Here is a 54638-nt window from a genome sequence, read left to right as displayed (position 1 = left end):
GCGGTCTGAGATGCGGAACCACAGCCAACTCTGGCGTGATACCATCCGCACCCGCGACACCTGCACTGGCGATCTGGTGAAAATCCCTGCCGCCGCCCGCGATAACGATCGAGATATAATCGCCAGGGGAAGCCGGCGTCCCTTCAGGCAATCCACTGATCCGAATGGTAGAATTCTCTGTCCCAATCCCATGCACCTGCGGCGCGGCACCGTTCAAGGTCGCGGCACTTGTTAACCCCATGGGAAAACGGGCAGCGGGATCAAATGCGAAGAAGCTGCGGTTCGACCCGCATAGCGTCCTCATGCTGGCCATCACAGATCGGGCCTCAAACAACCGCATGGAAATCGTTTTGAATTGCGCGACCCAAATTGCCGGTCCGAGGTCGCGGCTTTGGGTTCTACCGCTTGCCTGACGCGACACCTCCTGGCGCTCTACCAAATTGAACGTCACGTCCTTCCACTTATGGCCGTTGATCATGTCACGCGGAAAAATCAAATCCATTTAGGCCCCCTTAAAAACGGAATCGTTGCGCATGCGGCCTTGGTGAATTGCGTTTCTGACACGCCCCTCAAAACCCGCAGACAGGGCCCGTAAATTGCTATCGATACGCTCAACCGCCGCCGCATCAGCGCCCCTCGCATCGATCACCGGTGCAAAGGTGAACGACTGCGCGGTCCCGGGCAGCATTTGCCCTTTTGTGTGATCAAAGACGGTCTCGTTGGGGTGCACCAAAGCCATGCGCCCCCCCTTGCCGTCCAGACCACCGGTGCGGCTTCCCTTACCGGTGAACCCCCCGCCATCAAAAGAAGCGATGCTGCCAGCGAAGGCATTGACCAAACCGCTGACAAAGCCGCCGCCGCTCTTTGTTGCGCCGAAACCAAAGGTCTCCATCAACAGCGATTTAATACCGCTCGAAATCAGATCACTGGCAATTTGCTGAAAGACACTGGCCAGGGCTTTGCCCATGTCCTGCCCTTGGACAATCGCCCCGGAAATGGCATCTGACACCTGCCCGAAGGCGTCTTTGACTTTCTGCAAAGCCGGGGAGGCCGAAGCCTTTTCAAAGCTCGATGACACCCCCTCCGCAGCCTGCTTTGCAGCTTCTTCAGCCAGAACCGCATTTTTCGAAATCCCGATTGCCATACCTTCCATCAGGAATTTGCCAAACCGCATAAAGCGCCGGGATGGCGATTTAACTTCCGCCTTTACTTTAGCCGCACCAAAAAGTTGATCGATCGCTCCGCTAATAGATGCTTTGACAGCTTCAACCTTCGCATCGATGCCCGCCTTGATCCCGTTCAAAAGATCAGCGCCAAGCTGCCTGCCTGCCTCAAGAACCGATGCCGCCATTTCACCGATCGCCTGCACAATCATGGGTCCGAGATCTTTAACCGCCTGTACCGCATCCCCGAGAAAGGCCGAAATACCGCTCTTGATCGCACCCACGACAAATTTGCCGCCACGCACAAAGTAGGTTGCAGCGCCATAGATGCCGCTTTCGATACTGCTCGCCAGTCCGCTGACCCACTCGGATGCCGTCGCAAAGCCTGCAACAACGCTGGACTTGATCTTGGCCACAAGCTTGACCCCGACATCCTCGGTTTTGGCGATCAGGGTGCCCATAATTTCGGTCACTCCGGGAAAGGTTTTGGTGAAAAAATCCGCCAACTCGCTGCCGATGTTTTTGACGCTTTGCAACGCGCCCTTGAAGTCGCCTTCCATGAGGGATTTGAACCCTGACACCGCGTCCCCAGAAATCGCAATCGCCGTGCTGACCCCTGCTTTGAGACCCTCCCAAGCGGTAGCCGCCACGCTGGAAACCGCCTTGGCCGCAACGCCAAGCAGCGGGAACCGATCCACCAGATCCGACCAGTTGGTTGCAACATATGCAGCCCCCGCCGCGATCGCGCCAAAAGCAAAGACAACCAGCCCAATCGGCGAAACAAGGGCGGCAATCGCAGTCCCTAAGGGCGCAACTGCCAATAATATCGCCCCCAAACCGACAGCCACAGGACCAGCCACCGCCGCAAGAGAAACCGCCCCCGAAATGATCTTTTTCATGGTTGGCGACAGATCCCGAAACCAGGTGCTTAGGTCGACCACACGCCCGCTGATGTCCTCAAGCACAGGCGCAAGAGCCGCCATCGCCTGGATCACCAGACCTTTCAGGGTTTTGCTGAGACGCGACAGGTTGTCATTGAAGTTTTCCGCCGCCTTGCCGGTTTTTTCATCGATAACCAGCCCAAGATCCCGGGCCTCTTGCAACATCCCTTCCAGACCTTGCTTGCCGCCGTTCAACATCGGGATCAGGGCCGTGCCCGCCCGGCCAAACACCTCAAAGGCCAGCGCCGTTTTCTCGGCCCCATCGGGCATGTTTGACAATACGCCCGCAACTTCTGCCATCACTTCCGAGGTAGGACGCAACTCCCCCTTGGCGGTCTTGATATCGATGCCCATACGGGCAAACAAAGCCGAGGTTTTCTTGCCGCCTTGGGCCGCATCATCCATGTTGCGCGATAGGCGGCGCAGGCTGTTGTCCAGATCAGAAACCCCGACGCCGGACATATCCGCAGCATGGCGCAAGGCTGACAATTCTTCGATCGGCACACCAAGACGCTGCGCAGATTTTGACAACTCATCCGCCGCATTCAACTGCCCCTTGATTGCCACGGCAACGCCCGCCGACATCACAGACAGGCCCGCCCCGATCTTGGCGATTTTCTTGCCAAATCGGGCAACCCGGCTTTCGCCTTCTTTGATGCCTTTTCGGAACCCGCGCGAATCCAATCCGAGAATTGCCGTCAATCGGCCTGCATTGCCGCTCATGTTGCACCCTTTTCTTTTTGGAAGTCTGCCCAGCTCATTTTGGGCAAATCGCTGGCCGCAGCGATCAGCGCGCCTTGCAACGCTTCGGGCGGCAAGCTGCGATCGATGCCGCGCAATTGGTCACAATAGTTTTGAACATCCGCACCATCGCGGCGCAGCGCCACGAACATTGCCTCAGCTTGATCTGCCAAAGCGTAGCGCCGGCGATTTGTGGCGGCTTTCATTTCCAGAACATAGAGGCGAGGCGTGAGCCCCCAGAACCGTTCAGGGCATTGCCCCGCCTCCAGCCAGTGTTCAAAGAGCGACAGGACGCCTAGCCTGCCGCCCGCTCTGCGTTTCCCGCGTCACCCTCCGGCTCACTGCCGTTCGGGGCATCTTCTTCGCCCTTTGGTAGCGCCGTTTCAAAGGCCCGACCCAAGGCATCGGGATCCGCAGACAGAAAGTCACCAGCCTTGGCCACCGTGCACCCGGGGTGATGATATTGCAGTCCAGCCCAAACGAAATGGCGCAGCGTGACCATGCTGATTGCGCCGCTTTCAATCTCGTCAATCGCTTCCAGGGCTTTCTGGCCGGTTTTCTCTTCAAACTCCGCCAGCGCGTTGAAATCGATCCGCAGCGTCATGTCTTCGCCATCAACTTTAGCGGTCACTTCGGCGAACATTGCCTTTGTTTTCTGTGCCATGCTTTGCCGCCTTACTCTGTGATCTTGGCCATGATGGACATGGACAATGCTGCCAGCATTTTCGATTTCGGGTTGATGCCTTTGGGCAACCAGGATTTGACATAGCCGCCAAATACAGATGCCGTCGCCCCTGATCCGGCTGGCGTCAGACGCAATTGCACAATCTCATTCGTGTCGGCCAAACCGATCAACAGCAAATCAACAGGACCGCCTGGAACATAATGCGCATCGACACCCCAGGCCGCGACCGGCTTCATGCCCGGAATCGTCTCTTCGGTGTCATTTGGGCTTCCCAGATGGGTTGCGTCTTCATCCGGCGGCGTTTGATCCGGAAAATCAAAGGATTCGACACCCACGATCTCGGTCCAGGTTGGCGTTGCTCCAACACCAATTTCCACCGTCGAGCCGTAGCCGCGGATTGCTCCACTACTTGACATGGCAAGTCTCCATTTTTTGAAAGGATGAGCCGCGATGCAGCTCGGTTAATCAGTCCAGCGGATCCGCTGGCCAGGTCGTTACGTTGAACATCAGCGCAAGAGTGCTGACAGAGCTTTGGCCGGCATTGTCTTCGGAATAGGTGGTTTCCGTCAGCTCCGGCAGTTCGCCTTCACCATCGAGCGCGGCCATCACCAAACCCTCGATCTCCGCAGCATCATCATCAGCCAAATCTTCCAGATCACCGCCAACACGTTTGACAACAACCGCGAGAGTCATCATCCGCGCAGTGCTGTCATGGCTATCGCGGCCACTGGTTTCGCGGGGAATACCGCATCCGATCGATGGCAAATCTTCTGCGTTGATTGACTTGGTCCAGATATTCAGGCGCTTGAACTCGGAAAATCGCGCGCTTTCCTGCAAAGACGTCCGAACAGCGGCGCGCGCGCCCTTTCGCCAATCCGTCATTCCACCAACTCCAACTCATAGATGACAAAGGCGTCTGAAGCCGGCGAGCGTGTTGGCTGACCGTTCACGACGCGAAACCGCTCGCCAGGTGCAACCGATGGCAACACCTCGCAACCGCGTTCCAAGCGCACCGTTTGATCTCGTGTGACTTGCAAAGTCGGAGATAAAATCAAAACCGGGGCACCATCGTCGCCATCGACCTCAATCGGTTCGCGCCGGAAAATGCCTTGGACAAAGGTGGCCGGACCGGATGACGGTTCGAGATCAACGCGATCACCAAACACATCCCCCAGCATTCCGGCCATCCCATCAAACAGTGATGACATCAGATCAGCGGATCGCGCCGTCGAGCAACACCTTGCCGGTGGGCGACGGGTTCGCGGCAATCTCAACAGCCGCACCAATCAGCGTGTTGCCACTGGCCGCCGTAGTGCAACGCGAGTTGCCATCATCCCAATAGACCTTGACCCCAGCGGTCCATGCCTGCGCTTCCAGCTTTGGCAATTCAAAAACACCAAAGCGCGACACCACAATTTCGTCACCGATTTCTGCCGCCCCTTGGGCAACACCAAAGATACTGCCGGTCAGCACACCGCCACCCGAAGCCACCGCCGCAGCGGCCAGAACAGTCAGGTTTGCACCCGCTTGAATATAGTTTTTCATGTCAGAACTCCTGCTGACAGGTTTCAACAACGACAAAAGGCGACCCATGGGCCGCCCTTTGTCACATCATCTATTGGATGATTTAGCCGGGGTTCTTGTCGATCCCACGGAAGTCGGACGCCGCCGCACCAAAGATGTGGCGGGCGTTCATGGTCACACGGTCCGGGTTCATGCCTTAGATCGTTTGCACCGTTGGGGCCTCATAGCCTTCCAGATAGGCCACCGAAATCGGGGGAAGATCCGAAGACCCCAGATACCAAGAGCTATCCGACCCACTCGCAGCGCCCGCGCTCAAGTTTGGAACAACCACCGGTGTCAGAGTGCCCTTGTAGGGGTTGGCGTCCGATGTCTTGGTTGGGGTGATCCCAGCTGTGAATTGCAACGCCGCCATTTCCAACGCCGGGGGCACAATCAAAAGATCCGGTGTGATCTGCAAGAAATCCTCGCCATCTTTCGCAGAGCCAAAGGCCTTTTGCGCCCACATGCGATTGCGGCCCGCCGCAACACTCGCGATCGAGATCGCACCGCCTGGGGCCGCCAAGTTGCCGTGATCGGCATGGAACAGGGCCTTTTTGTCCGACTTCAATACAGCATTGGCCCGGATCAGGTTCCAAACCATCGACGCTTCCATGACGCGCGCTGCCATCGCAAATTCGCGCGGGATACGGTTGAAGGCGCTCATGTCGTCGTTGATCACCGCCTCAAAGGTCAGGTGGATCGTCCGGCCACGGCGCTCGACCTTCAAACCTTCGGCTTCGTCATTCAACGTCGCTTCTTGGTACTCGCCGTCTTCCTTGACGCTTTTGAGCTGGAAGTCGCCACCAAAGCGAACCGCATGCAATTCGCGGAAGTCGCTGGCCGACATCGGTGCGCCGGTGACAACATTCCAATTTGCACCACGGCGGTCATATTCGCCGATCAAAGACCGGTTCATAACTTCGGTGGTGATATAGGCAAAATCGCTCACACCATGCGCGCCGCCCATCATCGACGTTGACCGCATGCCCTGCGCAACCAGCGCATTGCGGTCATACCCGCTGCCACCCGCCAATTCCATCGCCAGACCGCTCAGGCGCATGCCGCGAAACTGCGCGCCCGGGCCTTCATAGTTGCGCATCATGGCCTGCACCAATCCCTCGCGGCGGGTCTCGGTTTCATCACGGTTGATCCGCGCGCCGCCCGATGTCGGAACCACAGGGGTTTCGGCAGCAGACATCACGGCCATCATCCGGTTGCCCGCATGTTCAGCTGGTGTGCCTTCATCAATCAGCGCATCAACCTGCATCGATGTCAGTTGACCAGATGCCATAAACGGCTGCGCCATATCGCGGATCGAGCGTTGACGTGCGCGTTCACCTTCTGCGCCGCGCAGCTCAGCCGCCGAGGTGTCTGGCGCGGCCATTGTTGTTTGCAGCGTCACCTCTGGCGCGCCAGCATTGGGCGACGTCGGGTTGGCCGGTGCAATTACCGTGTTTTCTTCTGCGGGCATTTCAAGCTCCTGAGTTGCGGCCATTTGGGCCTGAGGTCGACCGCCACCAGCGGTCTTGATTGAAGAAGGCGCAGTGCCCTCTGGGGAAAAGTGATTGCTGCACATCTGCAGCCTTTGGCCTGTCGAGTTGTGCATTGCCTGCGCAGCCACCAGGGAAAGCGATGCCGAAAGCTCTTGGGATTGCCCTGATACGGCATCGGCAAAACCCGCCTCGACAGCCGCAGGGCCACCAAACCAGGTTTCATCCGCCATCATTTGCGAAACATCTTCGGGGCTCGCACCCGATCGCGCCGCATAGACGCTGGCATAAGTCGCGGCCAACAGATCCAGTCTTTCGCCTTCGCGCCGATGATCCCCGGCACGGCCAAAGGAACCACTGCTTGGGTCATGGATCATGATAAACGACCCTTCGGAAATCTCGATCCGGGACGCCCCCATAAGCAACAATGACGCCGCGCTGGCAGCGACACCGCCAACAACAACAGTCACACCGCCGGGATGGCCCGCCAGTGCCACGCGGATCGCCTCCCCCTCAAAGGGGTCACCGCCACCCGAATTCAGCCGAACCGTTGCCGCGCCCGAAAACTGCGCCAACGCCTCGCGCACCATCTGCGCCGAGAAGCATCCGGTCTCCATCCAGCCGCACCATTCGTTACACAAAACATCCCCTTCAAGGATGATTTCGCCATTTGTAATCAGATCAGTCCCGTCCATCTTGGCTCTCCTGTTTCGGGTCGGTTTCGGTCTGGCCATCAGACGCCGGCGCATCCGGCTTTTGTTTTGGCTGTGACCGGGCGGCGTCTTCTTCGCGTTCACGGGCAATCACGTCAGGGTCTTGCCCCATCTCACGCTGCTTGCGTTGCAGGCTGGTCAGCCCTGCATTGATCTCTTCGACTGCGGCTTTGATTTCCTTGGACGGATCGATCATCGGGCGCTTTGGCGCGGTCCACTCAAAATCCTCAGGAACCGGCGGCAGCTTACGCACCTCGCGCGCCAGCGGCCAAACCTCTTTCATCCAACGCCCGATACCGTGACAAAACTGGCCGATGATCAGCTGCCGTTGCCAGACATCAACAAACCGGTCCATCTCCATCCGGCCCATTTTACCCGAGCTGAAATTGACCCCCTTGAGATCGCCGAAGGACTCGTAGCTGATCCCCAAACCCATCGCGACAGACCGGATGCCTTGGTTCATAAATTCCTGATAGCCGCCGACAACAGGCGGATCCGAGGCTGTGATCTTCTGCCCCTCTTCCAACCCAACGATTGCGCCTGGTTGCAACTCTGACATCTTTTGCCCGTCATAAGTTCCACCGGTGTCGCTGGCCTCAACAAAGAACGCCAGCAAAGCGGCGATCCGCTGCTTGAGGATTTGCGCCTCCTGGTAATCGCTCAATTCGCCCAAGGTCATCATAACCGGCGCAAGCCATGGCACCCCGCGCTGCTGCCCTGGTCGATCGACCCGGCGGATGTGCAGGATCTGGCCCGCTGGAACGCGGGTGCTTTTCAGGCTGCTACGCCCAAAACGCGCAATGTCGCCGGGATGACGATCAAACAAGTGATAGGCAACCGCGCGGCCCGTTGGCCCGTATTCGATGCCCTCTACAACTTCGTTTTTGCCGTGGCTGGTGATCCCTTCATCGAGGTGATCAACCTCCATAAGCTGCACCTGAAAAGGCAAAAGAAAATCGGGTTCATACTGTAGGTTGCGGATCCGGCGGCGGACCAACACCTCGCCATCTGTGAACACCGCATTCATCACCTGCGCTTGCAAAGCTGGCAGCGCGCTAACCCCGTAGGCATCGATATCCGGCGTCAACAAATGCTGGCGCACCACCTTCATCGCCTTGTCGGCATTGGCCTCATTTTTCATCCGCACCGAAGGCAGGATGCCGGTTCCAACCACGTTGCCCGTGACCACATCGCGGCCACGCACGGCCAGCGCGCGGTTGCGTTCCATGTCGCGGCTCAGGTTGCGCAATTGACTGCGGCTCCCTTGCGCCGCTGAATCGGCAGACGATCCCGGCGCTTTCCAACCATGGGTTCTGCGCCCCTTGCTGGCCGCATCGTAATTCATCAACGCTTGGGCTTTGGTCCGCGCACGAACGCGCGCCAAACCGCGCTCGGGGCTAAGCGACAAAATTGCCCGATCAAGCCAGCTCATTTACAAACCCCGCCCGGTTTTGGGAAAGGTGATCGTCATGCCCTGGCCGGTGCCGCTTACACCCGCTTCCATTTCGCGAATACGGCGGCGAAACTCTGCACCGCTGACAAAGGTCACTTTCTCGCCGTTCAATTCGAGGCTCAGCGCGCCTTTTGCGTACATAGCCTTTGCATGATCGACCTGCGCTTGCGTGTAAGACATGCTCACCCTCTTTTCAGATAATTGATTTGCGTGGGGGCCCGGCGAGCCTCCTGCTCAGCCCGGCGCGGTTTCGCGTTCTCAGCCAGGACAACAGCGTTCTCATTGCCGATGCCGCCAAGCGCCCATTTGGGCGGTGATGACCAATCGATCTTCAACAACCCTTTGTCTTCCGCCCCGGCCCGCGCCATGACTGAAAGATCAATGCCTTCGTTGCGGATCTCGCCCGGCTTTTTGGCCCAGCCATCCGACAGCCGTTCTTCGGCGACATACTCGCCCAGCATATCTTCATCCTTGCGCATCCAACTTGGCAGAAAAAACGCACCAGAACCGCCGGTTGCCTTTTTCAAGCTGGCCGCAAACGTGTCTTTCAACCGATCGGTTGCAATCGTTAGCAACTTGATGCCGCGCGCCTGCTTTCCGCCATGACCCCGATCGGGGAAGTCATGTCTGATCCGGAACGGCGTTTTCCAACCGCCCTGCCCGCGCGACACGCGCCAGACTTTTCCCTCTTGGGCCCGTCGCCGCCCGCGCAAAAACTTCTCCGCATTGTCGCTGACCCCAGGGCGACCCTGGAAATCGACAACCACCCGCACCGGCGATAGCCCATGATCCGCGCCAGCAACCGAAATCACCCGAGCAGCCAACGGCTCAAGCACCTTCCAATCTTCAAAGTAACGCGCCGGATCCAACTTGCGGGCCTCTTCACCCTGCCCCATGTTTGGCGCATCCGCAGGTGGCACAGTTAGATCAAACCGGTCGACAACCTGCGCCTGACCTTCCTCGCCAAAGGCCGTAATCTGAACAGGGAAATAAGTGCCTTGCACATCCACCGAGATCACAACAAACCGCGCCCAATCAGGGGCAACCCCCTTTTCTGCGTCCTGCAGATTGTCGCGTAGAAAACTCAGGCTTAGATCCCCTTCGTTCACATTCGCGGCGCGCTTATAGGGCACTCCGATATCGGTGTAATAAAACCGCGCCAGATCAAGATCATCGCCCAGCTTTTCCATTTCGCGCTCGGCTTCCAACTTCCGCGAAACCAAATCCGACCAATTGGCAAAAGTTGCCGCCGCACCGTTCAACGCCCAACTGGCAATTTCCGTGCCGCGTACTTTGCTATCGCCAAGCGGCACCAATTCGTCGCCGCTGTCGGTTTCATGCAACCAACCGCCCCGACCAAGAAGCGCCGCACGGTTCAATTCATTCTTGTGCTGCGACCCGATCAGGCAATGGCAGAACGGGCATTCCATTTCTGCGCTCTCGCCCGCATCACGCGGCGACAGCTCTGCATTGAAATGTAGCTGCTCCAAAACCGGTTGGAACAGCTCGCCACAGTCACGACACTCCCAATACCAGCGCCCACGGGTGCCGCGATTGTAGAGCGGCACAATCCCATATTTGACCAGCGGCATCTCGTGCGGGCCCGGTTCATAGTTGCTTTGCTCACCCTCTACCACCGGCCACGCCGGGGTGCTTTCTGCCAGAACAAACCCGCGTGACAGGTAGGATTTGATCCGCTGCAGGGCCATTGTAAACGCCGACCCTTCTGGCGCATCCTTGCGAACCCCGAGTTCAGGCGGGAAGTGGTCAAAATCAGTCAGGCAGACCAATTTGTATTTGGCTGATGACAGCCATTGCGGCGTTGGATAGCCAAGGTTGAGGCGCATGCCCCGAAACCGCTTGCGGCTGAATGTGCTATCCTCACGGGCACGGCCTAGACGATCGGCAATTTCCGGGCTGTTTTGGATCACCGGGTTCAAAGACTCTTCCACCCATCGATCACGGCTAGGCCGGTCCATATGAATGATCAGCACCGGCGACGGATCGCAAACCACAGGCCGCAAGGCTGTGGTGATCAGCGCCATTGTTTTTCCCGACTGCGCGGGCCCGACAAATGCGCCCCCTTTGTAAAGCCGTGACAGAACCGTATTGGACGGCTCAACCATGTAGGGCGTCACATCGGGATCAAAGTTTTGCCAGACCCCACGGGTTTCAAGCCGGATATTGCGCCTGGCCGATTCAGTGACAGAGATCCTGCTCGGCGCATCCAACAGCGGCAATGCATCCGCCAGCAATTCATGCGCCCGCGCAAATGGCGGCAATGGCGGCAGATCTGAAATCTGCCCCAATGCCCGATCACTAATCTCAAGCATGTCAGCCCGCGTCAGCTTCGCGCGCGAGCGGCACAACCGCAGCCGGCTGAAAACCACCATCCGAAATCTGCTTGCGCATTTCGATCAGCATCCCGTCGAAATAGCTTTCGGCCTTGACCACTTGCAGCGGTGACAGGCTGAACTCTTGTTCCAAAAAGTCCGGCGCGCTGGTGATAACATTGCGCAACGACACCAGCAGGTGATCCAGCATCTCTTGCACATGTGCAGTGCGGACCAGCTCGCCGCGCTGCTGCGCCGCTTTGTTGCGGATCAGCTCCGCCTCGGACCATTCGCGAATTTCCTTGGGCGACATGCGCGCGCTCTCAGGCGTTTCCTCTTCCCCTAAAAACAGCATCGCCTTTTGTTCGGCCCGATGTTCTAGTGTGCGCCGCGCCGCATGATCCCGCCCCTCTTTCCATCGTCGCCAGGCAAAGCAGTGGCCAAATCTCAGCTCATAGGATTGACCGTTTCCGCCCCGCTTTTGGACCGGCATGCCTTGGTCGATCCATTTGCCGATCGTGACAGTCGACACGTCCATCGCTTTCGCCATCAACTCGACATTGAAAACAATATCATCCTCACCCTCAGGCAAAGGGTAGTCAGACAGATCCAGCACCTCTCCACCATCAAGAGTGATTAGATCAGACATCCCTCAAATTCCTTTCATATAACAACAACAAGAACCCCAACCCAAGCACTTGAAAACCAAAACAAACACGCACGAAACGGGGTGCGAATTACCCGCGTGCGATCAGAGCTTAGGAAGGACCCGTGGGGTTATTTTCGGCTGGCCATCGCTCGATCGAAGGCAGCAAAGAAACGAGCCGGAAACTTTTCGTTGAAGACCTCTTGCGCCCCATCAAAGAACCCAAGTCGCTTGGTATAGCTTGGCGCGGCGTCCAGAAAATGCGCGACCTTGGTCAGCTTCTCTCGCTTCCCTTTACCGGTTCGCTTCCAGATACCGGACGACAGGTTCGACCGTTTGTCCGGAACAAAATAGCGAGCCCTCGACTTTGCGGCTTGCGCTGCACCACTGGCTGCAGACAGCGCCTGCTTGCGTTGCGCCGGCGACCAATTGCCATATGCATTCAGCTTTGCACCCGCAGCGGGAACCAATGCCGACACTAAGCCTTCATAGGGCAGCGTGGCCCCAAGCATCCGCTCCATTCCGGTTTGCGGGCGCGCGCCGCCATCCTCTTGGACTTTCAGAAAGTGCTTTGACCCAACCGATGGCCGCTCCTGCACCCGCGCTTCCATGGTTTTCTTGTTCGCCCGCCAAACCATAAAGGCGTTTTTGGTAAACCGTGTTGGCCGGTCAAAGACGACCTCCATGCGGTTTTGAACATGATCCAACATATCCGCTGCGGTATCGTTGAGCCCCCAAACCGTCGCCATAGGCAACTGCTTGCGCTCAATGTCGGACAGCCCGCGCGACACATCGCTATGGTCCACCGTCAAGCCAAGAGCGAAATCATTCATTGCGCGCCCCCAGAAAAGCAAAAGCGCCCGACAGTTTCCTGCGGGCGCGTTTCGGTTCAATGGCAATATGTCAACAGATCCTAACTTTCGTCAAGCGTTATTTCCACGGCTCCAACTCAGGCATGTCATTTGTCACCTCGAAACGGCTCAGCATCGACTGCTGCTGCAACGACGCCCGCAACTCCAACAACGCACCCCACCAAGCGAAATAAGCCCGACGCGCCCGAGCAATCTGTGAAACCGTCGGGCGAACCACCACCGGACAATAACTTACCGCATCATGCACAATCACCCCCTTGCGATTGCGCCGAGGCTGCTTTGGCCATCCATCGCACCCCAGACCAGCGCTGTCCGCAGTCTTAGCCTGGCACCCGTGCTGATTGGTATATGAATCAACAGGCACGATCACAGGCTGCGCGTTTGGCATCCAATCAGGCACCTGACCCACCCGCGCCAGATCCGCAATCGAGATCGCCATAGATCGCCCGCCAACACTGTCCGGCAATGCGGACAAAGCAGAGGCCACGATGTCAGCGTCGTGATGCGGCTCAGACGATCCACCACCGTCAGGTCGACAGCCAAGAATACTCTGCTGCATCAGTACATATTCGATCCCGACACCGGCACGGCCACCGGTTTCACTGCCGATTTCGTCAAAGTCCAACTGCGCGCATTCAGACCGGAACGCCCACTGCAAAAGATCCCGGATGCTAACAGGCTTCTTCGAAGCAACACCGCCCAACCGAAAACCCGCCTCTGTTTTGATCGCCGCTTGCATCATTGCACAGCCCCCTTACGCTCACTCAAATCCGCAATGTCCCGACACTTTTGCAACGCCATCAACCGGCGCGACCGCCACTGGTCCTCTTCGTCAGTCAAGGTCAAGCCACGCTGCAACCGGTCGTCAAGTTTTCGCAAACGCCCCACAGAATCCGACGCGCGGTCTTTGATCTGCGTCACCCCGTAATCCAGCGGCCAACGGCGGATCCTTTTCACCTCTGCCAGCAGTTCCGGGGCCCAGCCGCCAATCAAGGAATCGCGCCCCAGCTGCGCAGCGAACACCGCCCGCACCAAGGGCGAGGCGTCATCACCAGGCGGCTGGATTTGCGCAGCCCACTTCAAAATCTTTACCGCGATTGGAAACCGGTCCCCCTGCTTGCCATCCGGATTGGCGGCAACCTGCTCTGACAACGCAGCAAGGCTTTCATCGCTCATATAGGCCAGCTTTGATTTCACCTCGGCCAGCATGTCCTGAAACTGTCCTGCCCGCACCGTCGACGGCTTGGACAAACCCAACCGCGTCAACGGATCAATCAACAACGCTTGAACCCGCTTTTCACCCACTGCTTGCTCTGCACTATCCATCACCCAATCCTTTTCTCAGCCAATCCCGACTTATCCACAGGTCCACCGCTGGTTTTTGCGCGGCACATGGTTTCTCATTTCTTTCTCATTTCTTCTCTTTTCCTTTCAGCGGCGCGATTTTTAAACTTTCCGAAAACCTCCAAAAACTTCCTCGGAACTTCCGATTTCTTCCGCCGGAAGATTTCGCGCGGTTTTCAGGGCTTTGAAGAAAGGTCGTTCAGCGCTTCTTTGACGCGCTTTTCTGTCGCGCTCCCTCCTGGAAAAGCTTTGTCGATCCAGTCGCTGATCTGGTTCAGTAAATCATCGCTTTCCGCGTATCGGGCAGCACCTGGAATACCCCGCAAGCGCGCCGCAATCGTGGTCAGGCGTTTGCGCATGCGATCATCAGCCAGCTTGGCAGCATTGCGGCGCTTTGACTTTAACGCCTCGACAGCGATTTCAGTGACCACCGGATGCGCCCAGCGTATTTCGCCATTGTCACACAGGACCTCGCTCCACCCTTGCAATGGCGACAGATCGCGCTTTCGCAGCGATTTCCAGCGATCCAACGGGAGGTGCAGCATAAATGCCAAATCAGCGTCATCAAATGGCAGGGTGCCGATAGGAGTTTCATCCTGCGCTTTGCAAAACAGCTCAAAACCATAGAACCCGACTTCGGGATCCAGATATGCTTTCTTGCGAAACGAGCTGCCCCGCCAGCGCTTCAAATTCCACTGCAAGAAAAAATGAGAATCCAACCGCTCCGAGGCAGAGATTGGATATAGCTCAAGCTCAGCGTTTACCGATTTCAATTGGGCCGTCATATCACCAACTCCCCCGCGAAATACACCGCCAAGGCCAGCCGCAAATCATGGCGGGCCAGCGCAAATTCATCTTCATTCTGATCGCCCGCCGCACGGCAGACACGCAGCACCGGCGCAGCCAAGATCCGCAGCGTCCCTGCGTTTGGCCGGTCAAGGCATGCATAGGACGCCGCTAAGACAGCCAGACAGTCACGGCATGCGACCAACCCGCCACCTTGCAAAACCAGCACCGCGCAGCTTGCAACGTAGTGCTGCAAAGTCTTGGCGCTTTGGCGTCCACTGATCATCAACCGCGCCGGATGCGGCCTTTGGCGAACCGCGCTCATTTCGGCACCTCTGCGCCGCGCACAACGCCAGCGACCATTTGCTTGGCATCATCAAACTGGTGCGGCAAATCGTTCTCGACAAAGCCCGTCGCGATGGCCTTTCCGGCCCCGCAAGTATCATCAGGATACAGCCCCCAGGTCACCACACCGCAATCCAGCGCCGTGACGCGAAAGGTAAGATGTCCAAGCTTGCATTGCGATTGTGCCCGCATAGGCGCGGATGGAATTGCCATCATGCCGCCCTCACTTGATGCCAAAGCAATTGTACTTGCCTAATGGTCAACCCATGACGCTCCGCCAATTCCGACAACTCGCCCGACAGACCGCGCTTGAACCGCAACCCGAACAATGCCGCAATCAAACCTTGGTCAAACCGCGCTTCCAACCGATCACGCAACCGAACCTGCGCGGGCGTCAACGGCTTGGGGCTAGGTGGCAGCTTTGAATCTGCCACCACGTCCGGCACCTTTGCTGCATCACGCAGCTTTTCCAAGCGTGACCTGATTGAACCGCGCGACCGCCCCAACCGTTGCGACAATTCCCCAATCGTCACGCCACTGGTCAAGCTATTGCGCAAAACCTCATCTTCGATTGCCGAATATGGCTTTCGGTCCGCATCAACTGTGATCGACCACCCTTTTTGCGCCGCCTTGGCGCGAACCCGTGTTGCAGGCAAGTCCATAGCCTTTGCAATCTCGGCTGCGGTTTTCCCATCGCCAATCAATCCCGACAGGGTTTCAACCTGTTCGGTAGACCAGCGGAATTTATCCAGAACGGACGGCAGCCCAAGTGCCGTGCGGTGCGCGCGCACTTGATGACCGCTAACGCCCAAATCCTTCGCAATCACGCCGTCAATCTGGCCTTTTCCGTACAACTCTTGAAAGCGCTGTTTTTGCTCACGCAACATCAACATATGAAACCCCGCATAGAAAAAGACCCAGCCGCGCGAACAGACGCAGGCCGGGTCAGGTCAGGCAGTAAAGCGCGCATAACCCGGCGCGCAGGCGAGAACCGACCCCCATCGGAAAAGGTGGCCGATACCGATGCCCCGACACCGGCCAAAGTTTCAACGACAGGGAGGAAGTGCACCGAAGCCCGGCGCAGGCACTCGCCATCAGGCGAATTCGAAAAACGGGATAATTGGCGGCGAGGTATTCGCGCAAGGGAGGAGGATACGCACCCCACCCCGCCGCCTGTACGGCAAATGCGCGCCCGCATTGCCGATCTGAAAGGGGTTGCCTTTGGGTTAGTACTATGGATCAGTTCGACCCAGCCTATTGAACTGCACAAGGTATCCACATGCTTAAAATCACCATTGCCTCGATCGCAATTCTGGCTAACAGCGCGACGGCTGAAACCCCGCAAAACATTCAAAACCACGAAGTGCAAAAAGCCTATTTTTCGGCCCCCTGCATACATGTTGTCGCAACCCTCGACGCACCAAGCGACTACGGTGCAGACCTTGAGACGGCAACGCGTGTTTTGACCAACAAGATGATTACATGGGGCCATCTTTTGGGCTTCGAAAGCGCACACCCCGGCATTCGCGGCGAGCATGAAACAATCCTCAAACGATTGCGCGCAGAATGCGCTAAGGCCCCCCAAAAGACTTCGATGGAACTGCTCAACCGTTTTGTGCAGGATTTGTAGATCGGCACTCATGCCCGCCCCCCTGCCTGCGCGGCCTTCATGCCCTGCAGCGCTTGGCGAAAGGCATCCAGCTTGGCCCCATAAAACCGGCCCGTTTTGCCCTTGGCCATCCGCTCGTAAAACCGAACCCACGCCACAGCATCATCCAGCCCGACGATCTGCGTCGCGTGGTACTGGCCCGAAACCGTGGCGCTCAAACCGCTCTGGGATACAATCACGCGCAGGGTCATGACCGCACCGCGCGATCGGCCATCATCGCCCACCAAAGCGCGAAGAAGCCGACAAACCAGCTGGCCAAGTCCCACAGGGAATCGAACCAAACCAAGGTCGACCAGCCCGCGTTCGGCAGATCTGCCCCCAACTCCTTGACGACGATCAAGGCAAAACCGGCCCACAGCCAGGCAACCGACCAATCGCGCAACAGCACAAAGGCCGAAACAATCGTCGCCAATCCGACATGCGCAAAGGTGACAGCCCAGAAATACATGAACCGCGACGTGACAATTTCATCACCCGCGCAGCTCAGACTGCTGTGAAACAAGGTTGCAAACTCGCCCGCGAAATCCATCACTTCTGCCCCATCTTTTCCATGTATTCTTCGCGGGTGCTTTCCCCGACAAGGATCTGCATCGTGGTCCAAACGCCATGCGCTGCCCCGACGATGAAAATGTCTTCGATGCTGGCGCTATGCGAACAGGCCAGCCAGTTCTGGATGGTCTTGTCGCTGACCCCCAATCGCGGGGCCCAGCTGCGGGCGATCTCTCGATCCGACGCGTCGGGGAACGGGTGGCGCAACATGTCCGCGAACCGCGCGCGGGCCAAATCTTGGGCCTCAACCCGATTTGCGGTAAAAATCTTCTCACGCCGACCCAGTAAAAACCGGAAACCAGCCCAAAACACCTGAAAACCTGTGCAAGACTTTTCCCGCCGACCTGCGCCAGACTGAGAACATGAAACACGCTCAGACATATTTCGCCCCGAACGGCTCATACGGCCCCGCACAGGCTTGCTCCAACGAGCTTTCGGCATGAGGGAAAAATTGAACTTCGGACAACTCAAATCCAAGCGACTTGGCGCACGTCAGAACATTCAGCTTGTGCTGATCCGGTATGCTGCCCCGAACCTTCCAGCTCATCACGGTGGAGGGACTACACCCAATAGCGGTTGCCATTGGGCGCACTCCGCCGAAGGTATCAACTATTGTATCGACATAACTCATAATTGGGTTGTGCGCTTTTTGCGCATATTGATCAAGCGCAATTTGCGAACAGACCCAATGCGCAATCTGTGCGCATATTGAGATCATGAAACAGGAAAAATCAATCGGAACGGAGCTAAAGGCTCTGCGCGAAGAAGCTGGGCGCAGCATCCGCCAAATGGCGGACGCACTGCAAATGTCGAGCTCGTCCAGCTACAATCACTACGAGACCCGCTACAAGAAGGACTACCTGCCGCAAGACTTGACGCTAAAAATTGCATCAATCCTTAGTGAATATGGTATAGATAAAAGCAGGGTGCTGAACTTGGGATCACTTCCCCAGCACGACCCTAACCAAGAAAACCACGGCTTTCAGGAGGGTAAATCGCCAAGAATCGATGTGTCAGTATTGCTGGACGAGCCAAATCCCCCGGCAAACCTGCCGGGTGACGGAACGAACACGGTCAAACTCGCGATTGTCGGAAGTCAAATTCAAATCGCAGCCACGGTTGATGCTGAAGGATTTGACGAACTCATTAGGCGCTTAGAGCTAGCGCGCCAGATGATCGAGTAATTTATGTGCGCATTTTGCGGTTGACATAAATGCGCAATTTGCACACAACACCTCCATCAACACGATGGAGGTTTCAAGTGCAGACGCACCCCAGCGGACGCCCCGCAACACATACCCCGATCAGCATTCGCAATCATCTGATTGTCCCGCCCTGCGGCCCCGCACCATCGCGGGAATTGATGCAAGACGCGTGGTGGCGTGCCAAAGAACGCCAACAGCTCGAAGACGGCACATCCGCGCGCATCCAGCCCCAACAGCTCGATCAGCTTTCAGACATGATCAACGGCCGCCCACTGGACAAAGCCGGATCCGCTGAAATCCACATGATCGCCCGCCGCCGCAACTTGCTGTGCCACAAATTCGGCTTTCGAGCAGCGAAGAATGGCGAAAGCACAAACTAATGGCCGCGCACACGCACAATGCGCCCGCTGACGGCGCGGAAAGCCAGTTATGGTATGCCCGCGCCGCATTGGCCGATCCGCTCAGCCACGATGATGAAACCCTGCGCGAAGCCGCGAACATCGTCGCGCAGCACGGAACCAAGGAAGAGGCCAAGGCCGCAAAACGCTTTGACGGCCACGCCTCCAAACGCCGGTTTGACGATATGCCACCCGCACAACAGGCCGGAATGCTGTGCAATGACGAACAATTCCAGCGTTTCGCCAACCTGCAAGAACGGCAGACCAACACCTCGGCAAGCACCGGCTTTGCCGCTGAATTCATCCGCACAAAATGCGGCATTCGCAGCCGCAAACAGCTGAACGAAAACCAAGACGCCGCCGCCCGCTTTGCCGCCCTGCGCACCGATTTCGACGTATGGCGCGGCAAGATCCAAACCCCACGCTGAGAGGAACGCAATGCTTGATCACATCCCCAACTTTCAGCCCGAACGCTCCGAGGCGCATGATGGCTGACATTTCAGAACCCATGATGGTCGTACCCTTGGCCGTAGCCGAAGAAATGCGACTAATGCGCGAACAGATCGAGGCCCTAACCGAAGCCGTTAGGCCCATCCTTCAAGACGCTGAATGGCTTTCGGTAAACGATGCTGCAGACAAGTTCAAAGTCAATAGAAACACCATTAACCGCTGGGTGCAGGAGGATCGATTTATGGCCAAAGGGTCAGGCTCTTCAAGACGGGTAAAGGAAAAAGACCGTACCTAATCCAGCAGCTTGGCTAGCTCATTGGCTGGGGCGTTGTAATAGACCATGAGCTGCTTGATATCGCGGTGCCCGATCATTCGGGCCAGTGCCAGGACGTCAAGCTTTCTGGACAATTTGGTTACCGCTGAATGTCTGGAGTCATGGAACGTCAGCCCGTCAATACCCGCCCTATCGCGAATTCGCCGCCAGGCAGCATCCAAATCGGCACTCGACATATCAAACAACCGCTCCTGATTGGGCAACGCCCCGATCAACAGGACTGCTTCAGTCGACAGCGGAACATCTCGACTGTCACCGTTCTTTGTCCGCGACAGATACGCAACCCGCTGATCGAGGTCCAACGCATCAGCGTGAAGGCTCAATATCTCTCCAGCTCGCATCCCCGTTTCCAAAGCAAACCGAAACGCGTGAATGGCCCGCGCACGCTTTGTGCTCAGATCACCTCCTGCAACAAAAACCAGCTTTTCCAGTTCGTCATCAGAAACCAGACGATCGCGCGGCGGCGGCTCTTTCGGGGCTGAGACATCGGCCATTGGGTTGGCATCGATATAACGCCATTCGCGGCGCGCTTGCGTGAGAATCGCTGACATCAAATTGCGCTCACGGCGCACCGTGCCTGGTGCAACCTGACGCAAACGCTTGTCGCGCCAATCGGCCAAGTCATCGGCGGACAAATCGCACATGCGAATTTTGCCAAGTGGATCAACGCGCCATTTCTCAATCCGGGCCACTTCCCATAGATGCCCGCGTTTTGTTGGGCTGACCTCTAACCCATAACGCCGCATCACATCGCCAAAAGGCAAACGACACGAGGTTGATCGCTCATCCTTTAGGCGTGATTCTTCATTCGCAGCCCAGTCTTTAGCCTCTTGTTTTGCTGGGAAAACCTTTGACTTTCGGGTGCCAGATCGGGCAATTTGTGCCCGCCACTTTTTCCCATGCTTGGTTATCGACGCCATTTTTACCCACGTGTGTAATTTGTGGGTAAACAAACACGCCGCAATGGGTCAAATCAACCTAAACAGACCAACTCGGAGTGTCCAATTGTCATAAATTGTTGGGGTATGTGACGGGTTGACCTAAGCCAACCCATCAAATGGTACCCGCGGCCGGACTCGAACCGGCACGGCCTATTAAGCCTGGAGATTTTAAGTCTCCTGTGTCTACCATTCCACCACGCGGGCCAGCTGGCGCGACAATAGCTTTGCTTTCGGCGGTGTAAAGACCCAGAAAGGTTAAAGCTCTTGCCCGGGCAAAGGTTTAAGTAAGTGCCGCTCTGACAACCACGGGTTCAACTCCAAGGCCTCACGCAGGGCTTTTTGGCCTTCCAAATCCCGGCCCAAAGCCAACAGACTCAGCGCGCGCCCCGATAAGGCCCCCAAATGCTTGGGATTTAGCTCCAGTGCCCGCTCCAAGTCAGGTAAAGCCCCTTCGTAATCTTGGCGAAGATAGGTCACAAAAGCACGCTGGTTGTAGCCTTCTGCATAGAAAGGACAGTATCCGACCAGCCGATCGAATCGATCTAAGGCTCTTACAAAATCAAACGCTGCTCGTGCCTGCATTCCCTCATCCAAGATCTCTTGGCTGGCTTCATCAGGGGCATCCGCCCAGTATTGCCACATCTGGTTGGAAACCTTCCGCGCCTCCATATCGCCATCCACCTGCTGAAGCTGATCATACAACACTTGCAGCGGTTCTGAGTGATCTGGAGCGACAGGGCAGCCATCGGCAAATGCACCCCCTGCCAAGAAAAGCGGGATCAAAGATATACGTAGCATATTCTTATGGTGGCGCAGATTTGAAATCCGTCAAGTCACATCCGCGAGACCGTCTTCTTTTACAGCCTCCATCGCGACATAGGTCGACGTAAAAGCAATCCCCGGCAAGGTCGACACTTTTTCAGCCAAAACCCGGCGATACGATCGCATGTCAGCCGTCCGCACTTTGAGCAAGTAGTCAAAGTTACCGGCAATCAGATGCACCTGTTCGATTTCTGGGATATCCGTGGCGGCCGCATTGAACTTGGCCAAAGCAGGTTCGCTGGTGTTATTCATCTTAACTTCAACAAAGGCCACATGGTCCAACCCCAGCTGGATCGGATCAAGGATGGCGCGATAGCCGCGAATGGCTCCCGTCTTTTCCAGTTTACGCAATCGGGCTTGAGTTGGCGATTTGGACAGGCCGATGCGCCGCGCCAGATCTGCAATGGAAATACGCCCTTCTTCGGCCAGTGTTGTCAAAATAGCCCGATCAAACCCGTCCAATTCCGCTCGATCCGTTTGCATGTCGCGTCCCTCATTTTTAAGTCGTATCGCCCGCGCACAACTACATTATCAGGAAAACCGCCGTATTGAAATGCTATATACGGGATTTAGCTTAACTCAAATTGCGACACTTCGAAACCTCGAGCCAAACAGGAACATTGTATGCCGAATAACACATTGCGCTCCCGTATCGACGATCTGACATACACCAACGAAGCTGAGACGATTGCGCATCTTCGCCGCATCGCCGGCCTCGACACGGCACAACGGCAAGGCATCAGTGCCAGAGCAGCGCAATTGGTGCGCGACATTAGATCCAGCACCAAACCCGGCATCATGGAAGTTTTCCTGGCCGAATATGGTCTATCCACCGACGAAGGCATTGCACTGATGTGTCTGGCCGAAGCCCTGTTGCGGGTGCCTGACGCAACCACAATCGACGCCCTGATCGAAGACAAGATTGCACCGTCGAATTGGGGCAAACACATGGGCGCCTCAACATCGCCTTTGGTCAATGCATCAACATGGGCCTTGATGCTGACCGGCAAGGTTCTAACAGAAGACACCCCCGGCCCCGTTGGCCATTTGCGCGGTGCCATCAAACGCTTGGGCGAACCGGTGATCCGCACCGCTGTCGCCCGCGCCATGAAGGAAATGGGCGCGCAATTCGTATTGGGCGAAACCATTCAGTCAGCTATGAAACGCGGGTCGGCAATGGAAGCAAAGGGGTATACCTATAGCTACGATATGCTCGGCGAAGCCGCCCGCACCGAAGCGGACGCCCGCCGGTATCACCTTGCCTATTCGCGGGCAATTTCCGCTATCGCCGAGGCGGCGCACAGCAAGGATATCCGCGAAAACCCCGGCATCTCCGTCAAACTCTCGGCGCTTTATGCCCGCTATGATGAAACGCAGCATACCGCTGTAATGCAAAACCTTGTTCCGCGCCTGCGGTCCTTGGCAGGGCTGGCGCGCTCGGCCGGAATTGGCCTGAACATTGACGCAGAAGAAGCCGACCGCCTGTCCATCTCGCTCGATGTGATCGACGCGGTTCTGAGTGATCCTTCTCTGGCTGGCTGGGATGGATTTGGCGTTGTGGTGCAAGCTTATGGTCAGCGCGCCGGGGCGGTGATTGATTACTTGAATGACATCGCCACTAAGCACGACCGCCGGATCATGGTACGTTTGGTCAAAGGGGCCTATTGGGACAGCGAAATCAAGAAGGCGCAAGTTGCGGGCCTCGAAGGATTTCCGGTTTTCACGTCTAAAACCAACACCGATATGTCCTATATCGCCAATGCCCGCAAATTGCTGGGCATGACCGACCGGATTTATCCGCAGTTTGCCACCCATAATGCCCACACAGTTGCTGCCATCTTGCACATGGCGGAAGACAAACAAGCCTTCGAATTCCAGCGCTTGCATGGCATGGGCGAAACCCTGCATTCCTTGGTCAAAGACCAAAATCAAACCCGTTGCCGGATTTATGCACCTGTTGGGGCACACCGCGATCTGCTGGCCTATTTGGTGCGCCGACTTTTGGAAAACGGGGCGAATTCGTCTTTCGTCAACCAGATCGTGGACGAAGAGGTTGCACCAGAGGTGGTCGCTGCCGATCCGTTTGAGGCTGCACCAGTTGCCTCTTTGACCGCAGGCCCGGATCTGTTTCAACCCGAGCGGCCAAACTCCCTTGGCTTCGATCTACGTGACCGTCCGACGCTGCAACATATCGAAGATGCGCGGCAACCGTTTCACGCCAACCAATGGCACGGTGCTCCGCTTTGCGCATCGGAAGGCATCACGGGCGACACGTCCCAAGTGCTCAACCCATCCGATCCAAACGAAATCGTGGGTCAAATTACTTGGGCCACGCCAGAGACTGTTGCCCTTGCCGCCAGCTCCGCCCGACCTTGGCTGGCCAGCCCGCAAGAACGCTGCGCCACTTTGAACCGTGCCGCTGATCTTCTTGAACAAAACTTCGGAGAACTGTTTGCTTTGCTACATCGCGAAGCCGGTAAAACCATGCTGGATGTCGTCGCCGAATTGCGTGAGGCAGTGGATTTTTTGCGGTATTATGCAGCCCGCACCAACGGCGCACCAGCGCGCGGTGTCATCGCCTGCATTTCTCCTTGGAACTTTCCCTTGGCCATTTTTACAGGGCAAATTTCAGCGGCTTTGGCGGCAGGGAATGCCGTGCTGGCCAAACCGGCCGAACAGACCCCGCTGATCGCCTATCGGGCAGTGCAATTGCTGCACGACGCCGGTGTTCCAAGGTCCGTCCTGCAGCTTTTGCCCGGAGCAGGGGATGTTGGGGCCGCGCTGACATCGCAACCACAGGTATCGGGCGTAGCCTTTACCGGCTCAACTGCAACGGCACAGATCATTCACGCATCCGTCGCCAAGCACTTGGCACCGGGCACCCCCCTGATTGCGGAAACCGGCGGGTTGAATGCAATGATCGTCGACAGCACTGCATTGCCTGAACAAGCAGTCCAAGCCATTGTGGAATCCGCCTTTCAATCCGCAGGTCAACGGTGCTCGGCCCTACGCTGTCTGTATGTGCAAGAGGACATCGCCAAAGGCTTCCTTGAAATGCTGACGGGCGCAATGGACAGTTTGGTCGCCACCACACCGTGGGATTTGCGCAGCGACCTTGGCGCTGTGATCGACCAAGAGGCACGCGCTGGCATTATGGAACACATTGACGCGGCCCAGTCAGAGGGGCGCGAGCTGAAACGCTGCACTGTCCCGACAAACGGGTACTACGTGCCGCCCACCCTGATCCGTGTGAACAGTATCGCCGATATGACCCGCGAAATTTTTGGGCCAGTGCTGCATGTCGCCACGTTCAAGGCGACTGAAATCGACGATGTCATTGATGCAATCAACGCCACGGGCTATGGCCTGACCTTTGGGCTGATGACCCGCATCGACGACCGCGTTCAACACGTCACCGAACGCGTGCACGCGGGCAATATCTATGTCAATCGCAACCAGATCGGGGCCATCGTTGGCAGTCAGCCGTTCGGCGGAGAAGGCCTTTCGGGGACTGGCCCCAAAGCCGGCGGGCCGTTCTATGTGGACCGCTTCCGGCACACACAGGCCCCGACAACGGGAACCCCTTGGGCCGGAAGCGATAGCGTAGAACGGGTTCAACGCACCCTTGCGTCTGCTCCAAAGCCGAACATACCAACAACACAAGAGCTGCCTGGCCCAACCGGTGAAACCAACCAGCACAGCCACGTTTCCCGTCCTCCTGTCCTGTGCCTTGGCCCCGGTGCGGAAACCGCACGCCGTCAAGCGCAAGCCGTGCAAGAGTTGGGAGGCTGTGCTGTAGAGATCCAAGGTGCCCTGCCAGCTGAGGCTTTGCGCGCGCTCACCGGCTTTTCGGGTGCATTATGGTGGGGCGACAATGACACCGCCCGTGCCTACCGCCAAGCTTTGGCCGCACGAACCGGCCCTCTGCTGCCGCTTGTCACAGATGCACCCGACATTGCGCATGTCCGGGCGGAACGGCATGTGTGCATTGATACCACGGCCGCTGGCGGCAATGCAGCGCTTCTGGCCGGAGCCGACTAAACTCGTTCTCAAGGCGGGACCATTCAGTTCCGCCTTGACGCTGGCGCGCAGGCTGCCAATCTTGGCCGCATGTTCCCAATTCGCGATCACAACCCGTCAGGGCGCACGCCCTATGTCACCTACGCCCTGCTTTTCATCAATGTGATGGTCATGATCGCAGCATCGCAATTGGTGGTATCACCGCGTGACCAGTTGGCTTTTTATGCTGACTTTGCCTTGGTTCCGGTATTCTTGAGCGAAGGACACGGATTTGCCGGATTGGTCACTTCCATGTTTTTGCATGGCGGCTGGATGCACCTTGCTGGCAACATGTTGTTTTTGTATATTTTCGGCGACAACCTAGAAGATGAAATGGGCCACCTCGGTTTTGCACTGTTTTATCTCGCCGCAGGCATTGCCGCAGGATTGATCCACTATCTTTCTGCCCCCTACTCTAATGTTCCTACCGTGGGTGCCTCTGGCGCAATTGCTGGTGTCATGGGCGGGTACTTACTGCTCTACCCCAAGGCGCGGGTAGATATCATTCTGATCTTGATCATCTTTTTTAAAATTTTCCCTATCCCCGCTTGGATCGTCCTCGCCGTCTGGTTCGCGATGCAGGTGTTTGGTGGTATCGGCAGTGACCCCTTGACCGGCGGGGTTGCCTATTGGGCCCATGCGGGCGGCTTTGTCGCGGGGCTTGTACTGGCTGTGCCGACCTTTTTACGGCTTGGCGGTACAAGCTTTTGGCACAAACACCATGGGCAGCCGCCCCACCCCGAAGCCCGCTATTCCGTAACCAGTATTCCAAGGATTCCGAAGAAATGACTGACCCTGTCACAGCGGCCTGCCACTGCAGAGCCGTTATATTGCGCGTCACCCTAAGCGATGGGCTGAACACCGCGCGGCGATGCGACTGTTCATTCTGCCGGCGTCGAGGTGCCCCTGCAGTCTCTGCCCCTTTGGGCGGGATCGAAGTTATCCAAGGGGCAGAAAAGCTGACGCAGTATTCGTTCAACACACATACCGCCAAACACCACTTCTGTTCCGTTTGCGGGATCTATATGTACCATCAGCGCCGCTCGAATCCGAACGAATTTGGCGTCAATTTATATGCGCTGGAAGGGGTGGAGCCATCCGATATGGAACCAATCGGATGGGTGGACGGGGTGAACCACCCGTCGGATAAACCCAATACATAAACAGATCTGCAAAGTCAGACCTGCCGATGCACAGCGACCCTTCGTTACTTGGGGTCGCGGATTGTTTTGGCCAAGCTGCTAAAGATATCGTTGTTGGCGCATAGCAGGCTTCCGCTAGCCAATGGGTCTTGATCCGGGCGAATGCCTTCTACCAGCGCACCGGCTTCTTTGACGATCAAATAACCGGCAGCGATGTCCCAAAGGTTCAGCTCCCGCTCCCAGTAGCCGTCATAGCGGCCAGCGGCGACATATGCCAAATCCAGCGCAGCAGAGCCAAAGCGGCGAACACCAGCGCATTCAGGCATCAAGCGGGCCAGATCCTTGAGCGTGGCAGGCAACGTGCGTTTCGCAGCAAAGGGGATACCTGTGGCAAACACACCTTCGATCATACGGCGGCGGCCGGATACACGGATCCGGTTGCTGTCGTTCAACCAGGCACCGGTGCCTTTTTCAGCGTAAAACATTTCGTCTTTGGCCGGGTCAAAAATCACGCCGGCAACAATTTGGCCTTTGTGTTCAAGCGCAATCGAAACAGCCCAATGCGGAAGTCCGTGCAGAAAGTTTGTGGTGCCGTCCAATGGATCAACGATCCAGCGGCGGGTTGGATCCACACCCGCGATCTCTTCGCTTTCCTCGGCCAGCCATCCATAGGTCGGCCGTGCGCCCAGCAATTCCTCTTTCAAGATCGCCTCTGCCGCGATGTCAGCGCGCGATACAAAGTCGCCAGCGCCCTTCATCGAAACTTGGAGGTTCTCGACCTCACGGAAATCCTTGACCAAGGAACGCCCCGCTTTTCGCGCGGCTTTGATCATGATGTTTAGATTTGCACTGCCTTGCATGGCTGGGCCCCGTGAATAAAATGTCGTGGAAACAGGTCAGGCCGCGCTATACGCGGCCTGAAGCCAAAAGCCAAGCAAGAAGCGATTAACGGTACACAACACCCTTTTCGCCGACTGGCGCATAGGCCCGCGGCGCTGGTTTGGGGGCCGAGACACGGCGGGCTTTGCCCGGACGGTCGATATAGGCACCTGCGTTAGGTTTTCCACAGCAAACAACGCCGCCTATAGTCACCGGCTGCAAACCGGCAGGGCAGTAATTTGGCGCATGATACGCATGAACCAACGCGTTTGAATTCGGGTTATGCGTCGCATCCCCCATGTACATGTCGCCCCAGGCCATCGCAGCTGATCCGGTTACGACCAAGGCAGCGGCTGTCGCCATAATACGTGCAAAATGCATAATTTCCCCCATTCGTGACAAATAAAACCTAGTGTTTTCCTTAAGCTACCAGCAGATGCGCGATAGTCAATTTATTCATGTGCAAAACCAAGGGAATCGCCTGAAAACAGCGTGATTCGGGGCGTTTGGGGGGCGCAGATCTGATGCAGTTGCGTAAATCCTACCGAAATTGAAACAATTCCACCCACGATCACACATCTGTTCACAGCGGCTTGATAGGGGCTTTTGCGAGCCTGCCCCTTTGCGCATCTTGGTCTCAGACGCCCACAACACGGAGCCCAAAATGACACAGATTTCCCGCCGCAGCTTCCTTGGTCGGTCCCTTGCCGGACTCGCACTTGCCGCCCCCGCCGTCTTGGCTACATCCCACGCGGCCATGGCAGCCGAACCTGAAATTTACGCCGAAGGTGGAATCGCAATCGACGGATCAGACGCCGTTGCATATTTTGATGGCAACGGCCCTGTTACCGGGTCCGCAGACTTCACCGTCGATTGGAAAGGCAGCACATGGCAGTTTGCATCCGCAGAAAACGCCGCCAAGTTTAAGGCCGACCCTGAGGCCTATGCGCCTCAGTTTGGCGGCTACTGCGCATACGCCGCATCCTTGGGATATGTCGCCCCCACATTGCCAGAGGCCTGGACGATCTATGAAGGCAAATTGTACCTGAACGCCAACCTGAGGGCCCGCGAGCTGTGGCTCAAAGACGTCCCCGGCAACATCGCCAAAGGCGAGGCGAATTGGCCCGGAATTTTAGGATAAACTGTCGCTTTTGGGTGTATTCCGATTTTGACCGTTGTTCGGCAAAGGTCGGTATTGGGTTTATTTTCAATCCAGTACCGGCCCAAACCTGCACAAACCACCCCAAAACACCACGACAAGTCTCTTAACGGGCCAGAAAGGTTGAGCATCTATCATTTAGGGGACTGATTCCAATAAATAGGTCTGCCGGTGTCCAGTGAAACAAACCCACCTTCGTCGCCCGAACCAATCCAAACCTATCGCATCCACGAACGATATTGTTCCAATCTAACCGGATTTGTGCAGGCAAATGGCCAAAAATTTGCTTGCCGTATTACAGACGTGTCGCCCTTCGGGGCAAAGGTTGAATTCAAAGGCGAGGCAAAAGCGATTGGGGACAACCAAACCGTTACGCTGCGCGTTCCCAAGGTCGGAAAATGCACAGCAAAGCTTTGTTGGATCGACCCTCAGAATGCTGGAATAGAATTTTTGATTTCGGATGCAGAAAAAGGCGCTTTGGAAGATTTCTTGATGAACGTACTCGCCGAGGACCATTAAACTCGGCTTAGAGCAGCTTTTGGCTTGGCTGACATACAAATAAAAATGGCCTGCCCCTCTTTTTGTGAGAGTGCAGGCCAAAGAGCGGCACCGCCGGTGCCATGGCAGCCGAACCCAAAGGCTAACTGCCGTTGCGTTCAAGCAAGGATCGCAATGCAATGGGCGACAGTGGAAATAGGCTTTGGCGCGATGTTGCTGGCAAAGTTGGACGATCAATCATCTTCTTCCCTTCCATGACATTCCATCCAAACCTAAGCGTTGCCCGGACAAGCGTCATGGGGAGAATCCCCCAGACATTCCCAGCAGGGGGGTGGACAGGCTCAATTGCCTAACCTTTCATCAAACGATCCGCCTTTTTGCGAACCAACACGGTTCTGAGGTCATGCATCGCAAGCAAAAGCGAATCGGTCACCTCTTCAAGCTGCTCCGGGCTGGCCTTGGACTGCACCCATTGGGTTGTGGTATTCATATGGTCAATCGCGCGCTGGATATCGTCGATGTCGCGCAATGCCAACAAAGCCTTACGCTCCACCATCCAGCGGTTGATCTCCAGTTTGTCTTGCTCTGTCAGCTCGCGGCCCCCTTGGGGTTTGATCTCTCCCCTGTTCAGATTGACAACTGCAATCTGATCCAATTCGATCCGCCGCTGACGGTTTTCTGTGTCCACAAGAAACACGGCCGCGCCATTGTCACGGATGCGGAAATAATAGGTTGGAAGGTCGCCTGACATATCAGATCCTTAGCTTAAACCGTCACAAAAACGGGCGATGCGCGTGCACGCCTCACTCAGGGCTTCGTCCGATGTAGCGTAGCTGACACGGAAGTTGGGGGACAGCCCAAAGGCCGCGCCAAAAACCACCGCAACGCCCTCTTCCTCTAGCAAGGCTTTGCAGAATGCTTCGTCACTATCGATGGCAGCGCCGCCAGCCGACGTTTTGCCCATGCAATCCGCAACCGACGGATAAACATAAAACGCACCTTCCGGGGTTTCGCAGGTGATGCCCGTGCAGGCATTCAACCCGGCAACCACAAGATTACGCCGACGCAAAAATGCTTGCGCCCGCTCTGCAAGAAAGCCCTGCGGCCCGTTCAAGGCCTCAACTGCGGCCCATTGACTAATCGAACACGGGTTGGTGGTTGATTGCCCTTGGATCTTGCGCATCGCGGCGATTAAATGCTCCGGTCCGCCTGCATATCCAATACGCCAGCCGGTCATCGCATAGGCCTTGGACACCCCGTTAACAGTCAAGGTGCGGTCATAGAGGCGCGGTTCAATTTGCGCAGGCGTGGTGAATTCGAACCCGTCATAGGCAAGGTGTTCGTACATGTCATCGCTCATCACCCAAACATGTTCGTGGCGCATCAAAACCTCGGTCAGCGCTTTTAGCTCATCGCGGCTATAGCCTGCCCCGGTCGGGTTGGATGGCGAATTAAAGATCAGCCATTTCGTTTTGGGCGTGATTGCAGCCTCTAATGCGTCGGGCGTGATCTTGTATCCCAACTGACGCTCGCCCGTTACGATCACCGGCTCGCCTCCGCCCAATCGCACCATATCGGGGTAGCTTACCCAGTAGGGCGCGGGGATTATGACCTCGTCCCCCGGATTCAACGTCGCCATCAGCGCGTTGTAAAGAACCTGCTTGCCGCCAGTTGAAACGCTGATTTGCTGCGGGGCGTAATCCAGTTCATTTTCCCGTTTGAACTTGGCACAAATCGCTTGCTTCAATTCCAAGATTCCGTCCGGCGCGGTATACTTCGTTTTTCCCGCCTCAATCGCCGCTATTGCAGCAGCTTTGATGTTGTCGGGCGTGTCAAAGTCCGGTTCACCGGCCCCAAGGCCAATGACATCCCGGCCCGCAGCCTTAAGCTCGGCCGCAAGCTGCGTCACCGCCACCGTTGGGGAAGGTTTAACACGATCAAGGGTCTGCGACAGAAAGGACATAGGGCACCTATTTGTAAAAACGCAGTTCTTGTCATAGTTTGCACACGGACCTCGATCAAGCGGTCCGAAAGGGAGAATTTTTCACCATGAGCGAAGATTTTGACTGGTACGGACCGGAATCCGCAACTTTCGGTGACCGCCTAGCCGCCGCACGTGAGGCCGCAAGCATGACCCAAGGGGCATTGGCCAAACGCCTGGGTGTTAAACTCAAAAGCCTGCAAAACTGGGAAGAAGACCTGTCAGAGCCACGCGCCAACCGGCTGTCCATGCTGGCGGGCATCTTGAATGTTTCGATGGTCTGGCTCATCACCGGCGAAGGCGAAGGCCTGACCGATCCGGATGAGGACGACACCTTGTCCCCCGATGTGAACGAAGTTCTGGTTGAGCTGCGGTCTTTGCGAGCGCAATTCAAATCCCGCACCGATCAGTTGGGCCGCTTGGAAAAGAAACTGCGAATTTTGCTAAAGGACCAACCTCAACATGACTGAAACCCGTGACACCCGCCTGCGCCGGCTAAAAATGCGATCGATGCGCCGGGGCACCAAAGAAATGGACATCTTGTTGATGCGCTATAGCGCGGAACGCATGGGCGAGTTGTCAGACATCGAGCTGGACGCCTATGAGGCGCTTCTGGATGAGAACGATCAAGATATCTACCAGTGGATTTCACAGCAAAAGCCGTCACCCGAAGAACATAAACCGACCGTGGCCGACATTATCCGCATCGCGGCCAGCGCCTAAGCACTTTTCCGCCGCTTTGCCCGCAGCTGCCCTAAGATTGCGGATTCCGTCCCTACCCCTGAACGTGTTAGCCTGCCCTCGACACTGGCTTTTGGGTTACGGGGCACGGCATGCAGGTATCGCGGCGAAATTTCACATTGGGCGCATCTGCCTTCGTTCTGGCGGGCTGTAGTGGCGGCGGAACGGCACAGGTTTCATCGGCAGGCAAAACTGATCCGGCGTTTTTACCGCAACCCAACGCTTCTTATGACGCATGGGTCGCAAATTTTAAGACGCGTGCCCAATCGCGCGGGATCTCCAGCGCGACATTGTCAGCTGCATTTCGCGGTCAGGGCTATTTGCCCGGTGTGATCGAACGCGACCGCAACCAAACCGAATTCAAACGTTCGCTCGAAGATTATCTGGCCATCGTTGCGCCCGAAGAAAAAGTAAGTATTGGCCGCAAAGCCTATGCAGGTCAGCGCAAGGCGCTGTCACAGGTTGAGGCGCAATATGGCGTGCCCTCCAATGTCTTGGCCTCGATCTGGGGGCTAGAGAGTTACTTTGGCACCAAGCGTGGCACCATTCCGGTGATTTCAGCCACATCGACCCTAGCTTGGGAAGGGCGGCGCGGAAGGTTCTTTGAATCCAATCTGATGAACGCCCTGCGTATTGTCCAATCCGGCGATGCAAAGCCCAGCCAGTTGGTTGGCAGTTGGGCCGGTGCCATGGGTCACACCCAGCTGATCCCAGACGCCTACCAAGCCCATGCGGTTGATTTCGATGGCGATGGCAAGCGCGATATCTGGTCTAACAACCCGATTGATGCCTTTGCCACCACAGCGCGGTTCTTGCAAAAAGCCGGTTGGCGCAAAGGTCAGCTTTGGGGGCTTGAGGTGATTTTACCGTCGGGCTTTGACGCAGGAATAGGCCACAATAACAAACGGAGCGCCGATAGCTGGCGCGCGTTGGGCGTAAAACCTGCGGCAGGTGGAAGCCTGCCCAACCACGGCACTGCCGCAATTCTTGCCCCTATGGGCAAAGGCACACCGGCATTTTTGGTGTTCCACAACTTCAATATGATCAAGCGGTATAACCCGTCCGACAACTATGCGCTTGGCGTGGGATATATGGCAGGCCTTCTTGCTGGCGGCGGGCCCTTAAAAACGCCCTTCGGGCGCGACAAAAACGGCTTGGATCTGAACGACCGCAAAGCGCTGCAAAGCGGATTGACCCGCGCCGGTTTTGATGCGGGCCGACCTGATGGCGTGATTGGCAAAAAGACAGAAGCTGCCATTCGCGGATTTGAAGCCTCTAAGGGATTGCCCGTGACCGGAACACCCTCGGTATCCTTGCTAAAACTGCTGCGTTAAGCACGGTCTGCCGCCTGCCCGATCAATTCGCGTACGGCGGCAGTCTGCAATTCTTGCATGCTGGTAATTTTGATATGGCGGCGCAACTTGCCTGCACCATGCAAAATACCTGTCGGATCGGCCAAATTGACCCCTTTGGTGAACTCGATGTTCATATGGTTTTTGTAAAAGAAATAGCCCCCGAATTGGCTGCTGGCGTCGCCCGCCACTGCCTCAAAAAGCTTGCCGCCGTATTTGGGAACAAACCTCACTTCAGGGCAGATCTCAAGCAGCAGTTCAACCACTGCGGCGTCCAATTCCGCTGTTATCTGGGCATCCATCACGAAGTCCTATCCAAGGCAAATTTTCAATGCTTAGATTAAACCACGGGTGTTCGCGCGTGTCAGCCAAGTCGCCAAACCAAAAGCGTCATGGTGACAAAAAAAGGGCGGGAAACCCCCGCCCCATATTTGCAGTTCACCTATTGATCACACCTCTCGATCACACCTCGATCAGCAGCCGCGCTTGATAAGCCTTAAGCGACATCCGCGCTGAACCAAAAGAATCCCGGCCCTGACGCGAAGCAAGCTCCGGGAACAGCATCAACAATTCATCGCGCTGGTCCATGTCCAGACTTGCCAGCGACAGGTCACCAGGCTGAAAGCTTTCGGTCCAGCTGCCATCTGACGACACCAATTCATGCCGGTCGAACATAAAGTGGACATAGGTCACACCTGCCTCGGGGCATTCACGGGTGATACCCGGACGGCCAACCAGATGGGTTGCAGCCACCAAGACTTCGTCTTCACCGAACAGCAGCTGAATGGAATATCCGGTCATTACGACCCTATGCTGCGGCGACACGACCAGATCACGCTCTGGCAGACCGTTGCCCAATGCCCCTTTGGCAATCCGGATCGGTTGCAGCGCAGGGGTGGTGGCAATCTCGACACCGGTGACCGGCTTGTTCCCGGCCCAACGAACTGTCTGATAGCCATTGTCACGGGTCAAAACCACATCCCCTTGGACAATGTCAGCAACGTCGATTTCACCACGTATGGTTTTGATCAACGTCCCGGGCGTAAAGCAAGGCACATAGTTGACCGCCTCGATTTCCGAAAAGTTCAAGCGGCTGCCATCAAGCCAATTCACTATACCAGCTTCAGCTCCGGTCATGGTGATTGTCGCAGGCCCAGTGACATTCAGCGTATCACCCAAGGTTTCACCAGTCTCACCGCCAGCAATCGTCAGATCACCGCCATTTACATCGCTTGCAGACACATTAAACGTGTCATCCCCGCCGCCGCCTTGCGCATCATCGCCAGAACCGACGTTCAACACGTCATTGCCTGCGCCGCCAGTCAGGGTGTCATCCCCCGCACCGCCGGTCAGTGTGTCATCACCGACACCGCCAGCCAGACTGTCATCACCCGCGCCGCCCGTAATTGAGTCGGCACCGTCGGCCCCGTCAAGATTAATTCCAATGCCGATTCCGCTGCCGTCAACAGTGTCATCGCCGCCGCCAAAGGCGATCGCTTCGATGCCAGAAAAGGTCGCTGTACTGGTGCCGTCGGAAATTGTACCGGCTTCTGCTCCTGTCAGAGTGACAAGTGTCGGTGCCGTCAGTCCGGTTATATCGATGGTATCGAAGTCAGCCCCTGTGGTAACTGTTTCGCCGCCATCAATGGTGTCCTCTCCAAACCCGTCGCTGAGGGTGAAAAAGTCCTCATCCGCACCGCCGTCCATGTCATCATCCCCGATGCCACCAACAAGCGTGTCGCCACCATCACCGCCCAACAACGTATCGGCACCGGCCCCTGCCAGAATACTGTCATCGCCCGCGCCGCCGTGCACCGTATCGTCGCCAGCGCCCGCAACGATTGTATCGTCGCCCGCGCCCGCTTCGACGCTGTCTGCATCCGTGCCGTCACTGTGATCGGCATTGTCGATCCGGTCGCCCTCGGGATCGCCGGTGTAGCCCGCGTCGATCAAATCATCACCGCCACGGCCCGACACCACATAGTCAGAGACAACCGCTGGCAGTGGAATACCAATCGCGTTCAGCTGCGCGGCACTGGCAACATCCGTGACCGGAACGCCGGTCAGAGTTATGCTTTCGCCATTCGGAAAGCTCAGGATCGCATCGCCCGTGCCATCGCCATTTGTATCGCCAACCGTCACATCATCGGTATCGACCGGATCACCGCCCGCATCGCCCAGCCCCGAGACATCCAGCATGTCCTGACCGGTATAAGTCCCGTCGCCATTGTCGGTCGGCGCTTCAAAATCCGCAACGATATCGGCACCATCGCCGTCACCAAAGACCAGCGTATCCGCCACCCCGTCCAGGGCCCCAAGCGCAATCGTGTCATTGCCCGCGCCGCCATCGATGCTGTCCGCACCGCCATTGCCCGCGATGCTGTCATCACCGGCCGAACCGGTCACGCTGTCATCGCCATCGCCAAGCGTCAGGCTTTCGATTTCTTCAAAAGTGGTGGTGTTGGTGCCATCGGTCACGCTGCCGGTTTCGGCACCGCTAAAGGTTACGGTCAGATCGTCGGAGATCGCGGACATATCAACGGTGTCGCCCAGCGTTTCATCCGCCTCGCCGCCGATCAGGCTGTCGTTGTCCAGCCCCGCATCCGCAACAAAGAAGTCATCGCCCGCGCCCCCGTGCACCGTATCGTCGCCAGCGCCTGCAACGATTGTGTCGTCGCCCGCGCCCGCTTCGACGCTGTCTGCATCCGTGCCGTCACTGTGATCGGCATTGTCGATCCGGTCGCCCTCGGGATCGCCGGTGTAGCCCGCGTCGATCAAATCATCACCGCCACGGCCCGACACCACATAGTCAGAGACAACCGCTGGCAGGGGAATACCAATCGCGTTCAGCTGCGCGGCACTGGCAACATCCGCAGCAGCAACCCCCTCCAGCGTCAAGACGACCAACCCGGGGAAGGTCAGAACCGCATTTCCAGCGGAGTCCTCGGTTACCGTGACATTGTCGGTATTAACCTTGTCCAAATCGTCATTGGTCAAGCCGGTCACATCCAGCAAGTCATTGCCGGAAAACGTTCCGTCACCGTTGTCGGTCGGCGCGGAAAATCCCTGCACCGTATCGCTGCCGCCGAAGTCCGCAAGCACCAAAGTATCGGTGCCAGAGCCTAAGACGATGTGTTCGATATCCTGAAACTGAAGCGTAGATGTCCCGTCACTGACCGTGCCAGTTTTAGAATACCCATTGGTCAGATCAACGCTTAGTGCATCGGTAACGCCGCTCAGGTCCAGCGTGTCGCCAAGGGTTTCATCCACACCTTCGGCCTCAACCGTGTCGTTGCCAAAATTGTTTTCGATGTAAATCGTGTCATCACCAAATCCCCCCCATAGGAAGTCATCGCCTTCTCCACCATACAGCGCATCGTTGTCATACGACCCGCGCATCCAGTCGTTCCCGTCTCCACCAATCAGCGTGTCGGCACCTTCGTTGCCTTCGAGATGGTCGTCACCTGCGCCGCCTATAACGGAGTCGTCGCCAACCTCACCGATCAGAGAATCGTCTCCCTCGCCACCAATCAGCGTGTCAGCGCCATCGTTGCCATACACAGTGTCTGCGCCAATCCCGCCTTCAACACTGTCATCGCCGGCATCGGCTTGAATGCTATCATCGCCCGTCCCGGACAAAACCGTGTCATTGCCGCTGCCAGCCTTGACCACATCGTCGTTGGATCCGTCGAAATGATCGTTATTCTCGATCCTGTCGCCTTCTGGGTCACCGACATACGCGGTGTCGATCAGATCATCGCCAGCCGTGCCTTCGACCACGAAGTTACCTGCAAACGGAGGAGCGCCCATAGCTGCCAACTGCGTTTTGGCTTCGACATCAGAAGTCAGTACACCGACCAACGTCAAGGATGTCCCATCGGGGAACCCCAGGATCGCATCCCCTGTGCCATCGCCGATGCTGTCGGTGACAGTGATATCTTCCAATGTCAGCGGGTTGCCGCTGCCGTCAGTCATTCCGCTCAGGTCCAATTGGTCGCCGGAGCTAAAGGTTCCATCTCCATTGTCGGTGGGAGCCTCAAAGCCGACAATGGTGTCGTTGCCATCCCCGTCTTCCATGCGGATCAGATCTGTAGCGCCATCACCTAGCCCAATGTCGAAACTGTCGTCCCCTTGACCGCCATCGACCGTATCGGCTCCTGCCCCTGTTGAAACAGAATCCGCGCCCGTTGATCCGGTCACCGAGTCGTCAGTGCTTCCCAGCACGATGTGTTCGATTTCGGTAAAGGCAACATTGTCTGAACCAGAACTAACCGAGCCTGCTTCGTCACCAGAAAAGATAACATTCACGCCGCTTGTGGAAACCGCGCTCAGGTCGAGAGTGTCAAAATCGACACCGGTGCTAACCGCTTCGCCGCCCGCAACGGTGTCATCTCCAAAGCCGTCTTCGAAGGCGATCACATCTTGATCTGCACCGCCGTCAATCACGTCATCACCGGCGCCGCCAGTCAAGGTATCTTGCCCTTCGTCGCCGTTCAGCGTGTCATTTCCTGACATGCCGTAAACAACGTCATCACCCAAACCTCCGTCTATGCTGTCTTCCTGAGTTTCCGGTGTCGCATGAATGGTTGTTCCTGGTGACGAAAACCCGTCCGTTGAAAATGCATAGTTGGTGCCATTCCCGCGTGCGGTAACTTCAAAAACCAACTGCTGTTGGTCCGTGTACGAAAACTGGGCCCAGTGGTTTTCATCCGCATTACCAGAGCTCGTGCTGTCTGAGGCTGCCGCCAACTGCTCTCCGCTGTCCGATCCCGTCAGATTTGTCGCAGGCGATGCGGACAATGTCAGCGATGTCACATCCGCTGATAGGGCCGTTACGCTCTCGGATGTGGTGTCGACGTCATGGAAGGTAAAACCTCCGCTGATCTGGACCGGCTCACCGGTGGCTTGGTCGAAAAACTCGAAACCAAGCGTCACACCGCTGCCCGCCGGACTGCTGGCATCTTCGTTAAGATAGATCGAATTGGTGCCGAATTCGACGTCAATGTCAGGATCGTCCGCATCCAAAATGGTCATGCGGGCCTGCACCACGGTGCCATCGCTTGTGGTGCCAATGCTGTCATAGACGGCATATTGACCAATAACCCCGGTGCCAGCATCGCCTTCACTGGAGATTGTCGAAAAGTCAAAGCTGCCCAACGTTCCGGCATCAGTGCCGACACCTGCATCATCACCGTAAATCGTGTCGTTACCGTCGCCGCCAGAAATCGTATCGCGACCAGACCCGCCTGCGGCCAGATCATCACCTGCGCCCAGTGTAATATCGTCAGCCCCAGAGCCGCCATCGACACTATCGGCCCCGTCTCCTGCGCTGATGATATCGTCGTTCAACCCGCCAGACAGCGAATCCGCACCGTCATTGCCGGTTAGGCTATCGGCACCTGCGCCGCCAACAAAAGTATCATCGCCGCCGCCGCCGGTCAGCTCATCGTCTCCGTCGCGACCAACGGCAAACACGCCGCCTGTTGTTGCGGCTGAGGCATCAATGGTGTCGTCGCCAGAACTCAAAAAGAAGCCTTCAACTTCGGTAAAGCTGCCGCTATCGCCGTCTGAGTCGGTGTAGGTCCCCGCTTCGTCGCCGGTAAAGGTCACATTCAGCGCGTCATCAGCCGCGCTTATGTCAACAATATCCATATCATCGCCGGTCTCACCGCCAATGATCGTTTCATTTCCAGTACCAACAACAAACGTGTCCGAACCGCCGCCGCCATCCAAAGTGTCGTCACCGGAACTGGACACCAATGTGTCATTGCCCTCAGTTCCGACAATATTGCTGAAATATTCGAGTTGGGTTCCACCATCCAGATAGGCGTCTGCGCCTCCTCCCGAGGAGGCATCCCCAACAATGTAGGTATCTGTTCCATCTGAAAGGGTAATACTTCCGCTCTGGACGTCGAATTCGACAGTGTAGCCGGACCCAAGGCCTGAAAAGTCCAACGTATGCCCGCCAGAACCCTCGTTGATCCCGGACCAAAAGGACGCAGAATTCCAGTTCGACAGTGTAACCGTATACGTCGCCATATCAGCGTTCCTTACTAGTGTCTTGGCCACAGCTTGTGGCGTGCCGTGTAAAATCGGCTCGTGCTCGCTGGTATATAAGAGCTCAAAATCCGGCACCAATGCGGAACATTTGGGTAATTTTGAAGGAATTTCCCCTTAAAGCCGCCCCATTCTCGCCATTGTTTCAAAAGCAAAAACAATCCGGCCAACTTGGGCTCTCAACTTCATGTAAGCACGAAAAAACCGAATTGCCTCAATTTTGAGTGATTTTTTGGGTTTCAACGGGATCATCTAAACAGATTTTCAAACCTTAAATGATTTGATCAGGACAGGGCAGTCGGCGTCTATTTTGTGACCGTTTAACCCGTTTTGCACCGGCTTGCCCTACTGTACCGTTTGACCGGCCCTGCCATTTCATACGGCTTTTAACAAGGTTTAAGGGGTAATGCATGCCATGGCTGTTGTGCCATCGGCATTGGTATGTGCTGGCCGGGGCTTAATCCGCTCCGGTCATTCCCAATGCTGGCCAATGTGTATGAAGCATTGCTTGCGACCGCCCGGCAACTTTTGACGTCAATCAAAGCGCGCTCTTCAAAAATGCCCCAGCATGCCAAAGCAACAGGAGGATAGACCATGCGATTTCTTATCGGACTGACCCTCGCCACATGCGCCCTTGGGCTGCCTGTTTATGCACAAGACGCAGATATTGGCCGGGCACATTATCATACCCATTGTGCGACCTGCCACGGATTGGAGGGCAGCGGCGACGGGCCTATGTCAGGTGTGCTGATGATTAAACCGGTCGATTTAACCGAATTGACTGCAGCCAACGGCGGCACCTTTCCGCTGGAACGTGTCATCAAGCGGATAGACGGGCGCGACCCATTGGTTAGCCACGGCTCTCCGATGCCAGTTTATGGCGACTATTTCGAAGGCACATTTGATGTCCCGATGAAGGCACCAACAGGTCAGCCCATTTTAACGTCGCAGCCTGTTGTTGATTTGGTGGCCTACCTGCGTGAGATACAACGCATTGAATAGCACCCGGACACGTTAGGAACGGCATATGCCTTTAAGTTGTACGCCATCCCACGGAAGGCGTACAGTGCCCTGTCCAAGGGCGCGGTCCAGACCTTCGATTGGCATTTCCTGTCCTATCATGGCCCGCAAACGTGCCGTCCGCGGTGCATCCGGATCTAGCAATCGGCAACAGACATATTCCTCAACGATTGAGCCTTGCTGCTCATATCCGTAGTCCAAGAAACCCTTGGTATTATCCGGATCAAACAAATACGGATCAGCGCTGTTGGTATGCTCCTGAATGGCTTTGAGTGGATGATACCCCGTTCGGGCACGGTTTTGCCATTGCCAAACATGTGTCGCTTCATGGGCAAACAACATGGTATAAAACAGGTCGATTTTATCCGGCCAGCCTGGCAGGAAATCTTCGGCATACAGATCTTTGCGATACAGCATCTTATTGAAAACAACTGACGCGGCTGGCGATACAGTAACGGTCTTGGCCTCGGAATGCGGTGGCCAAATTCGTTCCTGACAGGTTGTTCGGGGACGGACAGGAATTTGATAAGTCGCAGACCCGGCGAAATGCCCGTTTATGACCCGAACAGGTTTGGGATCAAACTGGTCACCTTGCACCGCCTGCAAAAACGCCATTTCCGAGGTGGTCAATGGCCGCCCACAGCCAGACAAAGCCAGCACGAACGACACACCCAAAATTTTTGCAACAACGGTACGAAATGCCATAGCCCTAACAAGCGTAAATCGCCGGTAAATAGCAAGCACCTTAAACGTCGAGTTCCTCTACAAAGCGGGCGTTTTCCTGAATGTATTGGAACCGCAGCTCTGGTTTTTTGCCCATAAGACGTTCCACCAGATCGCCTGTTTCACCCGGCTCGTCCTCGTCGATTGTGACGCGGATCAAGGTGCGTGTGTTGGGATCCATAGTGGTTTCTTTCAGATCCTTGGCATCCATTTCACCAAGTCCCTTAAACCGTTGCACATCAATTTTGCCTTTTCCGCCAAGCCCTTTTTCGAACATCCGGTCTTTTTCAGCGTCATCTGCAACATAAATCCGCTTTGGCCCTTGAGTCAGTCGGTACAGTGGCGGACACGCCAGATACAGATGGCCAGCATCAATCATCGGACGCATTTGGGTAAAGAAAAACGTCATCAAAAGAGCCGCGATATGGGCCCCGTCGACATCCGCATCGGTCATGATGATGATCTTTTCATAACGTAGATCATCAACGTTAAATTTTGTCCCCAAATTGACGCCCAGCGCCTCGCACAGGTCTCGAATTTCCGCATTGGACCCGATTTTGTTGGACGCAGCGCCCAAAACGTTCAGGATTTTCCCTTTCAGCGGCAAAAGTGCTTGGGTCTCGCGGTTGCGAGCGCCCTTCGCCGATCCGCCCGCTGAGTCGCCCTCCACGATGAACAACTCTGTGCCCTCGCGGGATTTCGACGAACAATCGGTCAACTTGCCGGGAAGACGCAGCTTTTTGGTGGCGGTTTTTCGGGCCGTTTCTTTTTCCTGACGGCGGCGCAGGCGTTCTTCGGCCCGCAAGACAAGGAAATCAAGGATCGCTCCTGCGGATTTGGTATCCGAAGCCAGCCAGTTGTCAAAATGATCCCGGACCGAATTTTCGACCAAACGCTGCGCTTCCACGGTGGCCAATCGATCTTTGGTCTGCCCAACAAATTCCGGTTCGCGGATAAAACAGGACACCAATGCGCACCCGCCTGTGATCAGATCGTCGCGGTTGATATTGCTGGCTTTTTTGTTGTTCACCAACTCACCGTAGGCGCGGATACCTTTTAGGATCGCTGCCCAGAAACCAGCTTCGTGGGTGCCGCCTTCGGGCGTGGGGACGGTGTTACAATAGGACTGGATGAAACCATCACGCGACGGGGTCCAGTTGATGGCCCATTCGACCTTGCCGGGGGTGTTGAACTTTTCCTTGAAGTCCACGACACCCGCAAAGGGTTTTTCCGCATAGGTCGTTGATTTTCCTAATGTTTCAGTCAAGTAATCCGCCAAGCCGCCGGGGAAATGGAACGTGGCTTCGGTCGGGGTGGTGCCGTCATCAATTTCCGATTTCCAACGGATCTCGACTCCGCTGAAAAGATAGGCCTTGGAGCGCACCATTTGCAGCAAACGCGCTGGTTTGAACCGGTGCGAGCCGAAAATCTGTTCGTCGGCATGAAAGGTGACGGTGGTGCCGCGCCGGTTGGGGGCCGCGCCAATTTTTTCAACCGGGCCTAGGGGTATGCCGCGCGAAAAGCGCTGTTCATACAGCTCTTTATTGCGGGCCACTTGAACGACCATGCTGTCCGACAATGCGTTGACGACCGACGCCCCGACCCCGTGCAAACCGCCCGAGGTTTCATAAGCGTCACCGCCGAATTTACCGCCCGCATGCAAGGTACACAGAATAACTTCGAGCGCGGATTTCCCAGGAAACTTGGGATGCGGGTCAATTGGGATGCCGCGCCCGTTGTCTTTGATTTCAATAGCGTAATCCGCCAGCAGCGATACCTCGATGCGGTTGGCATGACCGGCCACCGCTTCGTCCATCGAGTTATCAAGCACTTCGGCCACAAGGTGATGCAACGCGCGTTCGTCGGTGCCGCCGATATACATGCCGGGGCGTTTTCGAACCGGTTCCAACCCTTCGAGCACCTCAATCGAGGAGGCGTCATATTCGGGGGTGTCACCACCGGATAAGAGATCTTGTGCCATGTGCGCTGCTCGTTTTTTGGTGTTGATTGGTGGGCAGTATGACAGGTCTGCACCGCGCGTGAAAGAGGCAGGATGCGATCATCCTACCCCAAACACCGAGGGATCATTTGAGAGTCATGGTGTAGACATAGCCGTCTTCGCGCACAAATGTTGCTGTGTTGCCCGTGACGGATACAGGGCGGCAAACAGTGCCCGCGTATTTTTCGGGCTTGGTGATGGTGCGGCACCAATCCGGCCCCTGAATTTCCCACGTCCCTTGGATTTCACCGCCGATGGTGCCATCGGGATTGACGGTTAGATTGCCGTCTTCGTGGATCAAAGTGCGGCCAACCAGCGCCTGCGGGTTATAGTCTTTGGGGACTTCAAGTACGCCGCCCGACGGGTCCGCTATTTGGCACGCGGAGAGCGAGAGTGCGGCAAGTGTAAAAGCCAAGTGTTTCATAGTCAGTCGTCCTGTTTCCGGAGCGATGGCGACGGCCATCACACCACGTGGGAAGGGTGTTTTTCGAAACGAAAAATCACCACCCACTCAGTGAGGATCTTGCGAAAGGAAACAAGCGACTGGATCAAAGTTGACGTTTGGGAAACGGGCAAAATACTATAGCCGATTTAGATCAACGTTGTATCCTGCAGCTTTGAGTTCTTTGCCAAGCGATAACTTCCAGTGGCCGCTCTTGTCCAATGGAGTGTAAACAATCCCATGAATATCTGAGGGAGGCTCGACACCTTCTTCTAAAAGAACACAGACTTTGTTCCGGCCCAATTTCCCAACAAAAAAACCAAGTTCCAAGACAACGTTTTGTCTTGCTCTTGGTCGCAATTCACTCATGGCACCCGCGGCTTTCAGGCCACCAAGGTCATCTGCTGTCATCAATATAAGCGCAAATCCAACTTTTGAATGATGCTCAAATTTCTCGATTATTGTCCGACCAGAATTTGATTGTTCTGCAAGTATGATGGGAACTAAACCAAGATCCGTCAGAGTTCTGGCGGCTTCATGCTTTGGCGTATTATCATGGCCATGAACAATAAAGACTTTGTCGTTCTCGAATAAACTATTAGTCATCTTGGTCGGCTCTCTGGGCGGCACAAGCTGAGGCGAAAGGCTTTTTGGCTTTGTCGCAGCATGCATTTCAGGCACCTGTGCGGTCTGAAGCGAAGTAATTGGGTAAGAAATTTTGCACTTTTGAAAGGCATCCAAAATTTGCTGTTGCCCGTCTCTAACGGTGATCCCATTTCTGTAACTATCAATATTCCTATCAAAATCTTCATCTTCCATGAATTCTTCGATTAATTCCGCGAAATTTTCCATTGGCAATGGAAGGTTAGAATTTCCTAATACTAACCAGTCGGTGACCTTTTTCTCTTTATTTCCATCGGTAGTGTAAGCAGGAAAACCACACATCAAAAAACGAGAATCTATTTGCGCATGCGTATAATAGTCTTTTAGAATTTTGGCCGTAGTACCAATTAGTCTATTCGGAACTCTCATACATACTCACCCCAAAATCCCCTGAAACTCCCGCCACTCGCCCTTTGACATGCCGGAATTCTCTTGCGTGACCTCTTCGCCTTTCAGCATCCGGCGCACGACATCAAGCGCTCCTGCGGACAGCGTTGCGCCGCCCATGCGGTAATCTTCGAAGGCCTTGAACGCAAAGGGCACCCAGTCGGCGACCAGCTTACAAATCTCGTCGGCATAGACGCGGATTTCGTATTGGGCGTGGGCGTCGGCGCGCAAGCGGAGGAAGTGCAGCAGATTGTGCAGATCGACCTTCCAATACCACTGCGTATAGATGTTGGCGGGCAGGTTCATGCGGGCCAATTCGCGGGCCAGCCCCTGTTGGCCGTCTTGCGAAATCATCTCTTCGTAGTGGTCATAGGCGCGCATGGCGTCTTCGGTCAGATACTTCAGCACGCGCTGCGCCTCTTCGCCCTCTAGAACCTCGCCGCGTCCCTGATTGTTGATCACGGATTGTGCATTCAGCGCGTCAGGGGCCGGAATGTAGAATTCACGATCAAGGATCGAATAGCGGGCCGAGTATTCGTTGACGTTGGCCGTCCGGTGGCGAATCCACTGACGCGCCACAAAGACCGGCAGTTTTACGTGTAGTTTGATCTCGCACATCTCGAACGGGGTCGAATGCCAGTGGCGCATCAGATAGCGGATCAAACCTTCGTCGTTCTGGACGGATTTGGTGCCGCGCCCATAGGACACGCGGGCCGCTTGGCAGATCGCTTCGTCGTCGCCCATGTAATCAACGACCCGGACAAAGCCATGATCCAAAACCGGATAAGCGGTATAGAGGTGCTTTTCCATACCCGGCGCTGTGGCGCGCATTGTGGTGTGCGTTTCACTGCGCTGCGCTGCGATTTCGGCCTGCTGTTCGGACGAGAGGGGCATGGCGATTCCTTTCCCAGAAGATGAGTCGGGAGCACTATATCTGGGGGGCGGGACTTGGGGAACGCGATATATGGGCGACAGATTTGCCTCAGTTGTGGTGAAATCATGGCGCAGGGATGGCAGGGTGATTGACTTGGGGGGCGCGGGGCGCGCAGTCTGCTTACAAAATATAAAAACGGGCAAGACCTGAGGCAGTAAGATGTATCGCAATTTAGTAGCGCTCGCGTTTGCGTGCGCCCTTGCCTCCTGTACGGGTGGCAATCCACTGACCGATGACGAAGGTGTCGCGGTTGGCAATCCTTTGCTTGATGAGGACGAAGTTCCGGATGAAACCGAAACCGGCAACGGAGACGGGGATGATGCGTCCAACGTCTTTGGATCGGATTTGAATGCGGATCTGACCGTCAATGAGATGTCGTTTGACCCCGCCACCGGCGAGCTGGTCTTGAACAACATGCCTTTTGACGGCGACGACAACATATACACACGCGATGATACGATTTCCGACGCGATCGGATCAGAATTTGATGTCTATCGAAATGCAAGTGGCCCCGCGAGCTATTACGCTGTCTTTCGCCTGTCCGATACCGGCTATAGCCAAGTCGGAACGGCAGGCACCGAAAGCTATGTCAGCTTTGGCTATGGCGGTGCGGCCGCGCAACGCCTGAGCGGGTCCGGGGCTCTGCCAAACGACCAACAAACCTATGTGTTTACTGGCGAATACGCTGCCGTGCGCACTGTGATTGATTCCGAAGATGGATCGACCATGCAGTATGTCGCTGGAACAGCAACTTTGCGCGTCGACACCGAAGATTTTGACGAAACCGGCGTGATTGGCGGCTATATTGCCGATCGGTCTTTCTTTGATGCCAACGGAGTTCAGATCACCGATCTGGACGGGGTTGGTGATTTCATCACCCTGAAAGACAGTGACATCAATTTCGACAACTGGACGATCTCTTCGGCAGACGCCACGGTCTATACAGACAACGGCACCACGGCAGGTGCAACGGGGTCATGGGACGGCTTGTTTGCAGGCCCCAATGGTGAGGAAATCGCTGGTGTTGTGGTCGTAGAAGGCACGGGCCCAATCGGAATCGACCCAGACACAGGTAACTACGTCGAGGTGGATGTCCGGGAAACCGGCGGCTTTATTGCCACCCGGTAAGGCCATGTCAGCGCTTCTCTCATTCCTGCGAAATATGGTCTTTGCCGGTGCCTTGATCGTTGCAAGCGGCAACGGGGCTTTCGCAGGCGAGGTGCGGCTGACTTTGCCAGAAGCCCGCAAAGCAGCAGTGCGCCTGTTGCAAGCCGGCCAGCCCGAAGCTGCGTTGATCTTGGCCGAAGGTGTTTTGCTGGGTGCACCGGGCGACGTTCATGCCATGTTGCTCAAGGCGCGGGCGCAGCAAGAGTTGGGTTTGCGTAGCGAAGCGAGCCGAACAGCCAAACAAGCCTGGCGCGGATCTTCTTCCGAAACGGACCGCTTTTTTTCGGCCATGGTGCGCGGCGGAACATATGCTGCAAACGGGCAAAGTGGTGTCGCGCAATACTGGTTTCGCCGTGCGGCCCAGATTGCCCCTGAGGACGCGATGCGCATTGCTGCGGTTCAGGATTTTCGCCGCTTACGCAGCGCAACCCCCTGGCGGCTTAGTCTTGGGTTGAAATTCGCCCCGTCGGACAACTTGAACGGGGCGTCGAAATCCAGCAGTTCCGACATCAACGGGGTTATTGTCAGGCCGGGGTCCCGTCCGTTGCCAGGGGTTCGCTACGGGATCACCGCCGACTACAGCTATCGGTACGCCCTGTCCAAAACCGCGCGTTTGAAATTCGGGATCGATCTGGAACTGACCCGCGCCCAATTGACCAACCAAGCAAAAGAATCCGACCCAACGGCCGATAACAATGACTATCGCGAAGACAGCTTCGGCGTCTCGGTTGACTATGAGGCCCGCGCTGCGGATGGCCGTTGGCTTGCCAGTGTGGGGCTGGATGTGCATCGCAATGGTCGTCGCGGCGAAGCCTTTTCGGACTCAGCCACTTTAAGTCTGTTTTATGGCCGCGCCCTTGGCCGCGGTTTAACGCTCAGTGGGCGGGCCAAACTGCGCCATGAGGTTTTGGTAAAAGGTTCCGGCCGCGATCTTACCACGCATGAATTTGGCCTCGCTTTGGGCAAACAATTCGCATCCGGGCGCCTACGGCTTGATGCGTGGCATGGGGACACGCAGTCCGACCTGTATTTAGTCGCCAAACAAACCAATGGTGTTCAGCTTAGCTTTTTCAAAGCACGCCCGATCAAAGGCATGTTGCCCCGCATCGGGGTTGGCTATCGCGATATCGACTATGATGGCGCACCCTTTCCGTTTCTAAGCACGCAAACGCGCCATGATCAGGAATGGAACCTGTCCGTCGACGTCTTGCTGCCGCAAGTCGACTTTTACGGCTTTGCTCCAGAGATCGGCATTAGCTACCGCGACCGTACCTCCAACTATGGAATTTACGAAAGCGAAGGTACTGATTTGCGGTTGGGCATCAAATCGGTATTCTGATCCTCGAGCGCTCTGCGCCCCGACATGGCGGCGCCAACAACATGAGGAATTCAAATGGGTATCCGTTATTTGCACACGATGGTTCGGGTCAAGGATCTGGACGCGTCTATGGCGTTCTACAAGCTTTTGGGTCTCAAAGAGACCCGTCGCTATGACAATGACCAAGCGCGCTTTTCTTTAATTTTTCTGGCCCCTGAAGGACAGGAAGACTGCCCGGTCGAGCTGACATACAACTGGGACGGAGATGATGAGCTTCCGTCGGATTCGCGCCATTTCGGGCATTTGGCCTATTCCGTGCCAAATATATATGAGACTTGCCAGCATCTGATGGACAACGGTGTTGTGATCAATCGTCCACCCCGCGATGGCCGTATGGCCTTTGTCCGCTCGCCCGATAATATTTCCGTCGAGCTGCTTCAAGAAGGTGAGGCGTTGGAACCCGCGGCCCCTTGGACCGACATGGAAAATATAGGCCACTGGTGATCCGCACGGCGCTGGCATCCGTTTTTGCACTGTGGCCGCTTGCGGTCGCAGCCCAAACCTGCCCGCTGGCGCTGGTTCTGGCCCAAGACGTGTCGTCGTCCGTGGACGAAAACGAATACATTTTGCAGCGCGACGGATTAGCCGCCGCCCTGCAATCCGAAGATGTCAAAGCCGCTATTTTAGGGAATGGCGGCATTGCATTGGCGGTTTATGAGTGGAGCGGCCGCCGTCAATCTGTTGTGGTTTTGGATTGGGTTATGCTCCGCAGCACGGCTGATATTATGGCTGCGTCTGATCATCTGCGTACGGCCAAAAGATCCAATCACCGTTTTCCGACGGCCCTTGGCTATGCCTTGGGGTTTGGTGCCGGTTTGATGGCAAAGGCTCCGCCCTGTAACCGCAAAGTTATCGACCTATCCGGGGATGGAATAACCAATGACGGGTTCTGGCCTGCCCTTGCGTATAAGCATTTCCCATTCGACGGAATCACTGTGAATGCGCTGGCCGTTCTCGGGGCTGATCCTGATGTTGTGGATCATTTCACATATGAGGTGTTGCGCGGCCCCGGTGCGTTTTTGGAAACCTCAGCCGGATATGAAGGTTATGAACGGGCAATGACGCGCAAATTGTACCGGGAAATCGAAAGCAGAGTGGTTGGAGATGCGGGTTTTGCACTGGATTAAAACCGGCCTACTAGTGGCCACTTTGTGCGCCAACAGTGGTGCAGCAGCAAAATGCCGTCAAGCACTGGCGTTGGGTCTCGATGTATCCGGCTCGGTTGACGCCAAAGAATATCGCTTGCAGCTGGATGGTCTGGCGGCGGCGTTGACAGACCCCGAAGTTGAAACCGCTTTTATGCAAATGCCCGAAGTTCCCGCGCGTATTGCCGTGTTTGAATGGAGCGGGCCGTCGGCCCAGCGGCTTTTGCTAGAGTGGACCGAGATTGGATCACCCGACGACTTGCGGCGCTCCGCCGAAATCCTGCGCGGCAGCCAGCGAAAAATCAGCGAGCCTTCAACCGCGCTTGGGCGCGCAAAATCATTTGGCGGCGCACTGCTGCACTCCCAGCCCGAATGCTGGCGTCACGTCTTGGACATCTCGGGGGACGGCATGTCAAACACCGGGCCAAGGCCACAAGATATTCACCCGAAAGGGGTCGTGATAAATGCTTTGGTCATTGGGGGAAATAGTCAGGAAACTGAACTCCCAGCCCTAGCCGGATATTTTCAGACCTATGTCATTCAGGGCGCGGACGCCTTTGTTGAAACCGCGCTTGGATTTGAAGATTACCAAACGGCGATGATCCGCAAACTGAAACGCGAGTTGACCGTTCTGGTCTTGTCTCGCAATCCATAATGCGCCCCTGCCCTGCCCGTTTCTGTGACAGATCTCTGCATGGGACGAAAACATCTTAGTAGATGTAACGAATTTGGTCAGTCCAATAGCGTTCGACCCGGCGCAGTGACATGGTGATGTCATCAATGCCTTCGATGCTCAGAACTGCCTTTTTCTGCAGACCATCTGCATGGCTTAGGAACAGCTCGTTGACGATCTCGCAAATTTCGCGCCCGCGCTGCGTCAACCGCACACGCACTGACCGGCGATCAATCTCGCAGCGCTGATGATGCATATATCCCATCTCAACCAGCTTCTTCAGGTTGTAGCTGACATTGCTGCCCTGATAGTAGCCGCGCGATTTTAACTCGCCTGCCGTTACTTCGTTTTCACCGATGTTGAACAGCAACAGCGCTTGCACTGCGTTCACATCAATAATCCCCAGTCTTTCGAACTCATCCTTGATTACATCAAGCAGAAGCCGGTGAAGTCGTTCCACCAGTCCCAATGCATCTAGGTAGCTCGCCATGAAGCCCTGATCGGACGTTTTATCCATGGACGAATGAATGCTCATATCTTTCTCCGCCTTTGTGTAGCTCTAGCGGAGATTTGAGGAAAAAAACCAATATTGCGTTAAACCGCATCGAAGACCGTGAAAATGCGATCTAATTTGGTCAAGTATTAACGTAAACCCCGTCGTTTCTTACCGAAATCGAAAATTTCCGCAAAATGGTATACCAGAATTGCGCAGCATTAATAAATGGTATACCAAATTAGCAGGAGAAGAAACGGGGGAACTGGATGCCACAGATCATCTCAATCGATGTTCAAGTGTTTGATGTGCCTCTAAAAGAGGCCCTGAACGATGAAAAACATGGCGATCACACACATTTTGGACTGAAGACCGCAGTGATTCGCCAGACAGATGGACCAACCCGCTCCGGATGCATCCATAAAGCCGGCAAGGGCGGGTGGGTGTTTGCCGCGATAAACGGCGCAAACTATGCGCACGGAGTTGATGAAGTCGTCAGAGACTGCAGCATCACATGTTTCGAAGAGCCAACGTTCTTTGACGACACCAAAGGCTTCGGACAAATTCCAGATACAACCGGCATTCCGTTCGCCATGGATAAATACCTACACAAACGCCAAGAATGCGAAAATGCCTTTGCGGATGGCCGACAAAGCGACATCCGACCCGATGCATCCAATTGCGGTGGCATCTCCCTTTGTTCGAACGACAAGCAAGAATTCCACATCAGCTTGGTTTCGGCCCGACCCGAAAACGGTTGGATCGAAGTCCATGGCCTTCCCATTGATCAATACACCACCCGTCCGCTTGTGGTCGAAAACCACATGGCGGTGGCCCCTTCCGAATCCGGAACATGGGTTACATTCGACTGGATTAAACTGAACGCCGCCCATCAGGAGCATCACGCATGAGCGAAACTATCAACGCAGCCTATTACCGCCGCAACAAAAGCTTTGTTGTCGAAACCGCCCCCTCCCCCCTGCCGGAGGACGATGAAATCGCAATCCGCATTGCCTATTGCGGGATTTGCGGCACTGACATGCATATCTATCACGGCAATATGGACGCCCGCGTCGGAGAAAGCCGGATCATCGGGCATGAGATGTCTGGTGTGGTCGAAGCCATTGGCGCAAACGTAGAAGGCGTGTCGCTTGGCCAGCAAGTCGTTGTACGCCCACTGGATCACTGCGGTGATTGCCCAGCTTGCGATGCGGGCCACACACATATCTGTCACAAGTTAAAGTTCCTCGGCATCGATACCGATGGTGCTATGCAAGAAATCTGGGTTGTGCCTGCCCATACTGTCCACACCCTACCCGACGATATGCGTCTTGATCACGCTGCGTTGATCGAACCCGTCGCAGTGGCTTGCCACGATGTACGCCTGTCCGAACTGCAAAGCGGTGAAGATGTTGTTGTCATCGGCGGCGGCCCTATCGGAGTTCTGGTTGCCATGGTCGCGCGCGATGCGGGCGGCAATGTGGTGATTTCCGAAGTCAATCCGAATCGATTGGCCATTGCACAAAAGATGGGCTTTGACACCGTCAACCCCGCTGAAGTCGATCTGGCCGCGACGATCAATGAACGCACCGGTGGCAAAGGCGCTGACGTTGTCTTTGAAGTGTCAGGCAGCCAACCCGGCGTTGACGCAATGACCACTGTGGCCGCAACCCGCGGACGCATTGTTATGGTGGCGATCCACGCCCAAAAGCCGACAGTAGACATGTTCCAGTTCTTCTGGCGCGAACTCAAACTGATCGGTGTTCGGGTCTATGAACCTGTTGACTATGAAAAGGCCATTTCGATCATCGCCAGTGGCGGTGTTGATGCCGAAACCTTTATCACGGATGTTGCCCCGCTGGACGACATTCAGACCGCGTTCGAAGCATTGGACCGCAGCCCCACCGCAATGAAAAGCCTAATCAAGGTAGGAAAAGACGTATGACCCAATCCATGTTCGATCTCAGCGGCAAGACCGCGTTGGTGACCGGCTGCAAACGCGGCATTGGGCGCGGCATGGCCGAAGCCTTGGCCGCTGCGGGTGCCGATATTGTTGGCGTCTCGGCCACATTGGAACTGACCGGATCCGAGGTTGAGAAATCCGTGACCGCACTGGGCCGTTCGTTCAAGGCCTATCAGTGCGATTTCAGCGACCGCGCGGCAGTGCGCAGTTTTGCGGCACAACTGGAAACCGATGGCGTTGCCCCCGACATTTTGATCAACAACGCCGGCACAATCGCACGCACCCCCGCAGCCGAACATCCCGACGAAATGTGGGATGAGGTGATCGAGGTCAATCTGTCTGCACAATTCGTGCTCAGCCGTGAAGTTGGCCGGGGCATGGTTGCACGAGGTAATGGCAAGATCATCTTCACCGCCTCACTTCTGACCTTCCAGGGGGGAATCACCGTACCGGGCTATGCAGCGTCCAAAGGCGGCATCGGACAGCTGACCAAGGCCCTTGCCAACGAATGGGCGGGCAAAGGTGTTAACGTCAACGCCATCGCACCCGGCTATATTGCAACCGATAACACCCAAGCTTTGCAAGATGATCCGGCGCGGTCCAAGTCTATTCTGGAACGCATCCCACAGGGCCGATGGGGCACCCCTGCTGACTTTGGCGGGCCTGCGGTCTTCTTGTCATCAAGCGCCTCGGACTACGTGAATGGCGAAATTCTGGTGGTCGACGGCGGCTGGATGGGCCGTTAATAAACTGACGCCAACAAGCGTCACCACCTGAAACAGAAGGTGACCTTGTTCGGCAAGTCTGACCCCCTATGGTTGCTAGAAGGCAATTTTTTGCGACCATAGAGGGCGACTTGACGGTGACCACATCTGTTCCGATACAGTTCGATCAAGCAAAGACACACCAGCGCAAAACGCTGGACACATTTAGCCAATCTGACCGTCCCCCCATGCCCTGTGGATGGTGGGTGCCTTTCGCCGCGATTTTTGCGGTGGTGTTTTGGGGATCCGTTTTGTGGTGGATTTTCAGCTAAACGCCTTGGCTACGCAGGCCCGCGCGCCATTTTCGCAGAGCCCTTCAAAGGCCTGTGTCACAGAACTGCGGAACTCCGGATTCGCCGCCAAACCTGCCTCGAACACATCCTCTACCGCCAGCAAGGCCGCGACCTTGCCCGCGGGATCGACCGCGCTGTCAGACGCTGCACGCAATTTATCAGCAAGCGGGTCTTTGACATCGATGGGCTGCCCGGCTTCATCCACGCCGCCCACATAACGCATCCAGGCCGCAACCACCAAAATCAATCCCGAACAGTCCCGACCCTCCGCCAAGCCCGCGCTCAGCGTGCCCAATATCCGTTGTGGCAGTTTTTGCGATCCGTCCATCGCGATCTGCCACGTTCTGTGCCGGATAGACGGGTTGCGATAGCGATCAAGCAGTGCAGCTGTATAGGCGTTCAAATCCTCCCCTTCCGGCTTTTCAACCGCTGGCAAAATTTCCCGCGCCCACAGGTTTTGGCAAAACGCGGCATAGGCGGGATCGGAAACCGTGTCTGAAATCGTCTCATATCCGCCAAGGTACCCCAGATAGGCCAGAGCCGAATGGGTGCCATTCAGGCAGCGCAGTTTCATGTTTTCATGCGCCTCGACATCGCGCACAAACTGCGCACCGCCCACATCCCAAGCTGGATGCCCATCGGCAAAACTGTCCTCAATCACCCATTGGCGAAAAGGTTCGTGATTGACGCAAGCAGGATCGTAGATACCCTGCGCTTGCGCCAGACCGGCGACATCTCTGTCGGTTGTCGCCGGTGTGATCCTATCAACCATCGTTGCGGGGAACGGCACATTCTCGGCGATCCAATCCGCCAGTCCACTGTCCCGCTCCGCCGCCAAAGATAGGATGATTTCACGGGCCAAATGACCATTCGATGGCAAGTTATCACAGCTGAGTACAGTAAACCCCTTGGTGCCCGCAGCACGGCGACTGGCCAGTGCTTCCACAATAAAGCCAGGCGCAGATCGCGGCGTGGCGGGGTTCGCCAGATCGTGCAGTATATCAGGGTGATCCAGATTCAGGCGGCCGGTAGACGGCGCGTGGCAATATCCCTTTTCAGTGATGGTGAGCGATACGATTTTGATCGCAGGATCGGACATAGCTGCCACAACGGCCGCCGGATCTTCAGGTGCCACCAACACATCCACGATGCTTTCAATCTGTCGGTAGTCCGCGCCATCCGGCCCCAAGCTGACAGAGGTGAACGCCCCGCCCTGTGGACGCAATTGATCGCGCGCAGTGGGGCTGCGCAGCGACACAGCCACAATGCCCCAATCCCCTCCC

At 56.1% G+C, this 54638-nt stretch carries 62 protein-coding genes and 1 tRNA gene (2 of these 63 only partly in view); 22 read left to right on the top strand and 41 right to left on the bottom strand.

Annotated elements, in window-relative coordinates; translation table 11 throughout:
- From C8N36_RS02930 to C8N36_RS02835, 20 genes are all read right to left on the bottom strand, one after another.
- A protein-coding gene (locus tag C8N36_RS02930) for a hypothetical protein (RefSeq protein WP_097803134.1) crosses the window boundary here: on the bottom strand, nt 1-502 show its 5' portion. The gene continues 137 nt to the left of window position 1, outside the view; 502 of the gene's 639 nt are visible here — the first part of the coding sequence; the start codon lies at nt 500-502; its stop codon lies off the left edge, out of view.
- The gene (locus C8N36_RS02925; protein ID WP_097803133.1) at nt 503-2827 is read right to left on the bottom strand and encodes a phage tail tape measure protein; all 2325 of its coding nucleotides are present in this window, start codon (nt 2825-2827) and stop codon (nt 503-505) included. It lies immediately after the preceding gene.
- Complete coding sequence (locus C8N36_RS02920; protein WP_097803132.1) at nt 2824-3051, bottom strand: hypothetical protein; 228 nt, start codon at nt 3049-3051, stop codon at nt 2824-2826. The genes C8N36_RS02925 and C8N36_RS02920 overlap by 4 nt, the downstream gene beginning before the upstream one ends.
- An 89-nt stretch (nt 3052-3140) precedes the next feature.
- The gene (locus tag C8N36_RS02915; RefSeq protein WP_097803131.1) at nt 3141-3509 is read right to left on the bottom strand and encodes a GTA-gp10 family protein; all 369 of its coding nucleotides are present in this window, start codon (nt 3507-3509) and stop codon (nt 3141-3143) included.
- A gap of 11 nt (nt 3510-3520) precedes the next feature.
- Entirely contained in the window at nt 3521-3946 is a 426-nt protein-coding gene (locus tag C8N36_RS02910) for a phage tail protein (RefSeq protein WP_097803130.1), read from the bottom strand.
- A gap of 49 nt (nt 3947-3995) precedes the next feature.
- On the bottom strand, nt 3996-4412 hold the full coding sequence (locus tag C8N36_RS02905) for a hypothetical protein (protein WP_097803129.1): 417 nt from the start codon (nt 4410-4412) through the stop codon (nt 3996-3998).
- Nucleotides 4409-4738, bottom strand: coding sequence for a head-tail joining protein (locus C8N36_RS02900; protein ID WP_097803128.1), 330 nt, complete (start codon nt 4736-4738; stop codon nt 4409-4411). The genes C8N36_RS02905 and C8N36_RS02900 overlap by 4 nt, the downstream gene beginning before the upstream one ends.
- Nucleotides 4739-4742: 4 nt before the next feature.
- Nucleotides 4743-5075: a DUF2190 family protein gene (locus tag C8N36_RS02895; RefSeq protein WP_097803127.1), complete on the bottom strand. Its 333-nt coding sequence runs from the start codon at nt 5073-5075 to the stop codon at nt 4743-4745.
- 175 nt (nt 5076-5250) lie between these two features.
- A complete protein-coding gene (locus tag C8N36_RS02890) occupies nt 5251-7278 on the bottom strand; it encodes a head maturation protease, ClpP-related (RefSeq protein ID WP_170125782.1) in 2028 nt (675 codons plus the stop codon).
- A complete protein-coding gene (locus C8N36_RS02885) occupies nt 7265-8728 on the bottom strand; it encodes a phage portal protein (RefSeq protein ID WP_097803125.1) in 1464 nt (487 codons plus the stop codon). Before C8N36_RS02885 ends, C8N36_RS02890 begins: the two co-directional genes overlap by 14 nt.
- Nucleotides 8729-8929: a phage head-tail joining protein gene (locus tag C8N36_RS02880; RefSeq protein WP_097803124.1), complete on the bottom strand. Its 201-nt coding sequence runs from the start codon at nt 8927-8929 to the stop codon at nt 8729-8731.
- Between the two features lie 2 nt (nt 8930-8931).
- Entirely contained in the window at nt 8932-11082 is a 2151-nt protein-coding gene (locus tag C8N36_RS02875) for a terminase gpA endonuclease subunit (RefSeq protein ID WP_097803123.1), read from the bottom strand.
- A 1-nt stretch (nt 11083) separates the two neighbouring features.
- Nucleotides 11084-11731 (bottom strand): DUF1441 family protein, encoded by a 648-nt coding sequence (locus C8N36_RS02870; protein ID WP_097803122.1) that lies wholly within the window; start codon nt 11729-11731, stop codon nt 11084-11086.
- Nucleotides 11732-11859: 128 nt separating this feature from the next.
- Nucleotides 11860-12561, bottom strand: a complete 702-nt coding sequence (locus tag C8N36_RS02865; protein ID WP_097803121.1) for a hypothetical protein — start codon at nt 12559-12561, stop codon at nt 11860-11862.
- A 97-nt stretch (nt 12562-12658) separates the two neighbouring features.
- Entirely contained in the window at nt 12659-13342 is a 684-nt protein-coding gene (locus C8N36_RS02860) for a hypothetical protein (protein ID WP_097803120.1), read from the bottom strand.
- Complete coding sequence (locus C8N36_RS02855; protein WP_097803119.1) at nt 13339-13926, bottom strand: hypothetical protein; 588 nt, start codon at nt 13924-13926, stop codon at nt 13339-13341. Before C8N36_RS02855 ends, C8N36_RS02860 begins: the two co-directional genes overlap by 4 nt.
- 194 nt (nt 13927-14120) lie before the next feature.
- Nucleotides 14121-14729 (bottom strand): hypothetical protein, encoded by a 609-nt coding sequence (locus C8N36_RS02850; protein WP_097803118.1) that lies wholly within the window; start codon nt 14727-14729, stop codon nt 14121-14123.
- Nucleotides 14726-15055 (bottom strand): hypothetical protein, encoded by a 330-nt coding sequence (locus C8N36_RS02845; RefSeq protein WP_097803117.1) that lies wholly within the window; start codon nt 15053-15055, stop codon nt 14726-14728. The genes C8N36_RS02850 and C8N36_RS02845 overlap by 4 nt, the downstream gene beginning before the upstream one ends.
- Nucleotides 15052-15291, bottom strand: coding sequence for a hypothetical protein (locus C8N36_RS02840; RefSeq protein ID WP_097803116.1), 240 nt, complete (start codon nt 15289-15291; stop codon nt 15052-15054). The genes C8N36_RS02845 and C8N36_RS02840 overlap by 4 nt, the downstream gene beginning before the upstream one ends.
- A complete protein-coding gene (locus tag C8N36_RS02835; protein ID WP_097803115.1) occupies nt 15288-15968 on the bottom strand; it encodes a hypothetical protein in 681 nt (226 codons plus the stop codon). The genes C8N36_RS02840 and C8N36_RS02835 overlap by 4 nt, the downstream gene beginning before the upstream one ends.
- Nucleotides 15969-16354: 386 nt before the next feature.
- Between C8N36_RS02835 and C8N36_RS02830 the strand changes: the two genes are divergently transcribed.
- Entirely contained in the window at nt 16355-16705 is a 351-nt protein-coding gene (locus C8N36_RS02830) for a hypothetical protein (protein ID WP_097803114.1), read from the top strand.
- A gap of 8 nt (nt 16706-16713) precedes the next feature.
- Here C8N36_RS02830 and C8N36_RS02825 read toward each other — a convergent pair whose 3' ends face one another.
- From C8N36_RS02825 to C8N36_RS24810, 4 genes are read right to left on the bottom strand one after another with little or no spacing between them, the layout of a single operon-like run.
- Nucleotides 16714-16935: a hypothetical protein gene (locus tag C8N36_RS02825; protein WP_097803113.1), complete on the bottom strand. Its 222-nt coding sequence runs from the start codon at nt 16933-16935 to the stop codon at nt 16714-16716.
- Complete coding sequence (locus tag C8N36_RS02820; RefSeq protein WP_141467949.1) at nt 16932-17276, bottom strand: hypothetical protein; 345 nt, start codon at nt 17274-17276, stop codon at nt 16932-16934. Before C8N36_RS02820 ends, C8N36_RS02825 begins: the two co-directional genes overlap by 4 nt.
- Nucleotides 17273-17674 (bottom strand): hypothetical protein, encoded by a 402-nt coding sequence (locus C8N36_RS02815; protein ID WP_110767775.1) that lies wholly within the window; start codon nt 17672-17674, stop codon nt 17273-17275. Before C8N36_RS02815 ends, C8N36_RS02820 begins: the two co-directional genes overlap by 4 nt.
- The gene (locus tag C8N36_RS24810; RefSeq protein ID WP_370739136.1) at nt 17667-17924 is read right to left on the bottom strand and encodes a carph-isopro domain-containing protein; all 258 of its coding nucleotides are present in this window, start codon (nt 17922-17924) and stop codon (nt 17667-17669) included. Before C8N36_RS24810 ends, C8N36_RS02815 begins: the two co-directional genes overlap by 8 nt.
- A gap of 85 nt (nt 17925-18009) precedes the next feature.
- Here C8N36_RS24810 and C8N36_RS02805 point away from each other — a divergent pair, with 85 nt between their 5' ends.
- From C8N36_RS02805 to C8N36_RS24070, 4 genes are all read left to right on the top strand, one after another.
- Nucleotides 18010-18477, top strand: coding sequence for a helix-turn-helix domain-containing protein (locus tag C8N36_RS02805; RefSeq protein WP_097803109.1), 468 nt, complete (start codon nt 18010-18012; stop codon nt 18475-18477).
- 77 nt (nt 18478-18554) lie between these two features.
- Nucleotides 18555-18878 carry a hypothetical protein gene (locus C8N36_RS02800; RefSeq protein ID WP_141467947.1) on the top strand — a complete coding sequence of 108 codons (324 nt, stop codon included), beginning with the start codon at nt 18555-18557 and terminating at the stop codon, nt 18876-18878.
- Nucleotides 18878-19324 carry a hypothetical protein gene (locus tag C8N36_RS24440; protein WP_245910707.1) on the top strand — a complete coding sequence of 149 codons (447 nt, stop codon included), beginning with the start codon at nt 18878-18880 and terminating at the stop codon, nt 19322-19324. Before C8N36_RS02800 ends, C8N36_RS24440 begins: the two co-directional genes overlap by 1 nt.
- Nucleotides 19325-19383: 59 nt before the next feature.
- Nucleotides 19384-19641, top strand: coding sequence for a helix-turn-helix domain-containing protein (locus C8N36_RS24070; RefSeq protein ID WP_170125781.1), 258 nt, complete (start codon nt 19384-19386; stop codon nt 19639-19641).
- On the opposite strand, the gene C8N36_RS02785 is transcribed toward C8N36_RS24070, so the two are convergent.
- The 4 genes from C8N36_RS02785 to C8N36_RS02770 form a co-directional block, all read right to left on the bottom strand.
- The gene (locus C8N36_RS02785) at nt 19638-20600 is read right to left on the bottom strand and encodes a tyrosine-type recombinase/integrase (protein ID WP_097803106.1); all 963 of its coding nucleotides are present in this window, start codon (nt 20598-20600) and stop codon (nt 19638-19640) included. The genes C8N36_RS24070 and C8N36_RS02785 overlap by 4 nt on opposite strands.
- 138 nt (nt 20601-20738) lie before the next feature.
- Nucleotides 20739-20825 (bottom strand) — tRNA-Leu (locus C8N36_RS02780).
- 51 nt (nt 20826-20876) lie between these two features.
- Nucleotides 20877-21419: a tetratricopeptide repeat protein gene (locus tag C8N36_RS02775; RefSeq protein ID WP_097803105.1), complete on the bottom strand. Its 543-nt coding sequence runs from the start codon at nt 21417-21419 to the stop codon at nt 20877-20879.
- Nucleotides 21420-21449: 30 nt separating this feature from the next.
- Nucleotides 21450-21926 (bottom strand): Lrp/AsnC family transcriptional regulator, encoded by a 477-nt coding sequence (locus C8N36_RS02770; RefSeq protein ID WP_097803104.1) that lies wholly within the window; start codon nt 21924-21926, stop codon nt 21450-21452.
- A gap of 141 nt (nt 21927-22067) precedes the next feature.
- Here C8N36_RS02770 and putA point away from each other — a divergent pair, with 141 nt between their 5' ends.
- The 3 genes from putA (at nt 22068) to C8N36_RS02755 (ending at nt 26665) form a co-directional block, all read left to right on the top strand.
- On the top strand, nt 22068-25484 hold the full coding sequence (putA, locus tag C8N36_RS02765; RefSeq protein WP_097803103.1) for a bifunctional proline dehydrogenase/L-glutamate gamma-semialdehyde dehydrogenase PutA: 3417 nt from the start codon (nt 22068-22070) through the stop codon (nt 25482-25484).
- A gap of 69 nt (nt 25485-25553) precedes the next feature.
- A complete protein-coding gene (locus C8N36_RS02760; RefSeq protein WP_097803102.1) occupies nt 25554-26291 on the top strand; it encodes a rhomboid family intramembrane serine protease in 738 nt (245 codons plus the stop codon).
- Nucleotides 26288-26665, top strand: coding sequence for a GFA family protein (locus tag C8N36_RS02755; protein WP_097803101.1), 378 nt, complete (start codon nt 26288-26290; stop codon nt 26663-26665). Before C8N36_RS02760 ends, C8N36_RS02755 begins: the two co-directional genes overlap by 4 nt.
- 44 nt (nt 26666-26709) lie before the next feature.
- Here C8N36_RS02755 and C8N36_RS02750 read toward each other — a convergent pair whose 3' ends face one another.
- Both C8N36_RS02750 and C8N36_RS02745 read right to left on the bottom strand, forming a co-directional pair.
- On the bottom strand, nt 26710-27504 hold the full coding sequence (locus tag C8N36_RS02750) for an inositol monophosphatase family protein (RefSeq protein ID WP_097803100.1): 795 nt from the start codon (nt 27502-27504) through the stop codon (nt 26710-26712).
- Nucleotides 27505-27589: 85 nt separating this feature from the next.
- Nucleotides 27590-27904 carry a hypothetical protein gene (locus C8N36_RS02745; protein WP_097803392.1) on the bottom strand — a complete coding sequence of 105 codons (315 nt, stop codon included), beginning with the start codon at nt 27902-27904 and terminating at the stop codon, nt 27590-27592.
- 283 nt (nt 27905-28187) lie between these two features.
- Between C8N36_RS02745 and C8N36_RS02740 the strand changes: the two genes are divergently transcribed.
- A complete protein-coding gene (locus C8N36_RS02740; protein WP_097803391.1) occupies nt 28188-28664 on the top strand; it encodes a YHS domain-containing (seleno)protein in 477 nt (158 codons plus the stop codon).
- Nucleotides 28665-28853: 189 nt separating this feature from the next.
- The gene (locus C8N36_RS02735; RefSeq protein WP_170125780.1) at nt 28854-29201 is read left to right on the top strand and encodes a PilZ domain-containing protein; all 348 of its coding nucleotides are present in this window, start codon (nt 28854-28856) and stop codon (nt 29199-29201) included.
- A gap of 328 nt (nt 29202-29529) precedes the next feature.
- Here the strand turns inward: C8N36_RS02735 and C8N36_RS02730 are convergent, their stop codons facing one another.
- Both C8N36_RS02730 and C8N36_RS02725 read right to left on the bottom strand, forming a co-directional pair.
- The gene (locus C8N36_RS02730) at nt 29530-29931 is read right to left on the bottom strand and encodes a hypothetical protein (protein ID WP_097803098.1); all 402 of its coding nucleotides are present in this window, start codon (nt 29929-29931) and stop codon (nt 29530-29532) included.
- A gap of 9 nt (nt 29932-29940) precedes the next feature.
- On the bottom strand, nt 29941-31143 hold the full coding sequence (locus tag C8N36_RS02725) for a pyridoxal phosphate-dependent aminotransferase (RefSeq protein WP_097803097.1): 1203 nt from the start codon (nt 31141-31143) through the stop codon (nt 29941-29943).
- A gap of 86 nt (nt 31144-31229) precedes the next feature.
- On the opposite strand from C8N36_RS02725, the gene C8N36_RS02720 reads away from it, so the two are divergent.
- The 3 genes from C8N36_RS02720 to C8N36_RS02710 all read left to right on the top strand — a co-directional run bounded on the left by C8N36_RS02720 (nt 31230) and on the right by C8N36_RS02710 (nt 33236).
- Nucleotides 31230-31631 (top strand): helix-turn-helix domain-containing protein, encoded by a 402-nt coding sequence (locus tag C8N36_RS02720; protein WP_097803096.1) that lies wholly within the window; start codon nt 31230-31232, stop codon nt 31629-31631.
- Nucleotides 31624-31884, top strand: a complete 261-nt coding sequence (locus tag C8N36_RS02715) for an FAD assembly factor SdhE (protein WP_097803095.1) — start codon at nt 31624-31626, stop codon at nt 31882-31884. The genes C8N36_RS02720 and C8N36_RS02715 overlap by 8 nt, the downstream gene beginning before the upstream one ends.
- A gap of 110 nt (nt 31885-31994) precedes the next feature.
- Nucleotides 31995-33236 (top strand): lytic murein transglycosylase, encoded by a 1242-nt coding sequence (locus tag C8N36_RS02710; protein WP_097803094.1) that lies wholly within the window; start codon nt 31995-31997, stop codon nt 33234-33236.
- Here C8N36_RS02710 and C8N36_RS02705 read toward each other — a convergent pair.
- Both C8N36_RS02705 and C8N36_RS02700 read right to left on the bottom strand, forming a co-directional pair.
- Nucleotides 33233-33556 carry a DUF1801 domain-containing protein gene (locus C8N36_RS02705; protein ID WP_097803093.1) on the bottom strand — a complete coding sequence of 108 codons (324 nt, stop codon included), beginning with the start codon at nt 33554-33556 and terminating at the stop codon, nt 33233-33235. The genes C8N36_RS02710 and C8N36_RS02705 overlap by 4 nt on opposite strands.
- A gap of 160 nt (nt 33557-33716) precedes the next feature.
- Nucleotides 33717-39293: a Hint domain-containing protein gene (locus tag C8N36_RS02700; RefSeq protein WP_097803092.1), complete on the bottom strand. Its 5577-nt coding sequence runs from the start codon at nt 39291-39293 to the stop codon at nt 33717-33719.
- Nucleotides 39294-39905: 612 nt separating this feature from the next.
- Here C8N36_RS02700 and C8N36_RS02695 point away from each other — a divergent pair.
- Nucleotides 39906-40313, top strand: coding sequence for a cytochrome c (locus C8N36_RS02695; protein ID WP_097803091.1), 408 nt, complete (start codon nt 39906-39908; stop codon nt 40311-40313).
- Nucleotides 40314-40325: 12 nt separating this feature from the next.
- Here the strand turns inward: C8N36_RS02695 and C8N36_RS02690 are convergent, their stop codons facing one another.
- From C8N36_RS02690 to thyX, 5 genes are all read right to left on the bottom strand, one after another.
- Nucleotides 40326-41036 (bottom strand): hypothetical protein, encoded by a 711-nt coding sequence (locus C8N36_RS02690; protein WP_097803090.1) that lies wholly within the window; start codon nt 41034-41036, stop codon nt 40326-40328.
- A gap of 40 nt (nt 41037-41076) precedes the next feature.
- Entirely contained in the window at nt 41077-43035 is a 1959-nt protein-coding gene (parE, locus tag C8N36_RS02685) for a DNA topoisomerase IV subunit B (RefSeq protein WP_097803089.1), read from the bottom strand.
- Nucleotides 43036-43138: 103 nt separating this feature from the next.
- Entirely contained in the window at nt 43139-43477 is a 339-nt protein-coding gene (locus C8N36_RS02680) for a hypothetical protein (RefSeq protein ID WP_141467945.1), read from the bottom strand.
- Nucleotides 43478-43633: 156 nt separating this feature from the next.
- A complete protein-coding gene (locus C8N36_RS02675) occupies nt 43634-44527 on the bottom strand; it encodes a TIR domain-containing protein (RefSeq protein ID WP_097803087.1) in 894 nt (297 codons plus the stop codon).
- Between the two features lie 6 nt (nt 44528-44533).
- Nucleotides 44534-45439, bottom strand: a complete 906-nt coding sequence (thyX, locus tag C8N36_RS02670) for an FAD-dependent thymidylate synthase (protein WP_097803086.1) — start codon at nt 45437-45439, stop codon at nt 44534-44536.
- 199 nt (nt 45440-45638) lie between these two features.
- Between thyX and C8N36_RS02660 the strand changes: the two genes are divergently transcribed.
- Genes C8N36_RS02660 through C8N36_RS02640 form a run of 5 tightly spaced genes read left to right on the top strand, consistent with a single transcriptional unit; the run spans nt 45639 to nt 49824 of the window.
- Nucleotides 45639-46607 carry a HupA family protein gene (locus tag C8N36_RS02660; protein WP_097803084.1) on the top strand — a complete coding sequence of 323 codons (969 nt, stop codon included), beginning with the start codon at nt 45639-45641 and terminating at the stop codon, nt 46605-46607.
- Between the two features lie 4 nt (nt 46608-46611).
- Entirely contained in the window at nt 46612-47985 is a 1374-nt protein-coding gene (locus tag C8N36_RS02655; RefSeq protein WP_170125779.1) for a surface lipoprotein assembly modifier, read from the top strand.
- Nucleotides 47986-48039: 54 nt separating this feature from the next.
- The gene (locus tag C8N36_RS02650) at nt 48040-48468 is read left to right on the top strand and encodes a VOC family protein (protein WP_097803082.1); all 429 of its coding nucleotides are present in this window, start codon (nt 48040-48042) and stop codon (nt 48466-48468) included.
- Nucleotides 48465-49151: a DUF1194 domain-containing protein gene (locus C8N36_RS02645; RefSeq protein ID WP_245910706.1), complete on the top strand. Its 687-nt coding sequence runs from the start codon at nt 48465-48467 to the stop codon at nt 49149-49151. The genes C8N36_RS02650 and C8N36_RS02645 overlap by 4 nt, the downstream gene beginning before the upstream one ends.
- Nucleotides 49138-49824 carry a DUF1194 domain-containing protein gene (locus C8N36_RS02640; RefSeq protein ID WP_370739135.1) on the top strand — a complete coding sequence of 229 codons (687 nt, stop codon included), beginning with the start codon at nt 49138-49140 and terminating at the stop codon, nt 49822-49824. The genes C8N36_RS02645 and C8N36_RS02640 overlap by 14 nt, the downstream gene beginning before the upstream one ends.
- 55 nt (nt 49825-49879) lie before the next feature.
- Here the strand turns inward: C8N36_RS02640 and C8N36_RS02635 are convergent, their stop codons facing one another.
- Nucleotides 49880-50377: a MarR family winged helix-turn-helix transcriptional regulator gene (locus C8N36_RS02635; protein WP_097803079.1), complete on the bottom strand. Its 498-nt coding sequence runs from the start codon at nt 50375-50377 to the stop codon at nt 49880-49882.
- A gap of 227 nt (nt 50378-50604) precedes the next feature.
- Here C8N36_RS02635 and C8N36_RS02630 point away from each other — a divergent pair, with 227 nt between their 5' ends.
- Genes C8N36_RS02630 through C8N36_RS02620 form a run of 3 tightly spaced genes read left to right on the top strand, consistent with a single transcriptional unit; the run spans nt 50605 to nt 53044 of the window.
- Nucleotides 50605-51246, top strand: a complete 642-nt coding sequence (locus C8N36_RS02630; protein ID WP_097803078.1) for an enolase C-terminal domain-like protein — start codon at nt 50605-50607, stop codon at nt 51244-51246.
- Nucleotides 51243-52280, top strand: coding sequence for a zinc-dependent alcohol dehydrogenase (locus C8N36_RS02625; protein WP_097803077.1), 1038 nt, complete (start codon nt 51243-51245; stop codon nt 52278-52280). The genes C8N36_RS02630 and C8N36_RS02625 overlap by 4 nt, the downstream gene beginning before the upstream one ends.
- Nucleotides 52277-53044: an SDR family oxidoreductase gene (locus tag C8N36_RS02620; protein ID WP_097803076.1), complete on the top strand. Its 768-nt coding sequence runs from the start codon at nt 52277-52279 to the stop codon at nt 53042-53044. The genes C8N36_RS02625 and C8N36_RS02620 overlap by 4 nt, the downstream gene beginning before the upstream one ends.
- A gap of 282 nt (nt 53045-53326) precedes the next feature.
- On the opposite strand, the gene C8N36_RS02610 is transcribed toward C8N36_RS02620, so the two are convergent.
- Nucleotides 53327-54638: the 3' portion of a mannitol dehydrogenase family protein gene (locus tag C8N36_RS02610; protein ID WP_097803074.1), read on the bottom strand. Its footprint extends 125 nt past the window's final position; only the last 1312 of its 1437 coding nucleotides appear in the window; its start codon lies off the right edge, out of view; it ends in the stop codon at nt 53327-53329.

The sequence above is a fragment of the Pelagimonas varians genome (assembly GCF_003208435.1).
Lineage (GTDB): Bacteria > Pseudomonadota > Alphaproteobacteria > Rhodobacterales > Rhodobacteraceae > Pelagimonas > Pelagimonas varians.
Note: the sequence above shows the minus strand (reverse complement) of the source record. Positions and strands in the feature narration are given on the sequence as shown.

What these genes read in the sequence shown, in the direction of transcription:
- C8N36_RS24810 (WP_370739136.1), bottom strand. Translation starts at nt 17,924, where the DNA reads ATGAGTTATGTCGATACAATAGTTGATACCTTCGGCGGAGTGCGCCCA.
- C8N36_RS02890 (WP_170125782.1), bottom strand. Translation starts at nt 7,278, where the DNA reads ATGGACGGGACTGATCTGATTACAAATGGCGAAATCATCCTTGAAGGG.
- C8N36_RS02630 (WP_097803078.1), top strand. Translation starts at nt 50,605, where the DNA reads ATGCCACAGATCATCTCAATCGATGTTCAAGTGTTTGATGTGCCTCTA.
- C8N36_RS02845 (WP_097803117.1), bottom strand. Translation starts at nt 15,055, where the DNA reads ATGAGCGCGGTTCGCCAAAGGCCGCATCCGGCGCGGTTGATGATCAGT.
- C8N36_RS02755 (WP_097803101.1), top strand. Translation starts at nt 26,288, where the DNA reads ATGACTGACCCTGTCACAGCGGCCTGCCACTGCAGAGCCGTTATATTG.
- C8N36_RS02770 (WP_097803104.1), bottom strand. Translation starts at nt 21,926, where the DNA reads ATGCAAACGGATCGAGCGGAATTGGACGGGTTTGATCGGGCTATTTTG.
- C8N36_RS02710 (WP_097803094.1), top strand. Translation starts at nt 31,995, where the DNA reads ATGCAGGTATCGCGGCGAAATTTCACATTGGGCGCATCTGCCTTCGTT.
- thyX (WP_097803086.1), bottom strand. Translation starts at nt 45,439, where the DNA reads ATGCCCCTCTCGTCCGAACAGCAGGCCGAAATCGCAGCGCAGCGCAGT.
- C8N36_RS02895 (WP_097803127.1), bottom strand. Translation starts at nt 5,075, where the DNA reads ATGAAAAACTATATTCAAGCGGGTGCAAACCTGACTGTTCTGGCCGCT.
- C8N36_RS02745 (WP_097803392.1), bottom strand. Translation starts at nt 27,904, where the DNA reads ATGCATTTTGCACGTATTATGGCGACAGCCGCTGCCTTGGTCGTAACC.
- C8N36_RS02915 (WP_097803131.1), bottom strand. Translation starts at nt 3,509, where the DNA reads ATGGCACAGAAAACAAAGGCAATGTTCGCCGAAGTGACCGCTAAAGTT.
- C8N36_RS02700 (WP_097803092.1), bottom strand. Translation starts at nt 39,293, where the DNA reads ATGGCGACGTATACGGTTACACTGTCGAACTGGAATTCTGCGTCCTTT.
- C8N36_RS02725 (WP_097803097.1), bottom strand. Translation starts at nt 31,143, where the DNA reads ATGTCCTTTCTGTCGCAGACCCTTGATCGTGTTAAACCTTCCCCAACG.
- C8N36_RS02650 (WP_097803082.1), top strand. Translation starts at nt 48,040, where the DNA reads ATGGGTATCCGTTATTTGCACACGATGGTTCGGGTCAAGGATCTGGAC.
- C8N36_RS02775 (WP_097803105.1), bottom strand. Translation starts at nt 21,419, where the DNA reads ATGCTACGTATATCTTTGATCCCGCTTTTCTTGGCAGGGGGTGCATTT.
- C8N36_RS02885 (WP_097803125.1), bottom strand. Translation starts at nt 8,728, where the DNA reads ATGAGCTGGCTTGATCGGGCAATTTTGTCGCTTAGCCCCGAGCGCGGT.
- C8N36_RS02625 (WP_097803077.1), top strand. Translation starts at nt 51,243, where the DNA reads ATGAGCGAAACTATCAACGCAGCCTATTACCGCCGCAACAAAAGCTTT.
- C8N36_RS02675 (WP_097803087.1), bottom strand. Translation starts at nt 44,527, where the DNA reads ATGAGAGTTCCGAATAGACTAATTGGTACTACGGCCAAAATTCTAAAA.
- C8N36_RS02925 (WP_097803133.1), bottom strand. Translation starts at nt 2,827, where the DNA reads ATGAGCGGCAATGCAGGCCGATTGACGGCAATTCTCGGATTGGATTCG.
- C8N36_RS02870 (WP_097803122.1), bottom strand. Translation starts at nt 11,731, where the DNA reads ATGTCTGATCTAATCACTCTTGATGGTGGAGAGGTGCTGGATCTGTCT.
- C8N36_RS02760 (WP_097803102.1), top strand. Translation starts at nt 25,554, where the DNA reads ATGTTCCCAATTCGCGATCACAACCCGTCAGGGCGCACGCCCTATGTC.
- C8N36_RS24440 (WP_245910707.1), top strand. Translation starts at nt 18,878, where the DNA reads ATGGCCGCGCACACGCACAATGCGCCCGCTGACGGCGCGGAAAGCCAG.
- C8N36_RS02660 (WP_097803084.1), top strand. Translation starts at nt 45,639, where the DNA reads ATGTATCGCAATTTAGTAGCGCTCGCGTTTGCGTGCGCCCTTGCCTCC.
- C8N36_RS02850 (WP_097803118.1), bottom strand. Translation starts at nt 14,729, where the DNA reads ATGACGGCCCAATTGAAATCGGTAAACGCTGAGCTTGAGCTATATCCA.
- C8N36_RS02840 (WP_097803116.1), bottom strand. Translation starts at nt 15,291, where the DNA reads ATGATGGCAATTCCATCCGCGCCTATGCGGGCACAATCGCAATGCAAG.
- C8N36_RS02620 (WP_097803076.1), top strand. Translation starts at nt 52,277, where the DNA reads ATGACCCAATCCATGTTCGATCTCAGCGGCAAGACCGCGTTGGTGACC.
- C8N36_RS02655 (WP_170125779.1), top strand. Translation starts at nt 46,612, where the DNA reads ATGTCAGCGCTTCTCTCATTCCTGCGAAATATGGTCTTTGCCGGTGCC.
- C8N36_RS02705 (WP_097803093.1), bottom strand. Translation starts at nt 33,556, where the DNA reads ATGGATGCCCAGATAACAGCGGAATTGGACGCCGCAGTGGTTGAACTG.
- C8N36_RS02875 (WP_097803123.1), bottom strand. Translation starts at nt 11,082, where the DNA reads ATGCTTGAGATTAGTGATCGGGCATTGGGGCAGATTTCAGATCTGCCG.
- C8N36_RS02900 (WP_097803128.1), bottom strand. Translation starts at nt 4,738, where the DNA reads ATGTCATCACTGTTTGATGGGATGGCCGGAATGCTGGGGGATGTGTTT.
- C8N36_RS02690 (WP_097803090.1), bottom strand. Translation starts at nt 41,036, where the DNA reads ATGGCATTTCGTACCGTTGTTGCAAAAATTTTGGGTGTGTCGTTCGTG.
- C8N36_RS02785 (WP_097803106.1), bottom strand. Translation starts at nt 20,600, where the DNA reads ATGGCGTCGATAACCAAGCATGGGAAAAAGTGGCGGGCACAAATTGCC.
- putA (WP_097803103.1), top strand. Translation starts at nt 22,068, where the DNA reads ATGCCGAATAACACATTGCGCTCCCGTATCGACGATCTGACATACACC.
- C8N36_RS02880 (WP_097803124.1), bottom strand. Translation starts at nt 8,929, where the DNA reads ATGTCTTACACGCAAGCGCAGGTCGATCATGCAAAGGCTATGTACGCA.
- C8N36_RS24070 (WP_170125781.1), top strand. Translation starts at nt 19,384, where the DNA reads ATGGCTGACATTTCAGAACCCATGATGGTCGTACCCTTGGCCGTAGCC.
- C8N36_RS02855 (WP_097803119.1), bottom strand. Translation starts at nt 13,926, where the DNA reads ATGGATAGTGCAGAGCAAGCAGTGGGTGAAAAGCGGGTTCAAGCGTTG.
- C8N36_RS02920 (WP_097803132.1), bottom strand. Translation starts at nt 3,051, where the DNA reads ATGAAAGCCGCCACAAATCGCCGGCGCTACGCTTTGGCAGATCAAGCT.
- C8N36_RS02635 (WP_097803079.1), bottom strand. Translation starts at nt 50,377, where the DNA reads ATGAGCATTCATTCGTCCATGGATAAAACGTCCGATCAGGGCTTCATG.
- C8N36_RS02865 (WP_097803121.1), bottom strand. Translation starts at nt 12,561, where the DNA reads ATGAATGATTTCGCTCTTGGCTTGACGGTGGACCATAGCGATGTGTCG.
- C8N36_RS02805 (WP_097803109.1), top strand. Translation starts at nt 18,010, where the DNA reads ATGAAACAGGAAAAATCAATCGGAACGGAGCTAAAGGCTCTGCGCGAA.
- C8N36_RS02715 (WP_097803095.1), top strand. Translation starts at nt 31,624, where the DNA reads ATGACTGAAACCCGTGACACCCGCCTGCGCCGGCTAAAAATGCGATCG.
- C8N36_RS02740 (WP_097803391.1), top strand. Translation starts at nt 28,188, where the DNA reads ATGACACAGATTTCCCGCCGCAGCTTCCTTGGTCGGTCCCTTGCCGGA.
- parE (WP_097803089.1), bottom strand. Translation starts at nt 43,035, where the DNA reads ATGGCACAAGATCTCTTATCCGGTGGTGACACCCCCGAATATGACGCC.
- C8N36_RS02910 (WP_097803130.1), bottom strand. Translation starts at nt 3,946, where the DNA reads ATGTCAAGTAGTGGAGCAATCCGCGGCTACGGCTCGACGGTGGAAATT.
- C8N36_RS02680 (WP_141467945.1), bottom strand. Translation starts at nt 43,477, where the DNA reads ATGAAACACTTGGCTTTTACACTTGCCGCACTCTCGCTCTCCGCGTGC.
- C8N36_RS02815 (WP_110767775.1), bottom strand. Translation starts at nt 17,674, where the DNA reads ATGTCTGAGCGTGTTTCATGTTCTCAGTCTGGCGCAGGTCGGCGGGAA.
- C8N36_RS02750 (WP_097803100.1), bottom strand. Translation starts at nt 27,504, where the DNA reads ATGCAAGGCAGTGCAAATCTAAACATCATGATCAAAGCCGCGCGAAAA.
- C8N36_RS02860 (WP_097803120.1), bottom strand. Translation starts at nt 13,342, where the DNA reads ATGATGCAAGCGGCGATCAAAACAGAGGCGGGTTTTCGGTTGGGCGGT.
- C8N36_RS02830 (WP_097803114.1), top strand. Translation starts at nt 16,355, where the DNA reads ATGCTTAAAATCACCATTGCCTCGATCGCAATTCTGGCTAACAGCGCG.
- C8N36_RS02835 (WP_097803115.1), bottom strand. Translation starts at nt 15,968, where the DNA reads ATGTTGATGTTGCGTGAGCAAAAACAGCGCTTTCAAGAGTTGTACGGA.
- C8N36_RS02825 (WP_097803113.1), bottom strand. Translation starts at nt 16,935, where the DNA reads ATGACCCTGCGCGTGATTGTATCCCAGAGCGGTTTGAGCGCCACGGTT.
- C8N36_RS02695 (WP_097803091.1), top strand. Translation starts at nt 39,906, where the DNA reads ATGCGATTTCTTATCGGACTGACCCTCGCCACATGCGCCCTTGGGCTG.
- C8N36_RS02905 (WP_097803129.1), bottom strand. Translation starts at nt 4,412, where the DNA reads ATGACGGATTGGCGAAAGGGCGCGCGCGCCGCTGTTCGGACGTCTTTG.
- C8N36_RS02730 (WP_097803098.1), bottom strand. Translation starts at nt 29,931, where the DNA reads ATGTCAGGCGACCTTCCAACCTATTATTTCCGCATCCGTGACAATGGC.
- C8N36_RS02720 (WP_097803096.1), top strand. Translation starts at nt 31,230, where the DNA reads ATGAGCGAAGATTTTGACTGGTACGGACCGGAATCCGCAACTTTCGGT.